This is a genomic window from Ardenticatenales bacterium (assembly GCA_020634515.1).
GTDB lineage: Bacteria > Chloroflexota > Anaerolineae > Promineifilales > Promineifilaceae > JAGVTM01.
This window is the reverse complement of sequence record JACKBL010000006.1, coordinates 229,079-286,749: the sequence shown is the minus strand read 5'-3', so window position 1 is coordinate 286,749 and position 57,671 is coordinate 229,079. Positions and strand designations below refer to the sequence as shown.

Here is a 57,671-nt window from a genome sequence, read left to right as displayed (position 1 = left end):
GCCGTCAACGACACGGCCAACACATCCCAAGACACGGCCGTGACCATTGACGTGTTGGCAAACGACAGTGATGTCGATGGCGACAGCCTCACCGTGGCCTCGGTGACGCAGCCACCCGCCGGCTTCGCCGCGATCAATCCGGACAACACCATCACCTACCTTCCCGATGTCGGCTTCAACGGCGTGGACAGCTTCACCTACACGGTGAGCGATGGGCACGGCGGCAGCGATACGGCAGTCGTGACCGTGAATGTCACACCCGGCTCCAGCCCGTGCGAACTGTATCCCATTGCCCTGCATGAAGACACGCTGGACGATGCGGAGGTGGGCGACCTGTTGGAAGACATCCTGAATGGGGAAAATGCCGGCAACTTCGGTTGGTTGACCTGGACGGGGGACAACGGCGTACCCACCCTGGTTGCCAGCCTGACGCCTCCCGGAAACAGCTACACGTACATCAACCCCTACGATCCAAACGATCATGTGGTATCCGCACATGACTGGGTGGAAGGTAAGCCTGGTGTTTCCAACGCCAGATCGATCCGTGACGCGCTGGACGTGCTCAAGGGCATCGACATCATCGTTCCCGTCTGGGAAGACGTCCAGGGCAACGGCGCCAACGTCTCCTATCGGATTACGGAGTTTGCCCGCGTGCGGTTGGTTGACTACCAATTGCCCAAACAAGACCGTATTTCCGTTATCTTCCTCGGCTATGCTTCCTGTGGACAGGACGACGATGGCGACGGCGAGATGTCCGCAATCGACATGGAACGGATCATTGTCGATCTCGGCCGGCTTCAACCGCTGGCGCGGAATGTAACAGTGACGCGGCAAGATGACTGGCTTGAAGTGTGAAGTTGTTTTCGGACGGTTCCTAAATACCCGTTCAGCGCATCCGTCAATTCCTCAGGGAAGCCGTTAACGGATGCGCCCTAATTGACGCCTGGCCGCACCATTATGGGGGTGGCGCCGGCAGCAATGCTGACGCCACCCCCTGGCATTGGAGCAGAGATGGATCAAATTCCTCGTCGTGATGACCTTTCCCCTCGGCAGAAACGAGAACTGCTGGCGGAATTGCTACGTCGGCGGCTGGGGGAATCTGGCTCCGCTCCCGCAGGCCCACCGCTGGCCGAAGGACCAGGATCGTCCTCAGGACAGCCATTGTCCTTCGGCCAGCAAACGTTGTGGTTTCTGTACCGGCTGGCTCCGGAGAGTTGGGCTTACAATACGCTGCTGGCGTTTCGGGTCCGGGGGGGGCTGGATGTGCCGGCATTTCACCAGGCCTGCCAAACCCTCTACCAACGACACGCCAGCCTGCGCCTGCGCTTCCACGCCGCCAACGGTCAGCCCCAACAACAAACCCAACCACCTGATACGCCCATCCCCTTCTTCCCCATTGACGCCGCCGGCTGGTCAGAAGAAACCTTGCAAACCGAACTGACCGCCGCCGCCCGCCAACCCTTCAATCTGGAAACAGGCCCCCTGTTTCGCGTTCACCTCTTCACACACGCACCCGACGATCACGTCCTGCTCCTTTCCGCCCACCACATCGTCATTGACCTCTCCTCCTACATGCTCCTGGTGGAAGAACTGCGGATACTGTACACGGCGCTACGCCAGGGACAGGCTCCTGTTCTGCCCTCCCCCGGCAGAAGCATAGCCGATTACGTTCACTGGCAGATAGCTTTCGTGCAGAGCGATGCCGGCATTCAACAACAACACTACTGGCAGGCGAAACTCCAGGGCGAAATCCCCCTGCTCAACCTGCCCACCGACCGCCCCCGCCCACCTCGCCAGACCTTTCGCGGCGCATCACTCACACACACCATTCCTTCCGCCCTGACCCAGCAGCTCAAAAACCTGGCCGCCACCCACAAAACAAGCCTCTACACCCTCCTCCTCACCGCCTACAAAACCCTCCTCTACCGCTATACCGGACAAGAAGACCTCATCATCGGCACGCCCACCGCAAGCCGACACCACCCCGACTTCACCCGTACAGTCGGCTACCTCGTCAACATGCTGCCCCTGCGCAGCCGGCCAGACAGCCAAACACCCTTCAGCGACTTTCTAAAACAGGTACATCAGACCGTGTTGGAAGCGCTGGAAAACCAATCCTATCCCCTGGCCCTCATCGCCCAAAACCTGCGCCTGAACCGCGACCCCAGCCGCTCACTCCTCTTCGACGCCGCTTTTGCCCTGGAATCCGCCCGGTTTGACAGCCAGGGGCTGGCCCCGCTGCTTCTGGGGCAAACGGGCATGCAGGTTGCCTGGGACAACCTGCACCTGGAGGCGCTCTCGTTGCCGCAGCAAGAAGGTCAATTTGACCTCACGCTGCACCTGTTCGAAACGGACGACGCCCTCTCCGCCGCCTGGCTCTACAACCCCGACCTCTTCGACGCGCCCACCATCACGCGCATGAGCCGCCACCTGCAAACCCTCCTGGCCGGCATCGTGGCCGACCCCGCCCAAACGCTGGCCGCGCTCCCCCTCCTCACCGACCAGGAAAGGGCGCAACTGCGAAGTTGGAACGAGACGGAAGCCCCTTTTGCCCACGACAAATGCTGGCACGAGTTATTTGAGGCGCAGGCCCGACAGCAACCAGACGCCCCCGCGCTCATCATCGGCAACGCGCAAATAAGTTACGCCGAACTGGATGCTCGCGCCAATCGCCTGGCTCACTATCTACAGGCAGTTGGCATTGGCCGCGACAGCCACGTGGCCATCAGTTGCCACCGCTCCGCGGAAATGGTCACGGCGATCCTGGCCGTCCTCAAAGCGGGTGCGGCCTATGTGCCCCTGGACCCCGACTATCCCCCGGAGCGGCTGGCATTCATACTGGCTGACGCGCAAATAACCTTGCTGCTGACCCAAAAGGCACACGCCCCAACCTACGAGACCATCACCGCGGATTATCAACCGCCCCTCCCCAGCCTTTGTCTGGATGCCGATTGGCCCACCATCGCCGCCTATCCCGACGACAAGCCCGCCACCAACGTCACCCCGGATGCTCTGGCTTACCTCATCTACACCTCCGGCACTACCGGGCAACCCAAGGCGGCGCAACTTGCCCATCGTAGCCTGGTGAATGTCTCCGCGGCCCAGGCGGACCTCTTCGGCGCGGGTCCGGGTCAGCGCGTACTGCAATTCGCTTCCCTTAGCTTTGATGCCTCCGTCTTTGAGATAACGATGGCGCTGACAACGGGCGCGGCCCTTTGCCTGGGCGACCATGAATCGCTGCTGCCTGGCCGTCCCCTGTGGCAGTTCTTGCGACAAACGCGCGTCACCATTGTCACCCTGCCCCCATCGGCGTTAGCCATGCTGCCGGACGAACCGCTGCCCGATCTGCGCGTGATCACGGTGGCCGGGGAAGCGTGCCCGGCGGAACTGGTGGATCGATGGGGACCTGGGCGCCTGTTCTTTAACCTGTATGGCCCCACCGAGGCTACCATCTGGTCTAGCGTCCAGGCGTGTACGCCGGGCGCGGGACCGCCGCCAATTGGTCGCCCCATTCCCAACACGCGCCTCTACGTGCTGGACAAAGATGGGCAGGCTACCCCCGTAGGCGTGCCTGGCGAGTTGTACATCGGCGGCGTCGGGCTGGCGCGTGGCTATCATGGCCGCCCGGACCTGACCGCCGCGCGGTTCTTGTCGCTGCCGCCAGAGCGCGCCGGGACGGTTCCAGGCGAGCGTCTGTATCGCACAGGAGACCTGGTGCGCCGCCTGCCAGACGGCGCGTTGCAGTTTCTGGGGCGGACGGACCATCAAGTGAAGTTGCGCGGTTTTCGCATTGAATTGGGGGAGATTGAAGCGGCGTTATGCCGGCATTCCACCATCCGTGAAGCCCTCGTCATGACACAGCAAAATGATCGCCTGGTCGCCTACCTCCTCCCCGCCCCCGGCCAGACCATCATCCCCACCGAAGTGCGCCACTTTTTGCAAACAACCCTGCCCGCGTACATGGTCCCCGCCCACTTCGTCCCCCTTTCCACATGGCCCCTCACACCCAACGGCAAAATTGACCGCCGCGCCCTCCCCGATCCGGCCGCCACCCTTCTCCCCACCGTCGCCCCGGAGACGGAAACAGAGCAGATGATTGCCGGCATCTGGCAAAAACTCCTCCACCTCCCCGCCATCAGCATCCACGACAACCTCTTCGACATCGGCGCGCACTCACTGCTCGTCGTGCAAGCCCACGAACAAATCCAGGCCCGCCTGCAACGCGCCTTTGGCGTCGTCGAGATGTTCCGTCACCCCACCATCAGCCAACTAGCCGGCTACCTTACCCAGGGCGACGCGCCCCCATCCCCCCGCCCCACGCCATCCCCCCGCCACCAGGCAAACACAGACATCGCCATCATCGGCCTCAGCGGTCGCTTCCCCGGAGCCAGAAACATCACCGAATTCTGGCACAACCTCTGCCAGGGACGGGAATCCATTCATTTCTTCACCGAGGCGGAACTGGACGCCGCCGACATTCCCGCCGCCCTGCGCGCCGATTCCCATTTTGTGCCCGCCGCGGCGCAATTGGACGACATAGACCAGTTTGACGCCGCGTTTTTTGGTTTTACCCCACGCGAAGCGGAGATGATGGACCCGCAGCACCGCCTTTTCCTGGAATGCGCCTGGTCCGCGTTGGAAGATGCCGGCTGTGTACCACAAAACAACCACGCGCGCATCGGGCTTTTTGCCGGCACAGGGCTTAACAGCTACCTCCTGCAACACCACGCCCAACACAACCTGCTGCAAAATTATCAAGCCCTCATCGGTAACGACAAAGATTTCCTGGCAACCCGCGCCGCCTACGAACTCAACCTCACCGGCCCCTGCCTCACCGTGCAAACAGCCTGCTCCACCTCCCTCGTCGCCGTGCACCTGGCCGCGCAAAGCCTGCGCAACGGCGAATGCGACCTGGCCCTGGCGGGAGGCGTCTCCGTCAACCTGCTGCAACAACATGGCTACCTATACCACGAAGGCGCCATTTTCTCCCCCGATGGGCATTGCCGCCCGTTCGATGCCCAGGCGCAAGGAACCGTTTTTGGCAGCGGCGTTGGCATGGTCGTTCTCAAGCCGCTGGCGCAGGCGCAAGCCGACGGCGATACTATCCACGCCATCATCAAAGGCACGGCAGTGAACAACGATGGCGCGGCCAAAGTCGGCTACACAGCCCCTGGCGTCGCCGGTCAGGCGGCAGCCATTGCCACGGCGCTGGCAGCCGCCAACGTGCCCGCGCACACGATTCGCTATATTGAAGCCCATGGAACGGGCACGCCCCTGGGCGACCCGATTGAGATACACGCCCTGAACCAGGTGTTTGCACCGTTGGTGAACGAACCGGCGCACTGTGCCGTGGGGGCGGTCAAGAGCAATGTGGGGCATCTCGATGCGGCTGCCGGCATTACCGGCCTCATCAAAACCGTTCTCGTTCTCAAACATGGCCTGATCCCGCCTTCTCTACATTACCAAACGCCGAATCCACAAATTGATTTTGCCGGCACACCCTTCTACATCAACACACAACTCATACCCTGGCCCGACGCCCCCTTCCCTCGCCGCGCCGGCGTCAGCGCCTTTGGCATTGGCGGAACCAACGCCCACGTCATACTGGAAGCCGCCCCGCCACCTCCCCCGCCCCCGTCCCCCCAAACCGACCAACTGCTCCCCCTTTCCGCCCACACGGAAACCGCCCTGGCCACCCAGGCCCTCAACCTGGCCGAACACCTGCGACAAAACCCCGGCCTTTCTCTGGCCGCTGTGGCCGCCACGCTGCAAACGGGGCGATACCCCTTTGCCCACCGGCGCGCCCTTGCCTGCAAGGATGTTCCCGACGCCATAGCGCGCCTGGCGGACCTGTCATCCGGCGCAACAGGCATGGCCGCCGAAAACGCGCCACCCGTTGTATTCATGTTTCCGGGGCAAGGGAGTCAATTTGCCGGCATGGGGCAAACGTTATACGAAGAATACTCAGTTTTTCGCCAGCAAATTGACACCTGCGCCCACCATCTGGCCCCCCTCCTGGAACTAGACCTGCGCGACCTGCTCTACCCAGCGCCAGACCAGATCGAACCCGCCTCCGCCCGGCTCAATCAGACCCAATTCACCCAACCCGCCCTCTTCGCCACCGCCTACGCCCTGGCCGCCTTGTGGCGCGCCTGGGGCATCCACCCCCACGCCATGCTCGGCCACAGCATCGGCGAATACGTGGCCGCCTGCCTCGCCGGCGTATTTACCCTGGAAGAGGGACTGCGCCTCGTCGCCGCCCGCGGGCGTCTGATGCAATCCCTCCCGCGCGGCGGAATGCTGTCTGTCTCCCTGTCGCCAGAACAGGTCAACCCCTGGCTCCCCCCCGAACTGAATGTAGCCGTGATCAACGAGCGGGAGCGCTGCGTCGTTGCCGGCCCTCTGCCGCCGCTGCACGTGCTGGCAGACCAGTTATCCACGGCAGGCATCACCAGCCGTCTGCTGCAAACCAGCCACGCCTTCCACTCCCCCATGATGGACCCCATCCTGGCTGATTTCGCCGCCGTCGCCCGCGCCATGGCCTTACAGCCGCCCCAACTGCCGTACATCTCCAACGTCAGCGGCACATGGATCAGGAATGACCAGGCCATGGACCCGGACTATTGGGTACAGCAGTTGCGTCAACCGGTGCAGTTTGCCACCGGTCTGGCGCAAGTCAGCCGCGATCCCGCGGTGCTACTTCTGGAGGTAGGCCCCGGCCAGGCGCTAACCCAACTGGCGCGGCGACAAGTTACCCAACCCGTCCTCCCCGCCATGCGTCATCCACGGGCGGCGCAGTCAGACGCCGCCGCACTGCTCTCCGCTGCCGCCCAACTCTGGGTGCGCGGCGCGCCAATCGCCTGGGAGCAGCTTCACCCACAGCCGCGACGACGAGTGCCGCTGCCCCCTTATCCCTTCGAGCGACAGCGGTACTGGCTGGAGACGACACCGCCAGCGGTTGCCGCGCCCAAGCCGGCGGCACAGGGCGTAAGCGACCTCTTCTACTTGCCGTCCTGGAAGCGCACGCTGCCCCCTGCCAGTCGGCCACTGCCCACCGGCCAATGGCTGCTGTTTGCCACGAACGAAAATGATCCCGTTGTTGCTTCCTTGCGCGCCGCGCTGCGCGCCCAGGGGCAGACGCCCATTATGGTTTTTGCGGGCGCGGCGTTTCAGGCTCTGGGTGATGATACATTCTGCATAGACCCATCCGTCCCTCAGCAGTACGCCCAACTTTTGGCGCAGCTTCCGTACCCGCCGGACCGCATCATTCATGCCTGGTCGTTGGCCGCGGAGATGGAGCCGTTAACGGCCAGTTTTTACAGTTTAGTCTACCTGGCACAGGCCCTCGGCGGGCTGGCGCACGTTTCGCCACGGCATATTGACGTGCTTTCGCGGCAGATGCAGTCTATCGCCGGCGAAACGGAGAACCGTCCAGGACAGGCGGTGTTGTTAGGGCCTTGTCGTGTCATTTCCCAAGAGTATCCGTCGGTCACGTGCCGCGCAATTGATCTGGACGCGCGCGAATGGGGGCTGCTGCCGCGAGAGTTGGCTGTGGCGGAACCGGGCGTTGTGGCCTTTCGGGGGCAGGCGCGTTGGGTTCCTACTTATGAATCGGTGACTTTGCCGGCATCGGCTATGCCGGCATCCCTCCTCAAACCCGACGGCATCTACCTGATCACCGGCGGGCTGGGAGGCGTTGGCCTACAAGTAGCGGCCTATCTGGCGCAAACAGGGCGGGCCAGAATCGTACTGCTCACCCGCTCCGAATTCCCCCCGCCGGAAACCTGGCCGGAAATCGCCCCCGACCATCCACACGCAACGGCAGCGCGCCAACTGCACGCGCTGCGGGCGCAAGGGGCCGAGTTGCTGGTCGTGCAGGCGGATGTGACCGATTTGTCCCAGGTGGAGCGGGCCATCTCGCTGACGCGGGCGCATTTTGGCGGACTGGATGGGGTATTCCACGCTGCCGGCATTTCCGGCGGCAACCTGATACAACAAACAACCCCGGAAACAGCCGCCCCCATCCTGGCCCCCAAAGTCATCGGAACGCTTAACCTCGCCCGCGCCCTGGAAACGTTTCCCATTGATTTTCTCTGTCTCTTTTCCTCACTCGTCGCCATCACCGGCGGCCCAGGACGCACCGCCTACACCGCCGCGAACGCCTTCCTCGACGCCTTCGCCGCTTCTTACCGCAATCGCGGCGAGATGTTTGTTTTCTCCGTCAACTGGGACACATGGCGGGGTGTCGGCATGGCCGCGCCTGCGCACACGCGCCCATCACCCCCCATCCATCCCCTGTTGCAGGAAAAAGTAGAAACCAATGACGCGCGCGCCGTGTACCGCGCCTGGCTCCATCCCGACCGTTACTGGGTCCTCGCGGAACACCGCATCATGTCCCACCCCTCCCTGGCGGGCACGGTCTACCTGGAAATGGTGCGCGCCGCTTTTGCCGAGCACACGGCGCACACGCAAATGCAGTTCCACGATGTCTACTTCCTTACGCCGCTGGTCATGGCGGCGACGGAAGAACGGGAGATACGTGTCGTGCTGGAAAAGGAAAATGCCGGCACAAACCAGTATCAATTTACCGTGCAAAGCCAGGAAGGGCAGGCGTGGCAAACCCATGCTCAGGGCAGCGTATCGCCACTCGCGCCCACGGCAACGCCTCGCCACGACATCCCCGCGCTGCTGGCCCACTGCCCGCGAGAAATTCCCGTGCGCGCGGAAGATTTACGGCGAGAACAGATTGAACTTGGCCCCCGTTGGCGCGGCCTGCAATCATTGCGTGTGGGTGAGGGGGAGGCGGTAGCCGCTATCACCCTGGACGCGGCGTTTGCGGAAGATTTACGCGCCTATCTGCTGCACCCGGCGCTGCTGGATGTTGCCGCCAGTTTTGCCGGCCAGTACGTAGCGCAAGGCAGCTATCTGCCGCTGTCTTACCGCCGCCTGGCGCTAAAAGCGCCGCTGCCGGCACACTTGTTCAGTCACGCCCGTTTTTCGTCCCCGCCGGAGACGAGTGCGGAGACGATTACGGTGGATGTGACCCTGCTGGATGCGTCTGGGCAGGAACTGGTAGAGATCGAAGGATTTTCCTTGAAGCGCGCTGATCCGGCGCAATGGCAGGTGTTGGCGCGGCAATTGCCACAGATGGAAAATGTGTATGCCGGCATTTCCCCCGCCACCGCCATCGAAGCCCTCCACCGCATCCTGGCCCACCAACCCGCGTCGCGCCTGCTCGTCTCCGCCTACGCCCCGGACGAACTGATCCGCCGCATCGAGACACAGGCAGCGCCCCCCTTACCCATTCCACCCCGCGCCACCCACGACCGCGGTCGCGTCAAAACCCCGTACGCGCCCCCACGCAGCGAACCGGAACGCATTCTCAGCCAGATATGGCAAGAGCTACTGGGCATTGCCCCCATCGGCATCCAGGACAACTTCTTTGAATTGGGTGGCGACTCCGTGCTGGCGATCCAGATCATCTCCCACGCCCGCCAACACGGACTACGCTTCTCCCCCAATCAGTTGTTCACCCACCAGACCATCGCCGAACTGACGCAGGCGGCGTACACAGACACCGCAACCCCATCCGGGCCGCCGCCGGACACGGAAAACGCCTCTCCAGACCACGACTACCCCCTCACGCCGATTCAATCCTGGTTTTTCTCCCAATCATTCCCCCAACCCCACCACTGGAACCAATCGCTGCAACTGACGCTGCGCCGCTCCCTGGATACGGCCACGCTCTCGGCGGCGCTGCAAGCCGTGCTGGCCCACCATGACGCTTTGCGACTGCGCTTCCAACGCGCGGAAAACGGTTGGCGACAGTCGTTTGCTCCCATTCCCGCCGCGCCGCCGCTGGTGGTAGTGGACTTGTCGCCGTACCCCCCCGCCGACCAGGGGCAGCAGATCGCCGCGCAAACGGCGGCCTGGCAAACGCGCCTGGACCTGGCGCGGGGGCCGCTATTCCAGGCCATCTATTTTCGTCGCGCGCCCGCCGCGCCAGATCAATTACTGCTCATTGCCCATCACCTCGTCGTAGATGCCTTTTCCTGGTCCATCCTCCTGGCGGATTTGCAAACCGCCTATGCACAAATCGCCCAGGGGGACAGCGCGACACTGCCGGCAAAAACGGCCTCGTTTCAGACCTGGGCGGAGCAGTTGCGCGCGCTGGCGGCGCAGCCCGAAATGGGGGCGGAATGGGCTTATTGGCGCGAAGCGACCTCATTGGCGTCCGCCAGATTGCCGCTGGACGGCGGCGCAACGGCGGGCGACCTCTCTGATCCCGCCGCCAATACGGTGGAAATGGCGCAATCGGTGACAGTGGCGCTGGACCAGGCGGAAACGTCGGCGCTGCTGCGTGACGCGCCCCGCGCCTACCACACCGGCGTGGCCGACATTCTGCTCACAGCCCTGGCGCAAACGATGACGATCTGGACGGGTGCTGCCGCCGTGCTGGTGGCGTTGGAGGAAAATGGACGAGATGCCGGCACGCTACCCCCTGACTATTCCCGTACCGTGGGGTGGTTTACAACCCTGTACCCGGTAGCACTGCCTGGCGACATCACGGAACCGGGCGCGGCTATTCGCACCATCAAAGAGCAACTGCGCGCCGTGCCCCGCCAGGGTGTGGGGTACGGGCTGCTGCGCTACGTGCGCCCAACGTATGACGTCGCCTCGCAAGCGGAGAAGCTGCCACAACCACAAATGAGCTTCTTGTATTTGGGGCAGATAGAAGAAATAGCGACGGGTGAGCTGTATGCCGGCATTCAATCCCCCCCCAACGAGCGCGCCCCCCACTCACCACGCCCCTATCTGCTGGACATCATCGCCCACGTCACCGAGCAACGCCTGCGCGTCACCTGGACCTACAACCCCCATTTTCACCAACCCAACACCATCGACAACCTGGCCCAAACGTACCGCCAGCGGCTGCAAACCTTGATCACCCATTGCCAGACGCAAGAAATCGGCCAGTTTACCCCCTCCGATTTCCCGGAAGCCGGACTTGACCAGGAGGCGTTGGACGAACTGGTAGCCCTGTTTACCCAGGAGTCCACATAACTCACGGCGCCATGAAAAACCCGATTGAAGACATCTACCCGCTTTCTCCAACCCAGGAGGGTATGCTTTTTCACACCCTGCGCGAACCAGAAACAGGCGTGTACATGGAGCAGCTTGTACTCACGCTGCACGCGCCATTGCCGCTGGACGAGTCCGCTTTCCGCGAGGCCTGGCAGCAGACGCTGGCGCGACACGCAGTCTTACGCACCGCTTTCGTGTGGGAAAAACGGGATAAACCTTTACAAGTCGTGCTGCGACAGGCGCAATTGCCGTTTACGAACGAAGATTGCCGGCATCTTTCCCCCCCGGAACAAACAGCCCACCTGCAACACTTCCTGCAAACGGACCGTCGGCGCGGCTTCGACTTGAGCAAAGCGCCGTTGGCGCGGCTGGCCCTCTTCCAAACGGCGGATGATGTCTACGAAGTCGTCGCCACCTTCCACCACATCATCAAAGATGGCTGGTCCGGCCCCATCCTCCTGCGCGACGTTCTCACCTTCTACGAAGCAGGACGAAAACAGCAACCGGCGCCACCGCTGCCCCCACCCCGCCCCTATCGCGATTACATTGCCTGGTTGCAGCAACAAGATACGGCCCGCGCGGCGGCATTCTGGCGAGAAACATTGCGCGGCTTCACTGCTGCCACGCCCTTCTCCGTGGACACCATCGACCAGAGCAAGGCCCGCCACGATAGCCGTCATCGGTACGAACAAGGGCGGCTTTCACTGCCGGCGGAGTTGACCACGCGGTTAAATGTGCTGGCCCGCGCACACCAATTGACCCTCAGCACGCTGGTGCAGGGGGCCTGGGCCATCCTCCTCAGCGCCTACAGCGGCGAGGAGGACGTGGTTTTTGGGGTGACGATGGCCGGGCGTCCGGCGGAAATTGCCGGCATAGCCGCCACCGTCGGCCTCTTCATCAACACCCTGCCCCTGCGCGCGCGGCTCTCCGGCGAACACAAGCTGCTTCCCTGGCTGCGCCAGATACAGCAAAGCCTCCTGGCCGTGCGCCACCACGAACACAGCTCCCTGGCCGAAGTACAAAGATGGAGCGACATTCCTCCCGGCCAACCGCTGTTTGAAAGCATCGTCGTCTTTGAAAACTACCCCCTGGACGCCCCCGCCACGCCGGGCAACAACAGCCTCTCCGTGCGCGCCGTGCATTCCGTTGAACAAACCAACTATCCGCTCACCCTGGCGGCGCTGCCGGGGACATCGCTCACGCTGCTGCTGGATTATGACCGCTCGCGCTTCGAGGCGGACGTGATCGACCGTCTGCTGGGCCACTTGCACGCCATTTTGCGGCAATTCGCCGACGATCCAGAGCAACCACTGGCGCAAATCTCCCTACTTACGCCGGCGGAACGTCACCAACTGCTGCACACCTGGAACAAAACGGAACGGGATTTCCCCCTGGGTCAGCCGCTCCATGAACTTTTCCGCCGGCAGGCGCAACAGTCGCCGGAGCAAATTGCCCTTGTCTTTGGCGCGCCATTTGGCGCGGCATCTGACGCGGCATCCTGGACGTATGCCGAACTGGAACGTCAGGCCAACCAACTGGCCCACTTCTTGCGCCAGCGCGGCGCTCGGCCAGAGGACCGCATCGGCATTTACATGACCCGTTCGCCGCATATGATCGTCGCACTCTGGGCCACGCTGAAGGCGGGCGCGTGCTTTGTGCCCCTGGACCCGACTTATCCGACGGAGCGGCTGGGGTTCATGATGGCAGATGCCGGCATTTCCCTCCTCCTCACCCAACACACCCTCCTCACCCAACAGCCCATCCCCGTCCCCCCCCATTGCCTCACCATCCCCATTGAACAAGAAACCGCCGCCATCGCCGCCCAAAGCGACACCCCACCCGCCGTCCCCATCCGCGGCGACAACCTGGCCTACCTCATCTACACCTCCGGCTCCACGGGGCAGCCCAAAGGCGTCCTCATGCCCCATGACGGCCTGGGCAGCATGGCGCGCAGTCAGATCGAAGCGTTCGCCGTTGGCCCCGGCAGCCGCGTCCTGCAATTCGCCTCCTTCAGCTTCGACGTATCCATCACGGAAATCTTGATGGCCCACCTCTCCGGCGGGACCCTCGTGCTGGCCCCGGCGGAGGCGCTGCTCCCCGGCCCCGACCTGCCCAAGCTGCTACAGCAGCAGCGCATCACCACCATCACCCTCACCCCTTCCGTCCTGCAAACGCTGCCGGACGCCTCCCTGCCCGACCTGGAAACCATCATCCTCGTCGGCGAACCATGCGCCGCGGAACTGGCGCGCCGCTGGAACCGGGGCCGCCGCCTGATCAACGCCTATGGCCCCACGGAAACAGTTTGCGCCACCATCGCCCCCACCCTGGACCCCGACCGCCCACGCGCCGTTGGTCGGCCCATGGGCAACACGCGCGTCTACGTCTGCGACGCACACCAGCGCCCGCTCCCCATAGGCGTGCCCGGTGAGCTGCTCATCGAGAGCGCCAGCCTGGCGCGCGGCTATCACAACCGGCCCGACCAGACCGCGCGCCAGTTTATCCCCAACCCATTTGTCGCCGAACGCCCCCCACTGGACCCCGTCCGCCGCCGGCTCTACCGCAGCGGCGACGCCGGGCGCTGGCTGCCGGATGGAACCCTGGAATTTCTAGGGCGATTGGATAACCAGGTGAAAATAAATGGCGTGCGCGTGGAATTGGGGGAAATTGAGAACAGCTTGAACACGCATCCGGGGGTGCGGGAGAGCGCCCTGCTCTGGCGAGATGGCCCCTCCGGGAAAAAACAGTTGGTCGCTTATTTCGTTCCTGCCGCGTCGCCCGGCCCGGCGGCGGGCGAGCTGCGCCACTTCCTGCAACAAACGCTGCCACCGCCCATGATCCCGTCCGCTTTTGTGGTGATGCCGGCATTTCCCCTCACCCCCAACGGCAAAATCGACCGCCACGCCCTCCCCGCGCCCCCGCCCACACCAACCCAGACACCCCACTCCTACACGCCACCACGCACCGCCGACGAAGAAACAATGGCCCGCATCTGGGCGGAATGCCTGCAACAAGAGCGCGTCGGCATCCACGACAACTTCTGGGAACTGGGCGGCCATTCCCTCCTGGCGGCGCGCATCGTCGCCCGGACGCAGAAGGCGTTCCAGATTGATTTGCCGCTGCAAGCCCTGTTTGACGCCCAAAACGTCGCCGCCCTCACCGAACGTGTACGCGACCTGCGGCAAACACCACCGGCAGCGGAACCGGCGGCGCTGCCCCACGCTCGACGAGATGCGCCACTGCCGCTTTCTTTTGCACAGGAACGCCTCTGGTTTTTGCATCGACTGATGCCGGCAAACCCATTCTACAACGTCACCACCGCCGTCACCCTGCACGGTCCGCTGCATGTGTCCGCGCTGGAAAACAGCCTGCACGACCTGATCCGGCGACACGAATCGCTGCGCACCATTTTTCCCGTTCATGATGGGCAGCCGTGGCAGAGGATCATGCCGGCATTCCCCCTCCCCATCACCCACGCCGACCTGCGCCATCTCCCGCCCGATGAGCAAAACACCCAGGAGCAAAACCTGGCCCATCGCCAAAATCAGGAACCATTTGACCTGGCGCAAGGACCATTGCTGCGGGCGCTGCTCGTCCAACGCGCCGCGGAAACCCACCACCTCTACCTCACCATCCACCACATCGTCTCTGATGGCTGGTCGCTGGGCGTGATCGTGCGCGAAATCGGCGCGCACTACCAGGCCAATTTGAACGGCCGGCCCGCCAACCTGCCAGAACTCCCGTGGCACTATGCGGATTATGCCGCCTGGCAGCGGGAATGGTTGACCGGAGGCGTGCTGGCAGAGCAGCTTGCCTACTGGCGCGACAAACTGGCCCACCTGCCCACGCTCTCCCTGCCGGCGGATTATCCACGCCCCGCCGTGCCCACCTTTGCCGGGCGGTCACTTTCCTTCACGCTGCCGCCGGCGCTGGTGCGGGCGCTGCGCGCACTAAGCCGACAGGAAGAACTCTCGCTGTTCACCCTCCTGCTGGCCGCCTTTCAAACGCTGCTCTACCGTTATTCTGGACAGACGGACGTGGTCGTTGGCTCGCCCATCGCCAACCGGCGGCGCGTGGAAGTGGAAGACCTCATCGGCTTTTTTGTGAATACGCTGGTGCTGCGGACGGATCTTTCCGGCGCGCCCACGTTTCGCGCGCTCTTGCAACGGGCGCGGATAGTGACGGAGGAGGCTTTTGCCCACCAGGATGTGCCTTTTGAGAAGTTGGTGGAGGCTTTGCAGCCGGAGCGAGACTTGAGCCGGTCTCCTCTTTTCCAGGTGGCGTTCGTGTATCAAAATGCGCCGATGCCGGCATTAAGCCTGCCCGCGCTACACCTCGAACCCCTGGAACAAGAGGCGGAGACCGTCCGCGGCGACCTGGAATTGCAACTGTGGGAGCCGGCAAACGAAAATGCCGGCATCATGCGCGGCGCCCTCACCTACAGCAGCGAACGCTTCCACCCAGACACCGCCGCCCGCCTCATCACCCACTTCCAAACCCTGCTGCACCACCTCGTCGCCAACCCCGACGCGCCCATTACCCACCTGCCCCTGCTCACGGCTAACGAGCAAGCACAGCGACATCAATGGAACGACACCCGCGCCCCTCTCCCCGATGTCCATGGTTGGCACGAATGCTTTGCCGCGCAAGCGGCACGCACGCCGCACCTGCCGGCGCTCCTCGGCGATGGCCTCTCCCTCACCTATGTGGAACTAGACGCCCGCGCCAACCAGTTGGCCCACCACCTGCAGAAACGGGGTGTCGGGGCGGGCACGTTGGTCGGCCTACATCTGGCACGGTCGCCAGAAATGATCATCGCCCTGCTGGGCGTCCTGAAAGCAGGCGGCGCATATCTTCCGCTGGACCCGGCCTACCCCGCCGCACGGCTGCGCTTCATGCTGGCGGATTCGGGCACGGCTTTGTTGCTCACGCAAATGGACGCGGATCGGGGGGGAAATGCCGGCACAATTCCCACAGACACGATCCCCACCATCGATCTCCGCCGCGACTGGCCCCAGATCGCCGGCGAATCCACGGCAAACCCACCCGCGCCCACCACGCCCAACCAACCCGCCTACGTCATCTACACCTCCGGCACAACCGGACAGCCCAAAGGCGTTCTCGTCCCCCATCGCGGCCTGATCAACGTCAGCCAGGCGCAAGCCGCCATGTTTTCCTTGCAGCCGGAAGAACGAGTACTGCAATTCGCCTCGCTGAACTTCGACGCCTCCATTTTTGAGATCGTGATGGCTCTCAGCGCCGGAGCCGCCCTTTGCCTGGGTACGCCGGAACAGTTGCTGCCCGGACCGCCACTGCTGGCGTTTCTGCGCCGGTGGCGGGTCAACCTGGCGGTGCTGCCTCCATCGGCGCTGGCCGTCATGCCCGCGGACGATCTGCCCCACCTGCACATCATCACCGTGGCCGGCGAAGCGTGCCCCGCCGCTGTAGCCCAGACGTGGGCGCGCGGGCGCGCCTTCTTCAACCTGTATGGCCCCACGGAAGCCACCATCTGGACCACCGTGGAACGGGTAGACGCAGCCACCGCAGACGCGCCTCCCCCTATTGGCCGCCCCATCGCCAACACCCGCGTCTACGTGTTGGATGAGCAGATGCAGCCGGTTCCGGTGGGGGTTCCGGGCGAATTGTACATCGGCGGCGTGGGCGTGGCGCGGGGCTATCTGCACCGCCCCGCTCTCACAGCGGCCTCATTTGTGCCCGACCCATTCGATGTGCAACCGGGCGCGCGTCTTTACCGCAGCGGCGACCGGGTTCGTTTCCTGCCGGATGGTCGCCTGGCATTTCTGGGGCGCGTGGACCAGCAGATCAAGTTGCGGGGTTTTCGTATTGAGCCGGGAGAAATCGAGGCGGCGCTACGGGCGTATGGCAACTTGCGGGAGGCCCTGGTCATGGTGCGGGAAGATGCGCCGGGCGATAAACGGTTGGTTGCTTACCTGGTTTGGGATGAGTCCCCCCCGTCGGCGACGGCGGAACTGCGGGACTTTTTGCGAGAGCGGCTGCCGGCATACATGATACCGGCGGCGTTCGTGAATATGCCGGCATTCCCCCGCAACCCCAACGGCAAGATCGACCGTCGCGCCCTGCCCGCGCCAGACGCGCGCCCCGCCGGAGTTCCCGTTTCGCCACGCACACATATGGAAGAGATAATTGCCGGCATCTGGCGGCAGCTCCTCAACCTCAAACAAATCGGCATCCACGACAACTTCTTCGACCTCGGCGGCCACTCCCTCCTCCTGGCCCAGGTCCACCAACAAATCAGCGACACCCTCAACCGCCCCGATCTCCCCCTCACCGACCTGTTCAAATACCCCACCATAGCCACCCTTGCCCGCCACCTCAGCGGAGATACCGCGCCCGAAAAAACACTACCCGCCGCCCAGACGCGCGCCGTCGCCCGCCGCGACTTCCTGCGCGACCGCGGCCGCCGCTGAACCACCCCGCACCCGATCACCGAGGTTCCCATGAACAACGCCCCTCCCGCAGAAATCCGCCGCTACGACATCGCCATCATTGGCCTGAGCGGGCGCTTCCCCGGCGCGGAAGACCTGGCCACGTTCTGGCGTAATCTGGCGGGCAGCGTGGAGAGCGTCACATTCTTCAGCGACGACGAACTGCTGGCGGCCCACGTCCCCCCATCCCTGCTTAATCACCCAGCCTACGTCAAAGCGCGCCCTATCCTCGCGGACATCGATCTGTTCGACGCCGCCTTTTTTGGCCTCTCCCCGCGTGAAGCCGACATCATGGACCCACAGCAGCGGCTATTTCTGCAAACGGCCTGGCACGCACTGGAAAACGCCGGCTACGCGCCCACACGCTACGCGGAACCTATTGGCGTCTACGCCGGCGCCAGCATCAGCACCTACCTGCTCAATCACCTGATGCAGCATCAAGCCCACGTGCAAGACGTCGGCCAGTTCCAGGTTTTGCTGGGCAGCGACAAAGACTTCCTCCCCACCCAAACCGCCTACCGCCTGGGACTAAATGGCCCCGCCGTTGCCGTACAGACGGCCTGCTCCACCTCCCTGGTCGCCGTACACCTGGCCTGCCAGGCGCTCCTGACGTATGAATGCGACATCGCCCTGGCCGGCGGCGTCTCCGTCACCGTGCCGCAAAAAGTCGGCTACCGCTACGTCCCGGAGGGAATCGCCTCGCCCGACGGTCACTGCCGCCCCTTCGATGCCCAGGCGCAGGGAACAATCGGCGGCGAGGGCGTGGGCGTGGTGGTCTTGAAACGATTGTCGGAGGCGGTCGCCGATGGGGACATGATTGACGCCATTATTCGCGGCTCCGCCATAAACAATGATGGGCAGCGCAAGGTGGGATACACCGCGCCCAGCCAGCAGGGGCAGGCGGAAGTGATCGCCGCGGCGCTGGCTGCCGCCGAGGTGGACCCGCGCACAATCGCCTACGTGGAGGCGCATGGCACGGGAACGGCTCTGGGTGATCCCATTGAGGTGGCGGCTTTGACACAAGTGTTTCGGGAAAGCACCGCTGACCGCGCCTTTTGCGCATTGGGCGCGGTCAAGGGAAATATCGGTCATCTGGATGCCGCTGCCGGCATTGCCGGCCTGATCAAAACCATCCTCGCCCTCCAACAGCGCCAGATTCCCGCCAACGTCAACTTCGCCGCCCCCAATCCGGCCATTCCCTTCGCCGACACGCCCTTCTACGTCAGCACCGAGACCGGGGCATGGCACAGCAGCGGGGGACCTCGCCGCGCCGGCGTCAGCTCCTTCGGCATTGGCGGAACCAACGCCCACGTCATTCTCCAGGAAGCACCCGACGCCCCCCCCTCTCCCCCATCCGTGGGACCTCACCTCCTTCTCTGGTCCGCCAAAACGGAAACCGCCCTGGCGCAAATGACAACCAATCTGGCCGCCCACCTGCGCGCCCACCCCCACGCCAACCTGGCGGACGTTGCCTACACCCTGCAAGTGGGGCGCACCCCCATGCCCTATCGACGGATGCTCCTGAGCCAGGACGCCATCGCCGCGGCCACCGTGTTGGAACAGGACGAAGGCAGACAGGTGCGCGACGGCGTCACTGCCGGCCGCCATCGTCCCATCTACTTTTTATTTCCCGGCCAGGGCGCGCAGTATCACGGCATGGGGCAGGCGCTTTATGCGCAGGAAGCGATTTTTCGCCAGGTGGTGGATCAGTGCGCCACCCTTTTGCGGCCAAACCTGGGGTTTGACATTCGTCAGGCGTTATTTGCGCCCCCAACGGACGCAGGGGAAGATGCCCCCATCAACCAGACAAGCCTGGCCCAACCCGCCATATTTGTCATTTCCTATGCCCTGGCTCGACTGTGGCAGTCCTGGGGCATCACGCCCCAAGCAATGATCGGGCACAGCATTGGCGAATACGTCGCCGCCTGCCTGGCCGGCGTCCTCAACCTGGAGGACGCGCTGCGGTTGGTAGCTGAACGGGGCCGCCTGATGCAAAAAATGCCGCCGGGGGCAATGTTGAGCGTCCACCTTTCCGCTGCCGCGGCCGCCGCCTATCTGACGCCTGATGTCGTCCTGGCCGCCATCAATGCGCCGGCGTTGTGCGTGTTATCCGGTCCCGTCACCGCGATTGCGGCGCTGCAAGCGAAATTCGCGGCGGCGGGCATCCGCTGCCGCCGTCTGCATACCTCGCACGCTTTTCACTCTCCCATGATAGAGCCAATGCTGGCCGAGTTTGCCGCCTGCGCCACCCGCGCGCGCCGGCTAAAACCCCAAATCCCGTTCATTTCCAACGTGAGTGGAACCTGGATACGGGATGAGGAAGCCACGGATCCCGCTTATTGGGTCAGACATGCGCGAGAAACCGTGCAGTTTGCCGCCGGTGTGCAAACGCTGGCGGCGGAGCCGGAGGCGATCTGGTTGGAGGTAGGCCCAGGCCGTTCGTCAGGCATTTTGGCACGGCAGCAGACGAGCGCCCCCGTTTTTGCGTCGCTGCCCGGCCCGGCGGAGAACACGGACGAACGCACGCAAATACAAATGACGTTGGGGCGCATGTGGCTGCTGGGCGTGGAGGTTTCCTGGGAGCAGATGTACGTGGGGCAACGGCGGCGACGGCTGCCCCTTCCCGGCTATCCCTTTGCGCGCGAGCGGCACTGGGTGATGGCAGCGGAGAACACGACGGCGCCGCCAACAACGGAAACGGCGACCGGCCATTTCCAGAATGACCCCGCGCGGTGGGTATATGCACCTACCTGGCGGCAAACCGTGCCGCCGCCGGAAACGGCAGGCGATACGGGACGGTTTTTGCTTTTGATGAAGCCAGGCAGCATCGGGGAGGGATTGGCGCGGGTGCTGCGGCGACATGGGCATGAAGTGGTTATGGCGACACCCGCGCCGCGGTTTGCGCGTCTGAGTCGGGATCATTTTACGCTGCGGCCGGATGACGCCGGGGACTACCGGCGATTGATGACGGCTTTGGCGGAAGATGGCAGTCGGCTTGACCACATTGTGCATTTGTGGCTTGTTTCTCCTCTGGAGACGGGTGAGCCACTGGCGGCGCTGCCCCGGTATCTGAGAGACGGTTTCTACAGTTTGCTGTTTTTGTGCCAGGCACTGGAGGCGCAATGGGCCGGGAAGTTGGTGGTTGTGTCCAGCGGTGCGTATGATGTGGTGGGAACGGAGACGGTGCAGCCGGCGCAGGGGATGTTAGCGGGTGTTTGTCGTGTGGTGGGGCAGGAGTTTCCGCGAGTGGTGTGCCGGCATTTAGACATCCCCCAACCGGACGAAACCAACGCCGGGCAACTGGCGCGCGAGATAATGAGCGAAGGCGGGGAACCGATTGTGGCTTTTCGGGGGCGGCGGCGCTGGATGCCGGCATTCACCCCCATTACCCTACCCGACACCGCCCCGTCTGCCCTACGAGAAAAAGGCGTCTACCTCATCACCGGCGGTCTTGGCGGCCTCGGCCTGGCACTGGCCGGCCACCTGGCGCGCACCCTCCAGGCCCACCTCATCCTCGTCAGCCGCACCCCCCTGCCGCCCCGCGCCGAATGGGACACCTGGCTCACGCATCACGACGACGAAATCGCCGCCACCCTGCGCCAACTGCGACAAATCGAACAGGAAGGGGGAAAAATCCTGCCCTTCGCCGCCGACGTGACCGATCTGGCCGCCATGCGCGCCGTCATCAGTCAGGCAGAAGCGCAATTTGGCCCTATCCGGGGCGTCATTCACGCCGCCGGCGTTCCTGGGGGCGGCCTGATTGCGCTAAAAACCAGGGAGGCGGCGCGGCAAGTGCTGTGGCCGAAAGTACAAGGGGCGCTGGTCCTGGACACGCTGTTCCACGACGCCCCACTTGATTTCTTCGTATTTTTCTCCTCCCTGGCCGCCGTTCTGGGGGGCGTGGGGCAGGTGGACTACGCCGCCGCCAACGCCTATCTGGACGCCCTGGCACATGCCCGCGCGGCCACCCATCCGGCGCGGCGCACCCTTTCCCTCAACTGGGATACGTGGCGCGAGGTGGGCATGGCTGCCAGAGGAAACGTGACGGTGGCGGCCTGGCGCGAGAATCTGGCACAGGGCATTCCGCCCGCGGATGGCGTGGCCCTGTTCGCGCGCTGCTTGCGCCAGGCGTCTGCCCCATTCGCGCAACTGCTGATTTCGACCCGCGATTTGCCGGCACGGATCGCCCATAGCCAACAACCGGTTTCTCAGGAAATGTCCGCGCTCGCCCCCGTTGCGCCACACGCCCGCCCCACCCTGGACACGCCCTACACACCACCACGCAGTGATATAGAGCAAGAACTGGTCGCCATCTGGGAGCAGCTTCTGGGCGTGACGCCGGTCGGCATCCATGATAATTTCCTGGAAATGGGCGGGCATTCCTTGTTGGCAACCCAGTTGATGTCGCGCGTGCAGGAAACCTTTGGGGTGCAAATTCCGTTGCGCCGTTTTTTCGAGGCGGCCACCATTGCCGACATGGCCTGGCTGGTCACCACGACGCAGTTAGAGCAGGTGGACGCGGGTGAATTGGAAGCATTGTTGGCGGAGATGGAGAATATGCCGGCAGAAACACCTCCCGACTCTGACGACAATGGCTAACGGGATGGCGCGGATTCGTCCCGCGATAGAGAAAATTGGTCCAATCTGACTTCGAAGGACTTTATTATGAACGACGCCCTCAAACGTTTTGCTGACCTCAGCCCGGAAAAACAGGCGATACTCCTGAGAAAACTAAAACAGCGCGCGGCTGCGTCCACGGCGGAGACGACCACGATTCCCCGCCTGCGCGACACCGATGGCGATGCCTTTCCGCTTTCATTTGCGCAACAGCGCCTCTGGTTTCTGGCGCAAATGGAACCGGACAGCCCGTTTTACAACATCCCGGCGGCGCTGCGCTTGCGAGGGCCGCTGGATGTGGACGTGCTGGAGCAGACGCTGAGCGAGATTGTGCGCCGCCATCAGGTCTTGCGCACGCTGTTCGTGTCCGTTAACGGCCAGCCGATGCAGCGGATTCAGCCACCGTCCCATCTCTCTATTCCCGTGATGGATTTGATGGGTGTGCCGGCATCTTCACGATCAGCAGCCGCCACGGAAGAAGCAAACCGGGAGGCCCGCCGCCCATTCCGGCTCCACCATGACCTGCCGCTACGCGCGCGCCTGCTGCGACTGGATGCGGAAGAACACATCCTCCTGCTCACCGTTCACCACATCGTGGCCGATGGCTGGTCGGTCGGCGTGCTGATCCGGGAAATGGCGATCCTGTACGCAGCGTTTTCTCAAGGACAACCTTCCCCCTTGCCAGAACTCCCCGTGCAGTATGTTGATTATGCCGCCTGGCAGCAACAGTGGCTGCAAGGGGAAACGCAAACTCGCCAACTCGCCTATTGGCAAAGACAGTTAGGGGGCGAGTTACCCGTGCTGGAAATGGACACGGACCGCCCCCGCCCGCCCATGCAGACGTTTAATGGGGCGATTGTGTCACGAGTAATGCCGGCATCCTTGCTCGAAACCGTCACGCAATTCAGCCAACAAGAAGGCGTCACCCAATTCATGACCCTGTTGGCCGCCTTCCAGATTCTGCTCCATCGCTATACCGGACAAACCGACCTCGTCATCGGCACGGACATCGCCAACCGCTCCCCCGTAGAAGTAGAACCCTTGATCGGCTTCTTCGTGAACACCCTCGTGCTACGCGCCGACCTCGACAACGACCCCACCTTCCGCGACTTCCTCGCCCAGGTCCGCGAAACCGCGCTAGACGCCTACGCCCACCAGGACATCCCCTTTGAAAAAGTCGTCGAGGCCCTGCAACCCCGGCGCGACCTCAGCCGTCCCCCCGTTTTCCAGGTCATGTTCTCCCTGCGCAACCTGCCCCTGACCGGTCTGCAAATGGGCAGTCTGAAAAGCGAACCCCTACTGGTGCATACCGGAACGGCCAAGTTCGACATGGAATTGACACTGGTGGACATGTCCGCCGGGCCATCCTTATCGGTCGAATACAACACCGACCTGTTCCACGAAGACACCATGTCCCGCCTCCTGGGCCACCTGGAACAGCTACTGGCCGCGGCCATCGCCCAGCCCGATCTGCCCATCAGCCACCTAACGCTGCTCACCGCCGCGGAGCGAGAACAACTGCTGCACGCCTGGAACGACACCGCCATCCCATTTCCCCAGGATCAGACTTTCCCGCAACTGTTTGAACACCAGGTAGAAAAGACCCCGACAGCCACGGCAGCCGTTTACCAGGGAGAGACACTTACCTATGGCCATCTCAACGCACAAAGTAACAGCCTGGCCGCCATCCTCATTGAGGAAGGCGTCGGGCCAGACAGTGTTATTGCCCTTTTTAGCGAACGCAGCGCCGCCTTCCTGGCCGCCGTCATTGGCGTCTTCAAAGCGGGCGGCGCTTACTTGCCACTGGACCCACTGCACCCACCGCAACGATTGGCCCAGGTCCTGCGCCAGAGCAGCAGCCCATTGGTGCTGGTCAGCCGCGCCTTGCAGTCCCAACTCACGGCGGCCCTGGCGCATCTGCCCACCCCGATGCAGCCCCGCGTCCTGACATTGGAATCCGCGCTGACGGCGCACACCGCCGCGCCCAATCCCCCCCATCGCGGCCAGCCGCGTGATCTGGCCTACGTCATCTACACGTCTGGCTCGACGGGCACGCCCAAGGGGGCCATGGTGGAGCAGGTGGGGATGATTAACCACCTGTTTGCCAAAATCCGCGACCTGAACCTGACGGCGGCGGACGTGATCGCCCAAACCGCTTCCCAATGCTTCGACATCTCCGTGTGGCAGTTCCTGGCGGCGGCGCTGGTCGGCGGGCAGGTCGTCATCTACCCGGATGAGGTTACGCATGATCCGGTGGCGCTGCCGCGGCAGGTTTCCGCAGATGGCGTAACGATCTGGGAAGCGGTTCCCTCCATGATGCGGCTCGTTCTGGAAGAGGCCGCCGCAACGGAAAACAAACTCTCCGCCCTGCGTTGGATGATTCCCACGGGGGAGGCGCTGGCTCCGTCGCTTTGCCGCGACTGGTTTGCCACGTATCCACAAATCCCGCTTTTGAACGCCTACGGTCCCACGGAATGCTCCGATGATGTGACCCACTATCCCATTTACGCGCCGCCGCCGGAGTCCGTGATTCATATGCCCATTGGTCGCCCGGTCATGAACATGCGTGCCTACGTGGTGGACGGACATCTGGCGCCTGTGCCGCGCGGGGTGCGGGGCGAGTTGTGTATTGCCGGCATTGGCGTTGGCCGCGGCTACCTGCATGATCCCGAACGCACCGACGCCGCCTTTGTGCCCGACCCCTTCACCCCCGCGCCCGGCGCGCGCCTGTACAAAACAGGCGACCTCGTGCGCTACCTCCCCGATGGCCTCCTGGAATTCATTGGCCGCATCGACCACCAGGTCAAAGTACGCGGTTTTCGCATCGAATTAGGTGAAATCGAAACCGCCCTGCGCCAGCACGCACAAGTGCAAGAGGCCGTAGTCGTGGCCCGACCCGACGAGTATGGCGACAAAAAACTCGTCGCCTACGTCCTCCCCGATCTAACGCAGGGAAGCGACCAACTGACACAAGAGCAAGTCGCCAATTGGCGCAATGTGTGGGACGACGTTTATGATCCCGTGCGCCTGCAAACGCTCTCCCCTTTCCAGGCCAGCGGTTGGGATAGCAGCTACACGCACCAACCTATTCCCCATGAAGAGATGGAAGAGTGGCTGGCAGAAACCGTCTCCCGCATTCGCGCCCTGCTGGCGCAACAAGGAGAGCAAACGGCGCGGGTGTTAGAGATAGGGTGCGGCAGCGGGATGCTTCTTTTCCAAATAGCCCCCCATGTTGCTCAATACCACGGCACCGATTTTGTGCGAGAGCCGCTGGATTACATTCGTCACCGCCTGCACGCGCAGCCCATGCCGCACGCCACGGTAGAACAGCGGGAAGCAGGCAACCTCCGTGGCCTGCCTGAACAGCATTTCGACCTGGTTATTCTCAATTCAGTCGTGCAATACTTCCCGTCCATTGATTACTTGCGTCACGTTCTTTCCGAAGCGGCCCGCCTGCTGCGACCTGGTGGAGCCATTTTCGTGGGAGACGTGCGTAACCTGGCCTTGCTGCAGACATTCCACTTGTCCGTGGCCCTATTCCAGGCGCATGAGGAGACCACAAAAGCGCAGATCGAACAGACCGTCAAGGTAAGCCAGGCGCAGGAAAACGAGTTGGTTGTCGATCCAGACTTCTTCGCTGCCCTGCCCGGTAGTGCTGCCCATCTGCCCCCCATTATGCGCGCCGAGGTTCATCTCAAACGGGGCGTGGCGGAAAATGAGCTTACTCGTTTCCGCTACGATGTGGTTTTACGCCTGGATCAGGAGACAACGACGGAGGGAAAACCGCCAAACGAGATCGAGCTGGATTGGCAGGCGCAATCCGTCACGCTGGCGTCCCTGGAGCAACTATTGAGGGGACAGCAACCGGATGCCGTTTGGATCAGCCGCGTGCCCAATGCCCGCCTGCACGCGGAGCGGGTAGCGCAAGCGTGGATGAAGCAGGCGGAGCCGGAAGCGCCGGTGTCCGCCTACCGCGAACGGCTGGCAAGCGTGGCGACTACGGGGATAGACCCGTCTGTGTTTTGGGCGTTGGGGGAGCGGCTGCCTTACGAGGCGGTGGTGATGTGGGATGGGCACGATGAGGGGGCTTGTGAGGTGCTTTTGGTGAGGGCGGGCGTTCGTGGTTATGCGCCGCGAATCCGAACCAGGCAGTCGGCCCGTTCCTGGCGACAGTATGCCAATAATCCGACGCGAACGGCCGCGGTGCAGGCGCTTGTGCCGGCATTGCGCGTTTTTCTAAAAGAGCGGCTGCCGGAGTATATGATGCCGGCATCTTTCGTCATCCTCGACGTGCTGCCCCTGACCCCAAACGGCAAAATCAACCGGCGCGCCCTGCCCGACCCCGAAGCCCACCCGGACGACCTGCACGCCGCCTACCTGCCCCCGCGCAACATGACCGAACTGCAACTGGTGCAAATCTGGGAAAGCGTCCTCAATGGCCGTCGTCTGGGCGTTAAGGACAACTTCTTCGAGATAGGCGGACATTCCCTGCTGGCCGCCCGCCTGGTATCCCAGGTACAGCAGAAAATGAACGTACAACTCCCGCTCTCCGCACTCTTTCAGGGACCCACCATCGCCGAGATGGCCGCGCTCATTCGCCAACAAAGCGCGGATGCCGCCCAGGGACCGGTCATTGCCATTCAGCCGGAAGGCTATAAGCGACCCGTTTTTTGTGTGCATCCGGCAGGCGGCAATGTGCTTTGCTACTACGAAATGGCACAGCACATGGGCAAAGGCGGGCGCGGTATGCACGACCGTCCATTTTATGGAATCGAAGCCGTGGGGTTGGGGGGGCACGAGCGGATGCCCGACCAGATGGAGGCGCTGGCCGCCCGCTACATCGCGGCGATGCGCGAGGTGCAGCCACATGGTCCGTATCTCCTGGGCGGGTGGTGTTCAGGGGGATTGGTGGCGCACGCGATGGCGCAGCAGTTGCGGGCGCGGGGAGAGCAGGTAAATTTGTTGGCATTGTTGGATACGTCGAGCGAGCAAGAGGAAATGCCGGCAGACATAGACACCCAGGCCCTTAATAACGAAGTCAGCTTCTTCGTCGCCACCCTCAAAGGCGCCGGACATGACGTTTCCGTGGCCGACGTAGCCCACCTCGACCCATCGGCACAGTTAGCATACCTCCTGCAACAAGCCAAAGCCCTGGACGCCGTCCCCCCTGACGTCACCCTGGACTACATGCGCACCTACCTGCACGTCTACGAAGCCAATATGCGCGCCGAATGCAGCTACCAGATTCGCCCCTACGATGGCCCCGCCATCCTCTTCCGCGCCGCCGACCATCCCCCCGCCGAACCAGAAGACCTGGGTTGGGGCACACGAATGACCGGCCCGTTCCGCGTCGTCACCGTTCCTGGCAACCACAACAGCATGATCGAAAATCGGGAAAACGCCCGCATTCTGGGCATTTGCTTCCGCGAAGCATTAGAAAACGCGGACTAAGGACAGGAGACATAACACATGAGTTCAGAGACAACGGCGCGGCAAGGCATCCGCGGCTTTTTCATCGTTTGGGGCGGTCAACTCGTTTCCCTGATCGGTTCCGGCCTGACCAGCTTCGCCCTCAGTGTTTGGGTATACCAGGGAACCGGCTCCGCCACGCAGTTGGCGCTGGTAACGCTGTTCTTCTACATGGGCATTGTGGTTATGTCCCCCCTGGCCGGGTCCTTAGTAGACCGTTGGGACAAACGGCTGGCAATGATCATCAGCGACTCCGGCGCGGCTTTGAGCACCCTCTTCATTGCAGTGTTATTTTGGGTTGGACGGCTGGAAATCTGGCATATCTACGTGTCCGTAGCCGCCAATGCCGCCTTCCGCTCCATCCAATGGCCCGCCTACGCTTCCCTCATCGCCCGCGTCGTCCCCAAAGAGCAGCTTGGTCGCGCCAATGGCCTGGTACAACTCGGCCGCGGCGTCGGCGAAATCGCCTCCCCCGTTCTGGCAGGTGCGCTGCTGCCCTTCATCCACCTTCAGGGTGTCATCCTCATCGACTTTGCCACCTTTCTCTTTGCCGTCCTCACCCTATCCCTGATCCGCCTCCCCCATCTGGCCCAATCGGCCCCATCCGCGCAGCCAGAAGGCGACTCCGCCGCCGGGCGAGGCTCATTTGGCAACGAAACCGCCGCCGGCTGGCGCTATATCCGCCAACGCCCTGGCCTGATGGGGCTGCTGTTGTTCATGAGCCTGGTGGGACTGATTTACGGCGTGGCCCAGGTTCTCTTTATTCCGTTGGTGCTAGAGTTTGCGACGGAAACGACATTGGGGCGCGTGATGTCCATTGGCAGCCTGGGCATGCTGGTGGGCGGCGGCCTGATGAGCGCGTCCGGCGGACCAAAGCGGCGCGTGCTTGGCGTGTTGGGGCCGGGCTTCTTGCTCGGCATGGGATTGATCCTGATTGGTCTGCGCCCCCAGGTCATGCTCGTCACCATGGCCATGTTCCTGGCACTGCTCACCGTCCCCATTATCGGCGGTTCCGACGAAGCCATCTGGCAAAGCAAGGTGGACCCAGACATCCAGGGGCGCGTTTTTGCGCTCAAAAATGCGGCAACGACGGCCGTTCTGCCCGTGGCGTCACTGGCCGCCGGTCCGCTCGCGGATTACGTTTTTGAGCCGCTGCTGGTTGAGGGTGGCCCGTTAAGCCAGACGGTGGGGCGCGTGATTGGCGTCGGCGGCGGGCGGGGGATTGGGCTTTTGTTTATAGTCATGGGCGTGACCGTTATTCTTGTCACCCTGATGGCGCTTGCTTCGCCCCGGGTGCGCCATGTTGAGGAGGAACTCCCCGATGCGCAGCCCACCCCGGAAATGGCGACGGCAATGGCCGGAGGGAGTTAGTGGAACGATGCCCGCTGCCAACAATCAACCGTTAACCGTCAACGAAAAACGAGAGGCGTTTTGATGCAGTCAATGCCGCAACAACCACGACAAAAACGGGGCATTCGTTATTGGGCGAAGTTACTCGCGGTGCCGCTTCTTTTGGGAACGGTCGCCTATGTTCAGGGCACGATCTACTTGCTGACGCGACCCATGCCGTCTGATGTTTGCTGCCTGACGCCGGCGGACGAGGGATTTGTGTATGAAGATGTGAGGCTGGCTGCCCCGGATGGCGCGGCGCTGGCGGGCTGGTACATTCCCACGCGGAATGGCGCCGCCGTGATTCTGCTGCATGGGTACGGGGGGAATCGCATGGGAACGTGGTTTCAGGCGCGGGTGTTGGCGCGGGAGGGTTATGGCGTGCTGATGTACGATGCACGCGCCAGCGGGGAAAGTGGAGGCCGGCGACGCTCTTTTGGCTGGCAGGATATTGCGGATGTGCCGGCAGCGATTGCTTTCCTGCAAGCCCGACCCGAAGTAGACGCCAACCGCATTGGCATTCTGGGCGTCTCCACCGGAGGCGAAATCGCCCTCAACGCCGCCGCCCAGAACGAGGCGCTGCGCGCCGTGTTGGTAGACGGCGTGGGTTTTGCCGTGGGGGATGACATCCCGCCACCGGCGACGATACGGGAACGGATCATGCACACCCCGTTTCCGCTGCTTTTCGCCCTTATGTCCTGGGAGTTGGGCATGCCACAGCCGACGCCAAACAGCGAGATGATCGGGCGTATCGCGCCGCGTCCGCTGCTGCTGGTGTCGACGGGTAGTGGCCTGGAAAAGCGGCAGAACGAGATGTTTTTTGCGCTGGCGGGCGAGCCGAAGGCGCACTGGAATGTGCCGGATTCCTGGCACAGCGGCCTGCCGCAAACACATCCAGAGGCGTATGCGCGGCGGATCGTGGCGTTTTTTGATGAATGGTTGGCGGCGCCATAGCCTGGGAATGCTGGCGAGCCGATAATACGTGGGCAGTCAAATCATGCGCCTTGGAGGTTGTCATGCGGATTTTGGTTGTGGAAGACGAACCCGGCATTGCCGGTTTTGTGCGGCAAGGTCTCATGGAAGCGGGCTACGCCGTGGACCTTGTCGGCGACGGGCGCGCTGCCGTGGATTATGCCCTGGCGGCGGACTATGACGCCTACGTGCTGGACATCATGCTCCCCGTCATGAGTGGGCTGGACGCGCTGCGTGATCTGCGTCGGCGCGGCGACCAGACCCCGGCCCTCATGCTCACGGCCCGGGATACGGTGGACGACCGCGTGACCGGCCTGGACGCGGGAGCCGACGATTACCTGGTGAAGCCTTTTGCTTTTGCCGAACTGCTGGCGCGCGTGCGCGCGTTGCTGCGCCGCCCCCCTCTGCAAAGCCAGACCGTGCTGCAAGTAAGCGACCTGGCCCTGGACACTGCCAGACGGGAAGTACGGCGCGGCAGCCGGTTGATTGACCTCAGTCCGCGGGAATTCGCTGTACTGGAGTATCTGATGCGCCACCCAAACCAGGTACTCAGCCGCACGCAAATCGGCGAACACGTCTGGAATTTCGATTTTTACAACGAGTCCAACGTCGTGGATGTTTACATTGGCTATTTGCGGCGCAAGATTGATCGGGACAGCGACTACCCACTGATCCACACCATCCGCGGCTTTGGCTACAGGCTGAGCGAGGCAGTTTGACATGCCGAAGCGCCGCTTCTCCCGTCAACTCCCCTTGCGCTGGCGACTCACACTCTGGTATCTGCTCACCCTGGGCCTCATCCTGCTGCTTTTCGCCGCTTTCCTCTATCTCGAATTGCGTTCCAGCTTGCTCAGCCAGCTAGATGCCTCTCTGGAAGCGGTCGCCGCGCAAGCCGCCCAAAATGTCGCGCGCGATGGTCAAGAACTGCGGTTTCAGGCGACGGGAAGCCGCGAAATGGAACCGGTTGGCGATGAATACACCCTTTATCTGACCGACGCCGCCGGCGCAATCTGGGATGTGGCCGGACAGGTCAGCGCCGTGCCGCCGCTGGTTGGCCCGGAAACGGGCGCGGCGATGCAGACGGTGCAAGATGATGCCTGGCGCGTCTACGTGCTACCGCTCAATGTAGAAGGGGTTGCCGGATGGGTGCAAGCCATCGCCGACCTGGACCCGATCAGCGACACGCTGGGGCGGTTGGCAACGCTGATGCTGTTGGGCGGGCCGTTGGCGCTGCTGCTGGCTAGTTTGGGCGGCGCTTTTCTGGCACGGCGGGCGCTGGCCCCCATTGATCGCATGACGCGCACGGCGCAGGCCATCGGCGGCGGCGACCTGAAGCAGCGCATCCAGTACGACGGACCCGCCGACGAGGTGGGACGACTGGCGCAGACGTTTGACGCCATGCTGGATCGGCTGCAAACGGCTTTTGCGCGGGAGCGACGCTTTACGGGGGACGCGGCGCACGAGCTACGCACGCCATTGACTGCACTAAAAGGACGTATCGGCGTCACTCTGAGTCAGCCCCGGTCTACGGATGATTACGTAACGACGCTGCGGGAGATGGAGGAGCAGGTGGACCGGCTGGCCCGCCTCAGCAATGACCTGCTGCTGATGGCGCGATTGGACCAGGGGCGGGTACTGCGCGACGCGGACCGCATGGATGTGGCTGACCTTCTATCCGCGATTGTGGACCAATTGCGCCCGCTTGCCGAAGAAAAAAGCATTACGGTGACGCAGGCTCTACCTGATGGCCTTGTCCTGGAGGGGGACATGGATCTGCTCATTCGGCTGTTCCTTAATCTGCTGGATAATGCGGTGAAGTACACGCCCACGCATGGCCAGGTGACCATTACCGCCGCCGCCGTGGACGGTGAGCTGCGCATCGCAGTGACGGACAGTGGGCCGGGCATTGCCCCGGAGCACGTACCCCACTTGTTTGAACGGTTCTACCGGGTGGAGACGGCGCGCTCGCGGGAGGTGGGTGGCGCGGGGTTGGGGCTGGCTATTGCTTACGAAATCACCCGCGTCCATGGGGGGCAACTATCGGTGGAGAGCCGGCTGAATCAGGGGGCGTCCTTTATTGTCTCGCTGCCGTGTGCCGGCATATCCGAAAAATAGCCGCCTGATTCACCCGGTTGGCTCAATCTCCAGGTATGAACCAATCTGGGGAAGCATTAAATCTGGACGCTCCCTAAGAACCGTTCACACATTGTCTTCATCACTTTCTTAATCCCCCCCGTTAAACTAACTCCAAGTTCACACCCTGTCCTGAAAATAGACCGCGGAAGTCTTCATTCAACGTGGACGTCGACATGTCCGGTCAAGACTCTTGCCGTCTTTCATCTGCCGTGGCGGCGGGCAGCGCCATGATCAACTTCCGCATCCACCCTGATCCAGCGTTACAAGGAGGTTTTTGCTAATGACGGATTCTCACCTGACAGGCGGCCCCGTCTCCCCCCATCCTATTTTGTCGGCGCAAAATTTGCGCAAGGCCTATGGGAATGTGCCGGCATTACGCGCGCTTTCCTTCACCCTCCAACATGGGCGCATCCTCGGCTTCCTCGGCCCAAACGGCGCCGGCAAAACCACCGCCATCCGCATCCTCACCACCATACTCGAACCCACTTCTGGTGAATTCACGATTGCCGGCATCAGTTCCCAACACCCGGACCTGATCCGGCGCAAAATCGGCGTGCTGCCCGAAAGCCTGGGGCTGCCCAGGCAGATGACGGCCACCGAGTTCCTGGTCTACTTCGGCCAGCACTACGGCTACAGCGTCGCCGCCGCCAAAGCCAACGCCGCCGCACTGCTGACGGAAGTCGGGCTGGCCCAACGCGCCAACGCCCTCATTGGCTCCTACAGCCGCGGTATGCGTCAGCGATTAGGCATCGCCCGCGCCCTGGTGAACGATCCCGTCGTCGTCTTCCTGGACGAGCCAACGCTGGGATTAGACCCACGCGGCAAACAAGAACTCCTGGAACTGGTGCGCCGCATCGCCCGCCAGCGGCAGGCCGCCGTCGTCTTATGCAGCCACCTGCTCACCGAAGTGGAAGAGGTGTGCGACGACGTAGTGATCTTGCGGCAGGGGCAGGTCGTCGCTCACGGTAGCGTGACCGAAGTGATGCAAAACGCCCATCAAGGCCTGGCGCGCCTCCACGTCCCCGCCGAGGCGCGGGCACGGGCGCGCCAGCAGCTAACGGCACTGCCACAAGTCAGCCACGTAAGCGAGGCCAACGGCAGAAGCGAGTGGCTCAACGTCCATCTGCGCGATGACGGGGAGTCGCACGATCTTAACCCGCTCCTGGCGGCGCTCATTCAGGCGCAAATCCCCGTTCTCAGCTTTGAAGGGGAAAACGGACGCCTGCAAGACGTATTCTTTCAACTTACAGAGGAAGCAATCCCATGACGACTATCATGACGACGACAGAACGAACGCCATCAGGCAAATCGATTTCCGGCTGGCGACTGGTCGCCCAAAAAGAGTTATCCGACCTCTGGCGCGGTGGTCGGGCCATGACCTTTCTCTTGCTGTTCAGCATCCTGCTGGGCCTGACCTCGTTTCTCCTGGCTACGAACAACGAGTTGAAGCTGCTGCCCCCACGGGAAATGGTGTTTATGATTCTACAGATCAGCATCAGCGTCAGCCTGTTTATCAGCCTGCTCATGGCCGCGGACAGCATCAGCGGCGAACGGGAGCGGGCCACGCTGGAAGGGCTACTACTCGTGCCCACCAGCCGCCGCCAGATTGTCGTCGGCAAATTTCTGGCGTCTATGTCTGTCTGGCCACCGGCGATGCTCATTGCCGGCATTCACCTCTCCATCCTCGCCCCCAACCGCACTATCCTCGCGCAAGGGCTGTTGTGGGGATTCCTGTTGGGGACGCTGCTGGTCTTTGGCTTCACCGCGTTTGGCTTGCTGGTGAGCCTGGCCGCCACCTCCAATCGCACCAGTCTTTTCCTCAGCCTGTTCGTGGCCGTCCTGTTCCTGCTGCCCACGCAGTTTCCAGGTACGGCGCAAACAGGGTTCATGGGGCGGCTGGTGAAGCGTATCAATCCGCTGGAGTCGGTAAACCAGTTCTTGGAAAAGATTCTGGTGAACAATCGCTCGGTAGACGAGATGGCTTCCTGGCTGACGGCTCCGGTTGTGTTGGCGGTGGTTGCCGGCATTTTCCTCTTCCTCATCGCCGCCCCCCGCCTGGATTTAACCGGGGACAAAGTAAGATCGTGGCGTCCCAGACGTCACCGCGCCCTCCCGGCGCTGGTCGTGTTCGCGCTATCGATGTGTGCCGGAATGCCGGCACACGCCCAAACCCCCGCCGCCCCCCTGCAAATCACCATCGACACCACCCACGTCCAAACCCGCACCGGCGACAGCTTCGCCTTCACCACCACCGTCACCAACCACAACCCCAATACGTCAGCCCCCATCGTCGTCGCCATGAACATTGTCAACCTGGGGGATGGCGACCCCGTGGACCCGGAAGACTGGTCCCCGGAGCGCACGCAAACCATCCCCGCGCTGGCGCCGGGCGCATCCGCCGACCTCACCTGGACGATCAACACGATCCTCGAAGGGGATTACCTCGCCTACATGGTCGCCATCCCCGCCCCGGATGGTCCGGATACGACAAGTTTGCCTGGGGTGAGTGCCGGCATTCACATGACCGTACAGCCATACTCCCCCCTCAATCCCGGCGGTGTCGCCCCCGTCGCCCTGGGCATGCCCCTCCTCCTCGGATTGGTTCTTGGCGCGCAAGTCTGGCGGCGGCGGCGCGTCGTCGGCTAATGACCACTCTCCGTGCCGGGCGCACAAATGCTGTATAGTTGCTTCGTGCTGTCCATATATTTATGTACAAAAACTTGACAAAATAGCGATGGGCTGCTATGATCATGGTTGAACGGCCCAGATTTCACCGTAAGGAGCGGGAGTTAAACAAGATTTCGGTGAGGTGCGTCGCACCTCTGGATGGGCAAAGTTACGTTTCTTGTACGCACGAGAAGACCCAAGGACGAAATGAACGCAAGTATGGAGTTCCCCACGTATAACCTGAAGGCCGTTATCCATGAAACGGGTGTCAAACCGGACACGTTGCGTGCCTGGGAGCGTCGGTATGGCTTGCCTAATCCGGAACGCACCACGGGTGGACACAGGCTTTACTCACAGCGAGACATCGACACCGTACACTGGCTGGTAGCCCGGCAAGAAGAAGGCCTGAGCATCAGCCACGCTGTCAACCTCTGGCATGCCCTGGAAGCGGAAGGCAAAGACCCTCTCGCGGAAATGCGCATGGCGGAGCAGGACACCGCGACCTCGACGGTCACGGAACTGTCCAAGGGGGATCCCATCACCACGCTGCGCCAAAAATGGATTGCCGCGTGCATGGCTTTTGACGAGCCAGCCGCGCAACATGCGCTGAACCAGGCGTTTGCCCTGTTTGCCCCGGAGCATGCCTGCTTCGAGATTTTGCAAAAAGGGCTGGGAGAAATCGGCCGCGGTTGGTACGAAGGACGGGTGAGCGTGCAGCAGGAGCACTTTGCCTCCGCGCTGGCTGTGCGCCGCCTGGACGCCTTGCTCATGGCGACCCCGCCCCCTACGCGCGCGGGCCGCATCCTCGTGGGCTGCCCCCCGGACGAACAGCACACATTCAGCCCCTTGCTGCTGCTGTTGCTGTTGCGCCGCCAGGGCTGGGACGCCATTTATCTGGGCGTGAATGTGCCTCTGGAACAGATGCAAGCCACTATCGAACGCACCCACGCCGATCTGATCATCCTTTCCGCGCAGCAGTTGCACACGGCTGCCTCCTTGATGGAAATGACGCGGATGTTGGCCGGCCATGGCAATATGGTGGCGTACGGCGGATTAATTTTCAATGCACGCCCCCGCATTCAGGCACGCATTCCCGGTCACTTCCTCGGCGAACGCCTGGAGGATGCCGCACGGAATGCCGCCCGCCTGCTGCACACGCGCCCCGCCCCGCCCGCCGCCCACGCGCTGCCCCTCGCCTACGAGCAGGCGCTTGCCGAGTTCACGGATCGCAGCCCGCTGGTAGAAGCGCAAACATGGCAGGAACTGGCGCAAGAGAAAATCCCCCCGGCACTGCTCACCCGCGCCAACCATGCCATGGCGGACAACATCAGCGCGGCGTTAAAATTAGGCGACATCACCCTCGTCGCCGAGGATATTTCGTGGCTAGAAGGGCTGTTGTTCAATTACCGCGTGGCTCCCGGCCTTTTGCGGCACTACCTGCAAGCGTATCGCCGCGCGCTGCAAAATAATCTGAATGAGCGAGGCGAAATTGTTGTGGCCTGGATGTCGCGGCTGTTGGCGGAAGAGCAGTCGGTTGAGGACGAGACCACGTCGCGCCGTGTGCGCGCAGCAAGACGGGAAGAGGTGCCGGCATGAAGCTACGTACTTATCGGCATTCGTTTGATGTGCCGGCATCTTTGCGCACCGTCGCCGCATTCCACCAAAATGCCGGCAGCATGGCCGCCATCACGCCGCCCCCCATCATCGTGCAAATCCACCGCGCCCCCCGCCAGATTCGTGAAGGGGACGAGATGGAATTCACCCTCTGGCTGGGGCCGCTCCCCCTGCGCTGGCTGGCGCGCATGGAAAACGTCAGCGAACACGGCTTCATTGACCGCCAGGTGCGCGGCCCCTTCGCTCAATGGACCCACAAGCACACCTTCATCTCCCTGGGCGACCACCACACGCAGGTCGTGGACGAAGTACAAGCCGTCTGCAAAAACCATCCGTTATGGGGACTGGTTGGACTGTCCATGTGGTGGGGTCTGCCGCTACTTTTTGCTTATCGTGCCTGGCGGACGCGCCGCCTGCTGCGGCCCACCTCATCGCCAGCGGACAAGGCCGGCAATCGTGCCTGAGCGCGTCGTCATCATCGGTGCCGGCATCGGCGGCCTCACGGCAGGCGCGGTCCTGGCGGCAGCCGGGCGCGATGTCACCGTCTTGGAAGCGCACGTGTATCCGGGAGGATGTGCCGGCACTTTCTACCACCAGGGCTACCGTTTTGATGCTGGCGCGACATTGGCCGGCGGCTTTTACCCCGGTGGTCCCATGGACCGTGTTGCCCAGGCTACCGGGATTGACCGCTGGCCGACCCACCCCACCAACCACGCCATGAGCGTACACCTGCCCGATGGCCGCCGCATCGAACGAGTCAGCGGCAACGAACGCTGGCGGATGCGCCGCGAAGCCTTTGGCAACCAGGCCGATACCTTCTGGCAGTGGCAAGAAAACGCTGCCGACGCACTCTGGGACCTGGCCCTGCGTGGGCCGGCCTGGCCGCCGCAAACACCCGCCGACGCCGCCAATGTGCTGCGGCACGGCGCATCCTGGCTGGCCCGCGATCCCCGCCGTCTCTCCCCCGCGCTGCTGGCGGACGCTTTTCGCCCCGTTGCCGCGCATCTGCGCCGCGCCCCTGCCGGGCTGCGTCAGTTCGTTGATGGGCAACTCCTCATCGCCGCCCAGACAACCAGCGCGCACGCTAACGCCCTCTACGGCGCGGCGGCACTGGATCTGCCGCGACGGGGCATCGTCCACCTGACCGGCGGCATGGGTGGCCTTGCCACCGCGCTAGCGCAGGCTATCCAGCGACACGGCGGGCGCGTCCTCTACCGCCAGGAGGCGAGTCGCATTCTGCGCCAGCCGCGCCAACCCATCATCGTGGCGACAAAAAGCGGCGGTCGGTTCACCGCCGACGTGGTCATCGCCAACCTGACTCCCTGGAATATCGCCGCCCTGCTGGGGGATGATTTGCCCCGCCCACTCCGTCGCCTGCCATCGCAGCCGCGAACCGGCTGGGGCGCGTTCATGCTCTACGTGGGGCTGGACGAGCAGGCCGTTCCCAACGGCGGCCCGCTGCATCACCAGGTCATCACGGGCGAACCGCTGGGCGAAGGCAACAGCCTCTTTCTTTCCCTCAGTCCGGGCTGGGACGCGAACCGCGCCCCCGACGGCCAGCGCGCCCTGACCATCAGCACGCATACGGAACTATCCCCCTGGTGGCAGCTATTCCACGGTGATCGCGCCGCCTACGAGTCACGCAAGCGCCAATACACGGAACATATCCTGGCGGCGGCGGAAGTTGCCCTGCCCGGTCTGCGCGACGCCGCCCGCCTGATCCTGCCAGGGACGCCCATCACGTTCCAGCGATTCACGCGCCGCGTCTGGGGCTGGGTAGGGGGGTTCCCCCAGACCAGTCTGTTTCAAGCGTGGGGGCCTCGTCTGACCCCAAACATGTGGCTGGTCGGGGACACCATCTTCCCCGGCCAATCGACTGCCGCCACGGCCCTGGGTGGCCTGCGCGTGGCCCAGGCCATCTTGCGGTCCACCGGCCAGCCATCCCCCAGGCCCCAGGCTGCTCCGCCAGTACACCAACTTCATCCGTCAGGAGATTAATTATGAGCGACATATTGGCCCGCAGGCCCGCGCGCCGCTGGCAGCAACTCGACGACAAAGCAACCGCCCAATGGGCCTTGTGGGGCGGCATTCTGTTTAGCCTGCTTTTCACTTTCGGCATTTGGGCAGCGGGGCCGTGGCTGGATAATGTACGTGCGACGCTGCTGCCCGATCAGGGCGTGGCCTGGTATTATTGGAAGCTGCCTGAACCAACCTTCTGGAGCCGTGCTACCGTCTGGGGCTTCTACGCGCTGCACCAAATCACCCTGTGGGGACTGATTTATTACGCTCAGACGCGGGTGAAGAAGTACACGGCGGGTCTGCACCCGGTCAACGTGCTGGCTCTGGGCCTGAACGCGTTCTTTATCCTCCTGCACTTTGTGCAGACCCACCTCTGGTATGATGGCCTGGCGCAAGATGTGTCTATCTTCAGTTCGCAAGGGTCCGTGATCCTGCTGCTGGTGTTGGTGCTGCTGATGGAAAATCCCCGGCGCGGTCTCTTTTTTGGCAAGAAAGCACCGCTTTCCCGCGAGGTGGTCCGACTGGTGCGACGTTATCATGGCTACATTTTCGCCTGGGCGGTGGTGTACACTTTCTGGTACCATCCCATGGAAACCACCGGCGGCCATCTGATTGGCTTTTTCTACACATTCCTGCTGCTGCTGCAAGGCAGTCTGTTCCTGACACGTCTCCACGTCAACAAGTGGTGGATGTTGGTGCAGGAAGTGACGGTGCTATTTCATGGCACGCTGGTGGCAATCTACCAGGGGAATGGTATCTGGCCGATGTTTTTGTTTGGTTTTGCCGGCATTTTCGTTATCACCCAGATGCACGGACTCGGCTGGTCTCGGCTGACCCGCGCCGCCGTCCTCGCCGTCTACGTCGGCGGCGTTCTCCTCGTCTACAGTCAGCGGGGGTGGGCGCAGTTGAATGAAATTGTTCGCATTCCCGTGATTGACTACCTGTTGGTGTTCCTCATTGCCGGCATCCTCTCCGGCGGCATCAAACTGTACCGCTATGTGCGGGGGCGGCAAGAAATAGCCCAGGCCGGCGCATGACAACCATCTGGTGGATACGGCGGGACCTGCGCCTGCATGACAACGAAGCCCTCACCGCCGCCATGACGGCGGGCGCGCCCGTCGTTCCCCTCTTCATCCTCGATCCCGCTCTGCTCCAATCCGCCTACGTCGGCGAAAAACGACTCACTTACCTCTTCGCCAGTTTGCGCCAGCTTGACGCCGACCTGCGCCGGCGCGGCAGTCGTCTTATTCTGCGTCAAGGGCCACCTATGGCCGTGCTGCGCCAGATATTGGCGGAAACAGGAGCCACCGCGATTCGCGCCCAGGCGGACGTCTCCCCTTACGCCCGCCGGCGAGACACCGCCGTGAGCGCGGCGTTGCCTCTGCACCTGCACGGGGGGTTCGTCGTGCGGCCTCCGGGCAGCGTGATGACGCAAGCCGACGCTCCGTACACCGTTTTCACCCCCTTCAGCAAGACCTGGCGTAGCCTGCCCGGACCAGACGCGGACCGGTTGCTGCCCACGCCCATGCGCATCCCCACGCCACCGTATTTGTCCGGTTTGCCTGTTCCCGCCGACCCGGCGCCGCCTACCAATCCCCTCTTCCCCCCTGGAGAAGCGGAAGCGCGGCGCCGCCTGGCGAGCTTTGTCGCCGGCGACCTGCGCGCCTATGACCGTCGGCGTCATGACCTGGACACGACGGGCACATCGCGGTTGTCTCCCTATTTGCGCTTCGGCCAGTTATCGCCGCGGCTGGCCGTAGTGACGGCTGTGGCAGCCATGGAGCAGGCTCCTGACGTCGCCGCGCGCAAAGGGGCGGAAACCTGGCTTTCCGAGTTGATCTGGCGCGAGTTCTACGCCCACGTCCTTTACCACTTCCCCCACGCGCGTCGGCGCAGCTTCCGCCCACAGTATGACAACATCGCCTGGAACGAGGACGCGGCCACCTTTGCTGCCTGGTGTGCGGGAGAAACGGGCTATCCGGTGGTGGACGCGGCCATGCGCCAACTGGCGGAAACGGGGTGGATGCACAACCGCGCCCGCATGATCACGGCGTCGTTTTTGGTCAAGGATTTACTAATTGATTGGCGCAAGGGGGAGCAGTGGTTTATGCGGCATTTGCTGGACGGTGATCCGGCGGCAAACAATGGGGGGTGGCAGTGGAGTGCCGGCACGGGAACGGACGCCGCCCCCTATTTCCGTATTTTCAACCCCACCACACAAGGCCAGAAATTCGACCCACGCGGCGACTTCGTGCGTCGCTGGCTGCCGGAACTGGCCCTGGTTCCCGACCGGTACATCCACACCCCCTGGGAAATGCCCCCCGCCTTGCAGCAAGCCACGCACTGCCGCATTGGGCGCGAATATCCGGCGCCTATCGTGGACCATCAACTGGCGCGCCAGCGCACCCTGGCCGCCTTCGACGCCGCCAAAGCGGTTGACTGAATTGGGGGTTTAGGGAGCGACCACGGAAAGATCAAACAGGTCGGTCACGGAAGCGCCATCCTCCGTCAACGCCGTCAAGGAGAAACGGATACCGTCACGCTGGGATTCAGGTATGGGAATGGCGAAGGTGCCGCTTGCCGGCACATTCCAGGGTGTGTCCCCCTCGTCCGCGGGCGTTATCCGCCGCAGCGTGACGGTGATGGCGTTGGTCGTAATCCAGGTGAGCGTGATTGTTTGCCCAGGGACGGCCATCTCCGTGGTGGCGTGGAAGAACACGATGGTGGGCGCGGCGGCATCCGTCTCCGTGGCCGCTGCCGCGCCAGGAAAGGCCGGGCCAGCAGCTACCAATGGTGTCGGCGACGGCGAAACCAGCGGCGTCGCCTCCGGGTCCAGGCAGGATTCGGATGTATCGGAGCAGAAACCAACAGGTGGGGGGGCGTCAGTTGCGTCGCCACGGGCTAGAATGGTGTCCACCAGGCGACAGCCGCTGAGGAATATCAGGAAGAGCAACAACCCCACAAGTCGGCTGATGCGTGCAAACGAGAGAGGATTGGGCGTGCCGGCAAATTCATTCATACATATTCGATCCGTTTGACGAGGATGATGGAAATTCAGCTATGATGGTACGCTTTCTGGGAAATGCCGGCAACCATCCGTCGCAACAGCATCATTAGAAACACGTATAGGAACCAGATGGAAACCAAAACTCGATGATACATCGACACTTCAAGGAAGGTACATATGAATAAAGAAAAAGCCCCAACACGCGGAACAAACAGCAATCTTCTGCTCGGTGGCATTCTCATCGCGTTAGGTATACTCTTTCTATTGGGAGAACTGTTTGATATTCGTCTCGGCGCGTACGCCTGGCCATTTTTTATCCTGATTCCAGGTAGCGTGATCCTTATGCTGGGCCTGGGCATATCGGATGATTCGGGGGGCGGGCTGACAATTGCCGGCACAATCATCACCACCGTTGGTCTCCTTCTCCTCTTGCAAAACATAACGGGCTTGTGGGCCAGCTGGTCATATGCCTGGGCGCTCGTCGCGCCCACGTCCGTTGGCCTGGCGCAACTGCTTTATGGCCGCCGTCACCACCGCGACAAAATGGTTGCCGACGGCCAGAACTTGATACGCATTGGCCTGATCATGTTTGTCGTGGGCTTCGTCTTTTTCGAGTTGGTCATCGGCATCAGCGGATTTGGCCTGGGCAGCTTCGGCTGGCCCATTCTGCTCATCATGGTCGGTTCTTACCTGCTGCTGCGCAACGTTTGGCACGGACGGCGCACCCTGTAAACTATTCAATTGACGGTTGCTTGCTGTAGGACAATTCGCCGAATTGTCCTACGGCGCGGGCAGCCTGAGCAATCCATTTCAGTTGACTATCGCTTGCTGTAGGACAATTCGCTGAATTGTCCTCCGCCGTGAAGGGACAATTTCGGCAAATTGTCCTACGGCGCGGGCAGCCTGAGCAACCTATTTGAAACACACCCTTTGGAAAATCGGACGACAAAGGTTTGTCCCATTTTCTAAATGGGACCGGGGGGGTGTCCGATTTGGAAAATCGGACTACGAAAGGGGGGTGTCCGATTTGGAAAATCGGACTACATTGAGAATGGCTGATTCCCGCGCCACTGTTTTCCGATCCGTCGCCCAAAGTGGTACAATTTGAAACGAGAACATCCGCAACGACGGCAAATTGGCTTGGAAGACAATGGCGGCATCATGACACCTGTAATAGAAACTGAACCTATCCTTCCTGTACACCTGATGGAATCTATCGTCAACGGGAATCATGGCCGCCCGTATGATGTACTTGGCCCGCACCCGGTTGACGATGGAGAAGAGGCGGGCGCGGTCGTGCGCGTTTTCCTCCCGTATGCCACGCAGGTAACGTTAGTGGCGGCGGAACAAGAGTATCCATGTAACCAGATACACTCTGGGGGCCTGTTCGAGGTATTTGTTCCTTTGCGGCCTCCGTTCTCTTACCAATTGCGCGTGCTCACCGACCGGGGTGACGTGATCACGGTGGAAGACCCGTACCGCTTCCCACTCACCCTTAGCGATTATGATACCTATCTGATGGGTGAGGGCACGCATATGAAAATTTATGAGCAACAAGGCGCGCATTTGCGCACGGTAGATGGCGTGTCCGGCGTTCGCTTTATCGTTTGGGCGCCCAATGCCATGCGCGTGAGCGTGGTTGGTGATTTTAACCAGTGGGACGGTCGCCGCCATCCGATGATGTTGCATGCCGGCACGGGCATGTGGGAGTTGTTCATTCCAGACCTGGGTGAAGGCATCGTCTACAAGTACGAAGTAAAGAGCCATAATCAAGGGTTGACCATCCTCAAGACCGACCCCGTCGGCTTCTACAGCGAAATCCGCCCGAATAACGCCTCCATTGTCTGGGACATCGACAAATACGCCTGGCAAGACGCCGCATGGATGGAACAGCGCGCCCAAACCAACGACCCGCGCGCCCCTATCAGCGTTTACGAGGTACACCTGGGAAGCTGGCGGCGCAAGTTGGTGGACGATAAATGGGAGTGGCTTTCTTACGCGGAACTGGCGGATGCCCTCATCCCCTACCTGCAAGAAATGGGATACACCCACATCGAACTGCTGCCCGTCTCTGAACACCCCTTCGACGGTTCCTGGGGGTACCAGGTAATCGGCTACTTCGCGCCTACCAGCCGCTTTGGCACACCGGACGACTTCATGGCTTTTGTGGACGCCTGTCATCAAGCGGGCATCGGCGTTATTCTGGATTGGGTTCCCGCCCATTTCCCTAGAGATATGCACGGTTTGGCCTTTTTTGATGGCACGCATCTCTATGAACATGCCGATCCACGACAAGGCGCACACCCCGACTGGGGAACCCTGATTTTCAACTATGACCGCAACGAAGTGCGCCAGTTTTTGGTGAGCAATGCCCTTTTTTGGCTGGATAAGTATCATATCGATGGCCTGCGCGTGGATGCCGTGGCCTCGATGCTTTATCTGGACTTCTCGCGGGAGCCAGGGCAGTGGATACCTAACCGCTATGGCGGGCGGGAAAACCTGGGGGCCATCACTTTCCTGCGCCTGTTCAATGAGCGCGTTCATGAGCAGTTCCCCCACGTGTTGACCATTGCCGAAGAGTCAACCGCCTGGCCCGGCGTGACCGCGCCCGTGGAGGAGGGTGGCCTCGGCTTTGATTTCAAGTGGAATATGGGGTGGATGCACGATACACTACGCTACATGGGGAATGATCCCGTTTACCGCTCCTACCACCAGGGTACGTTGACGTTTTCACTGCTTTATGCGTTTAGCGAGCGGTTTGTGCTGCCGTTTTCGCATGACGAAGTGGTGCATTTGAAGAAGAGTATGCTGGACAAGATGCCGGGCGATTTGTGGCAGAAGTTCGCTAATTTGCGCGCGCTGTATGCGTACCAGTATGCGCATCCGGGCAAGAAGATGCTGTTTATGGGGAGCGAGTTTGGGCAGTGGCAGGAGTGGTCAGAGGAGCGCAGTCTCGACTGGCATTTGTTGGATGGGTATGAGAAGCATGGGGGCGTGCAGCGACTGGTGCGGCGGTTGAATGGGTTGTATCGGGAAATGCCGGCACTTTACGCCGACGACTACTCCTGGAATGGCTTCACCTGGCTGGACATCCACGACGCCCGCAACAGCGTCATCTCCTTCCTCCGCCACGACCCGGACAGCGGCCAAACCATCATCGTGATCTGCAACTACACGCCCGTGCCCCGTCAGAACTACCCGATTGGCGCGCCAGATGCCGGCACATACCGTGCCATCCTGAACACCGACGCCATCGAATACGGCGGCAGCGGCGTATCCACCGGCCCCCTCCTGGCCGAACCCGGTCCCTGGGCCGGCCAACCCCACGTCATCCGCATGACCCTGCCCCCCCTGGCTGTCCTCTACCTTATCCTGGACGAACCCGAAATGCCGGCAACCCCATCAGCCACCTAACCATTCACCCATTCACCCACCGGTCATTCTCATGCCCCGCTTCTACCCCCTCACCTTCATCCCCGTCCTCAAATCCTATATCTGGGGCGGGCGCGGTCTGGCGGACAAACTGGGCCGTTCCTTGCCCCCCGGCATCATCGCCGAAAGTTGGGACATATCCGGGCATCCCAACGGCATCACCGCCGTAGCCAACGGTCCCCGAAGCGGCCTGCCATTAACCACGCTGCAAGAGATGTGGGGGCTGGACCTCGTGGGACGACGTGCAGCCTGGGCGCACGAACGTGGCAAGTTTCCCTTGCTGATCAAATTGCTGGACGCCGCCACGCCCCTCTCCGTGCAAGTCCACCCCACCGACGCCTACGCCCTGACCCACGAGGGCAATGAGTTGGGCAAAACGGAAATGTGGGTGGTGCTGCGCGCGGATGCGGATGCCGGCATTATCCTCGGCGTCAGCGCGGGAACCACACGGGAACAGTTTCGCCAGGCATTAGCGGCGGGCCAGCTAGAGCCGCACCTGCATCGCCTGCCCGTGCGCGCGGGAGACGTGGTTTGTGTACCCGCCGGCACGTTGCACGCCATCCTCGGCGGCGTGATCATCGCCGAAATTCAGCAAAACTCAGACACCACCTACCGCGTGTTTGATTGGAATCGTCTGGGCGCGGACGGGCAGCCCCGCCCGCTGCACGTGGACAAGGCGCTGGAGGTGATCGACTTTCGGCGCATAGAACCGGGGCTGGCGCAGCCGTGCCCCGCCTGGCAGACGGATGGCGCGCGCGCCATGACCCTGTGCCAGAACCCATACTTTATCACGGAACGGGTGGAGATGGATCCGGGAGCGCGTTACGAAGGCGCAGCCAATGGTGAGACCCTGGAAATCTGGGGTTGTATCGGCGGCGCGGCGGCGCTGACGGGCGGCGGCGTGCGTGTGCCGCTGCCGGCGGTGCAGTTCGTGCTTCTTCCGGCGGCTATGGGACCCTTTGTCGTGGAAGCAGACGGAAATGCCGGCACAATCCTACTCCGCACCTACCTTCCCGCACCGGAGCCAATGTCATGAACCATCAGGAACGCTCCACCGGCATCACCAAGCGGCAGCTAGGCATTGGATTCGCGCTGGCGGGCGCGGGCGGGGCGCTGCTGCCATTCGCGCGCGACTGGTTGGGAGCCGCCAGCTATAGCGGCGTTGGTCCTACGCAGCGCCTTATTCTTATCGCCTGCGGCTTCCTGTTCCTCGTCGGCCTCACGCTGATTCCCCTGGGAGATCGTCCCGCATGAGTGATGATGGCTATTTGATGCCGGCAAAAACCACACGCCCCCCCCGCCTGCTCCAATACGCCCCCTGGCTCCTCATTGGCCTGGCGCTCCTCGTCTACCTCGGCTACTTTTTCATCTACAACCAGTACGCCTTTGCCCTCTTTCGCTTCCCTTTCGATTATGATCAGGGGGAAGGGTATGAACTGGTGGATACGCTGCTGTTCAGCCAGGGGGAATGGCCGTACCGGGACATTGACCACTACCCCTTCTACTCGTCCAACTACCCGCCCGTTTACCATCTGGTGATTGTCCCCCTCGTCTGGCTGTTTGGTCCCCAGTATTGGACCGGGCGGCTCGTTTCCTATTTGGGCACACTTATCACTGCCGGGTTGATTGCCTATGCCGTGCAGCGTGCCGGCAAACGCCGGTGGCTCTCCATCCTCAGCGGCCTCGCTTTCCTGGCCTCCAACTACATCTACCAGGTGGGGCCGCTGTTCCGGCAGCACCTCTTCATGGTCATGTTCGAGACCGCCGCCATCGTCACCCTGGCCGTCGTTATTGAGCGCGAAGAAGGCGACGGGACGCGGCACAATCGTGGGTTGCTACTGGTGATGATTTTGCTTCTTCTTGCCGGCTACACGAAACAGTTGGCGTATGTGACCGTCGCCGCCGCCTTCATTTTCCTCTTTTTGCGCCAGCCGCGACGCGCCATCGTCTGGGCCGTGCCTTTTGGGCTGGTCACGGGCTTGATCTTCCTGGGCATCAACGCCGCCACGGATGGCAACTGGCTGTTGAACACCATCACGGCCAACATCAACCCCTTCGTCCCCGGCCAGGCGCAAGGGCTGTATCGCCAATGGTTTTCGCTGCACCCGATCATCACGGTGGCGGCGGCGCTGCTGGCCATGTACCAGCTTTACTTCGCGCGGCTTTCCGTTTTTAGCATCTGGTTTGTGCTGGCCGTCGTCAACAGCGTCACGGCGGGGAAATGGGGCGCGGGGCCGTCTTATTTTGCCACGGCAATAGCGGCCAGTTGTATTTGTGCCGGCATTTTCTTCTCCCACATCCTCGACTGGAGCCAACGCCGCCCCGGTTGGGCCTGGCAAACCGCCGCCCTCACCCTCGTGCCCCTGCTCTTTCTCGCGCAAGCGGCGCGCATGTTCCACACGCCCACCGGCACGCCCTGGCAGCGCAGTTTGGTGGCGGCGCTGGGCAAGCCGACGGACACCATCGCCCCGCCGCAAACGTCCTGCTCCGCCCCCCGCCCCGCGGAAGCGATTCCTTATGTGGATGCCATGGGCTACACGCTAATTGGACGCCCACCGACGCGCGCGGATAAGGATGCCGGCATTCAAATCGCCAACCTCATCGCCCAGGGAAACACCCCCGCCTTCTCCGAAGAAGCCGGCTTCAACCTCTACCTGGGCCGCGACGTGATCACCAACCCCACCCAACTCCTCAACCTCTACAACAACGGCTACACGAATTTGACCGAAATGCTGGACATGTTGGATCAGCAGCAGTTCGATACCGTCGTCCTCCGCGCTCAGTTCTATCCCCCGCCCGTGCTGGACGTTATCGGGCAGCGGTACAAAACGCAACATCTGGTGCAAATGAACGGCTTTGTTTATTGTATAATGAAGCCGAACGGATAACCCCTCTCCTTTCCGCCTGACTTGACGAATGCCGGCATCGACACAGCCCCACACTCACCACTCGCCACTTGCCACTCACCACTTCATTCTTCCGAGGAATACGTGATGGAACGGGAAAATCACTTTCAAAAAGACGATGAGATTATCAGCCGCTACCACCCTGATTACACCTCGGACCGGCTGCGGCGGCAGATGGACCAGGCGCGGCAGTTGAGCGAGATGGAGGTCCAGGCCAGCGAGGAACGAATGGCGGGCATGATGGCCGCGGAGCGGGAGCGGCTGGCGGAGATGCGGCGGCAACATGCGGCCCGCCGCGCCGAGGAACGCCGCCTGATTTTGATCACGCTGGCGCTCATCGGCCTGTTCCTGGTGTCATTGGCCGCCTACGCGCTGATCAGCCAGGCGATTTCGTGATTTCCCACCACCTTCCCGGAAGCTCCGAGCTTCCGGGAAGGTTTTATGTTGCTATGCCGAATTATGTGATTGAATTGCCGGCATTCGCCGGCCCCTTCGACCTGCTGCTACACCTGATTGAGCGTAACGAACTGGACATCACGGCCATTTCCCTGGCCCAGGTCACCCGGCAGTACCTGGAACAGGTCGAGCAACTCAAGCAAAACAAGCGCGTCGAATACCTGATAGATTTCATCGTCATTGGCGCGCGCCTGGTCCTGATCAAGAGCCGCGCCCTGCTGCCACAAAATCCCGCTTTGGGCCTGGAAGATGAAGAAGAAGAAGACCCCGCGGAAACCCTGGCGCGACAGTTACGCGCCTATCGGCAGTTCAAGCAACTGGCCGAATGGCTGCACCGGCGCGAGGAACAAGGCTTGCGCACCTACCTGCGCGTGGCGCCACCGCCAAAAATCGAGAGCAAACTGGATTTGAGCGGCATCACCCCGGAAAGCTTGCGGCGGGCGCTGCAAGACGTATTGGCGCGGGTGGAAAAATCGGAGGAGAGCGTGGGGCTGGTTGCCCGGCGGCGCATCACCATTGAGGGGCAAATTGACTTGCTGCGCCGCACCGTGCAGGTCGGGCGCATGGGCTTCCACGAACTGCTCTCCCCGGAAGTCACCAAAGTGGAAGTGTGCATCACGCTCCTGGCCGTGCTGGAGCTAATCAAACGGCGAGAGCTGGTCGCCGAACAGCAAGAGATGTTCGGCCCCATCTGGCTCACAAAAATGGCATAACCGTCATTCGCGGCGCGCTAGGGCTGGAGCCACAGCACCGTTTGCGCCTGCTCCTCCACCTCCTGGCGATAAAACAGCATCGGGTGATACCCCCGGTTGAAAAAGGCCTCCACCTGGTCATCGTAATGCTTGCTTCCCGGCTGCCCTGACTGGCCGGGTGCGAGCATACTGACGCAGTTGCGCCAGTCGCTGAGGTCGGCAATCATGCGGTATGGCGGGCCGATGAGGCTGGCAGTCGCCAGGTCGTAGAAGTGCGCGCCCGTGGCGCAAACGGTGGTGCTGTCGCCACCGATGGGGAACGGACCGCGGTTGAAGAGCTTGTCCAGGGGGCGCACGTTGCCCAGGGGATGGGGAAAGGTAAGTTGGTGCAGCCGCCCCCAGGCCCATTCCGACTTGTCCGCACCCAACTCTTTCGTGAGGAAATCTACCGCCTGCCGCAGCGCCTGCCGCATGAGGTCATCCCGCGCGCGCCCCTGCTCCGGGGCAAACCAGTGCGAGTCGGGTTGATGCAGAATGCGTAGCAGCCACTCCCAACTACGCGCGCCAAACTGGTTGGTTTCGGCGAGGAGGGGGGTGGGGCCTTGGCCGGCATAATACGCCATCAACTCCCCCAAACGCTCCGCCAATACCAGCCGTAGCAGCCGCCGCATGAACACCTGGTACACCGCCGCCGCCGCGCTGTCCGCCTTCAGCCGCCCATCCCACCCCCGCATCAGCCCGATCACCTGCGTCAGTTCCGCGTCATCCGTCGTCAGTTCCGCCCAAAATGGGCGCAACGCCCGCGCCGTCAGGGAAAGCACGTCGTATTGCATCTCCTGCATGGCGGCCACGTCCACCCGCTCCCGCGCCCGAATCATCTCGTGAATGCGTTCCGCGCGGTCCTTGACGGAAAAATCGTATCCCAATGGATAAGGATAGGCGTCATCCACCACGCGATTGTTCGCCGTGACGATATAACCCTGGGACGGATTGACGTAGTGGGGCACTTCCGCAAACGGCACGTAGCCCGTCCACTCGTATTCGCCGGTCCAACCGGGCACGGGCACGCGCCCGTCCCCTTTGGCGCGGATGGGGAGGCGACCGGGGAAGCTGTAGGCGATGTTGCCGGCACGGTCCGCGGACACCATATTCTGCACGGGCACAGACCAGTCGCGGGTGGCCTCGTGGAATTCGCGGCAGTTGCGCGCCCGATTCATGAGATAGACGGCGCGGAACTGTTCGTCCGTTTCGTGCGCCGTCCAGCGCAAAGCCAACGGCGCTTCCCCCAGCGGTTCCCCCGCCGGATAACTCACGAGGCTGTTGATGATGGGGCCGTGGTGGGTGACGATGACTTCTTCGATAACGGGTTCCGCCCCTTTGACTTCGATGACCTCGCGGCGCACCTCGGCGGGCAGCCACTCGCCCTGGTATTCGTAGAGGACGCGCCCTTCTTCGTGGCGCAGTCGTTCGATGTACAGGTCCTGCACGTCGGGGAAGCCGTTGGTGAAGGCCCAGGCGATGTGGTTGTTGTGCCCGACCATGACGTAGGGAATGCCGGCAAACGACACCCCCATCACGTTAAATCCTTCCGGCTGGCAAACCAGGTGATTCTCGTACCAGATGCAGGGCATGGACATGCTCAGGTGCATGTCGCTGGCGAGTAGAGGCGCGCCGGTGGTGGTGCGGCGACCGCCGACGACCCAGTTGTTGCTGCCCAGGCCGGCTTCCGGCGGCGGGCCCACCCATTCGGCGGCGTCGGCGGCTTTTGATAGGGCGGTGGCGCCAATGCCGGCATAATCCACACCCGGTGGAACCACCAACGGCCCATCGTATGCCACCTCCAACTCCGCCGCGAGTTCCGGTCCCAGCAGGTCAATCAACTGCGCCCGGATGATCTCCGTCTGCCAGTTCACGGATAGGTGCCAGGCCATCATCTTGCCCCAGGCGAACAGGTCCGCCAACTGCCACGGCTCCGGGTCGTAACGTAGCAGCGAGAATTCGACGGGGAGTTTTCCCTGAGCAATGGCGGCGTTAATGCCGGCAACATACGCCTCCAACTGCTCGCGCAACGCCCCATCCGCCTGCGCCGCCTCCTGCTCCGCCACCTGCCGCATCCCCAGTGTGCGCACCCAACGGTCCACCGGAACCGTACGCTCCCCGACCACCTCCGACAGTCGCCCGGCTACCAGCCGCCGCCAGAACTCCATCTGCCACAGCCGGTCCTGCGCATGCACAAACCCCTGCGCAAATAGCAAATCCGGCATCGTTTGCGCGTAAATGTGCGGCACGCCCCACGGATCGCGGTAAATCGCCACCTGCTCCGACACCCCCGGCACGCGCAGAATGCCATCCGTCTGCGGCAGGGGACGTTGCAGCAGCCAGTAGTAGACGCTGCCCGCCCCCACCGCCGCCGCCCCCACCAACGCGCTCACGGTCGTCCATTTGTTACGTTCCATCACAATTGGTCCTACAAATTCTGCAAACGGAATCCGATATACTCAACAATCATCCGAAAACACATTTGCCCAAGTATATGGCTTTTGCTTGTGAGGTCAACGCGCAAGAAACGAAGGTCCCCTGCCGGGCCTCGGGACCCTAGTCTCTATTGGTAGCGGGGTAGCCAGTCTTCGTGCGCGGCGATGAGGTCGTCTACGAGCGCCCAGATTTGGTCCAGGTCGAGTTCGGCGGCGGTGTGGGGGTCGAGCATGGCGGCGTGGTAGATGTGCGCGCGCCGGCGCGTGAGGGCGGCTTCCACGGTGAGGGCCTGTACGTTGATGTTCGTCTGCATCAGGGCGGCGAGTTGGGGCGGGAGGGCGCCAATGCGCGTTGGTTGCAGGCCGTTTTTGTCCACCAGGCAGGGCACTTCCACGCAGCAGCCGGCGGGTAAGTTGTCAATCAGCCCCTCGTTTGCCACATTGCCATAGACCACGCGCGGCTGGCCCGTTTCCAGGCTGTGGATGATCAGTGCGCCGTATTCGCCACTCTGCTGCACGGGCAGCGTCTCCGCCGTCTCCAGATAGGCGCGTAGCCCCTCCCACCCCGCTATTTGTAGCTCGCAACGGGTGATGTACTCGTTCAGGGGGATGTTGTACCGCTCGACCAGGTCGGGGCGGTCCCGCTTGATGAACCAGGGCACGTATTCGCTGAAATGTTCGCTGGATTCGGTGACGAAGTAGCCCAGCCGGTTGAGGACGTCGTAGCGGACTTTGTTGGATGGAGGTGTCCTGTCGTCTTTCGCTATGCGAAACAAGTCGGGATACAAATCCTGGCCGTTGCGCTCGAATTTGAGGTAGAAGGCCATGTGGTTAATGCCGGCACACAAATAATTCACCTCCGCCGCCGGAATCCCCAAGTCATACGCCAACTGCCCCGCCGTCCCCTGCACGCTGTGGCACAACCCCACCGTCTTGACGCGGCTGGCGCGGCTGATCGCCCAGCAGTTCATGGCCATGGGATTGACGTAATTCAGGAACCAGGCATCCGGGCAGAGCGCCTCCATGTCAGCGCAAATGTCCAGCAACACGGGCATCGTGCGCAGGCCGCGCATGATGCCGCCAATGCCCAACGTATCCGCAATGGTCTGCCGCAGGCCATACTTTTGCGGAATCTCGAAATCAATCACCGTCCCCGGCTTGTAGCCCGCCACCTGGATCATGCACAGCACGTAGTCCGCGCCCGCCAGCGCCTGCCGCCGATCCGTCGTCACCTCCACCGTGGGAGACACCCCCAGCGTATGCGCCAGCTTCCGCGCCACCAACGCCGTCGTCTCTAATCGTTCCGCGTCAATGTCGTGCAAGGCAATGGTGGCCCCCGCCAGTTCGGGGAAGCTGAGAATATCGCCCAGCAGGTTCTTGGCAAACACCGTGCTGCCGGCACCAATAAACGTGATTTTCGGCATTGCTCGTCCTTTTTGTAGGGAGGCGGGATTTCCAATGTTGTCCGCGCCCTCTGTTTCCCGTAGTCTAGCGGAGAAAAGCGGAGTTGACGATTTCGCGGCGCGCCTGTACCATCCTCGCCTTATGAAGCTGGCGATTATCTCCGACATTCACGGCAATTTGCCGGCACTCTACACCGCGCTCGAACACATTGACCAATGGCGACCCGATGGCGTCTTCGTCAACGGCGACATCGTCAACCGCGGCCCCTGGCCCGCGGAATGCCTGGCCCTGATGGAAGAACGACGGCAAACCGAGGGATGGCAACTCATTCGCGGCAACCACGAAGATTACGTCATCAGCAATACGAATCCCCGGCTGCCCAGCAGCGGCCCTGAATTCGAAATACGGCGCAACTCCTACTGGACCTACCAGAAGCTCCACGGCGACATGCGCGTTCTGCGCCAGATGCCTAACTTGATCAGCTTCGCCGACCCTGGCGGCGCGGAAGTACGCTTGACACACGCCTCCACCCGCAGCAACCGCGAATCGCTCTTTTCCGACATGGCGGATGCGGTACTGCGCGATAAAATTGGGCCAATGCCGGCATTATTCGCCACCGCCCACACCCATCGCGCCTTCATACGTCAGGTAGACCAGACCATCATCCTCAACACCGGGTCGGTGGGCATGCCCTTCGACAACGACCCGCGCCTGGGATACGGTCAGTTGTGCTGGCAAGGCAATCACTGGCACGTCGAGATCGTGCGGCTGCCATATGACGTACAGGCGGCCATTGACGGCTTCAGCAGCACCGGCTTTCTGGACGAGGCCGGCCCCGTCGCCCGACTGATGCTGCGCGAGTTGGAGCTGGCCATGCCGCTGACCTATGCCTGGGAGAGAGAGTATCGCCGCGCGATTCTTGCCGGCAAAATCAGCGTGGCCGCTTCCATTGAAGCCGTGCTGGCGCTAACGCGATAAGGGCGCATCCATGTTTCAGACGGGAAATAACGGATGCGCGGGAAGGGTTCGTGCTTGTCGGATAGGCCAACGTTCATCTTGCACGAACCCCAAGAAGTGGCAAAGTGTGAAGCTATTTTCACACGATTACTGAGCAATGGGGAATAGCGAAACTATGCACGATATTGAACGACCCAATCTGAGTCACCTACCCGCTGCCGTCGTGGCCTACATTGAAGCGTTAGAGCAAGAACTGCTGGCTTTGCAGGCGCGCACGCTCCCCGTGGCACAGCCCCCCCAGCCGCGCCGCGCCGAGGCAGCGGAAGAGGGAGACGAACCGGCCGAACCGCCAACGACGCTGAACGTGATCACGCTCTCCGCGGCGGGGACGGGCAAGCGAACGCCGCGCCACTTGTACCGGCGGCAGCGGCGCGGCGGCATGGGCATATTCGACCTGCAGGCGAGCGAGGATGACCCACCGGCTATTCTGGCCGTGGCGGATGAGGCGGACACGCTGCTGCTGTTCACCAATCAGGGGCGGGTTTTTCGGGTGGCCGTTGCCGGCATTTCTCTCACCGAAGTGCGCGCGCGTGGGCAGTCCATTGTCAAAACCCTGGGGCTGCGCGCCGGCGAGACCCTTGTCGCCGCCCTGCCCGAAGCCGGCGATGGCTACTACTGCCTGGCCAGCGAACGCGGCTGGGTGCGCCGCATTCATTATCACTACCTGGGGCGCACACTCATTCCGGGCACGACTTTTCACAACATCAAGGAAGGGGGGTATCTCACGCACGCCTGCTGGACGCCCGGTGGCGGGGAGGTGCTAATCGCCACGCGCCAGGGGCTGGGAATTCGCTTCAACGAGCAACAGATCCCCGCGCGCGGCTGCCTGGGCATGCGTATCGCCCCGGATGATCGCGTCATCGGGATGGTGGCGACGACGGAGGATGATGGCGTTTTTTTGCTGTCAGCGGACGGGAAGGGGACAATCCGCCTGATGGCCGGCTTCCGCGCGCACAAGGCGCCCGGCGCGGCGGGCAAAGTGCTGATCAAAACAGACGATCTGCGCGGGATTTGCGCGGCGGGAGTCGCCGCGCGGGGCGAGTCCGCGGATGTGTTTGTCATTTCTCGCCTGGGGAAAATGGTGCGGTTTGATGGGGGAGAAGTGCCGGCAAAAACCGGGGTCGTACAAGGCGTCAATTGCCTGGCCCTCCGCGGCGACGAAGCCGTCGCCGTCGTCCCCGCCAATCATTGACAGGCAGCCTTACTTCGTACCGCCCGTTTCGCTTTCCAGCGCCATGGATCGCTCAAACTGCCGCTGCCCAATGCGCGCCAGCCCCAGGCTGAGTACATATAGCACCAGCAGCGGAGCCATCGTCAGCAGCATCGTCACCGGGTCCACCGTGGGCGTCACCGCCGCCGCCACCACGGCAATCACCACAATCGCCGTGCGCCACTGCTCGCGCAACGTCGCCGCGCTGACCACGCCCACACGGGCAATGAAATAGACAATCACCGGCATTTCAAAGCTCACCCCTATCCAAAACAAGAATGTGGTGATAAAGCCGATGTATTCCTGACTCGTCCACTCCGTCGTAAACACGGTATTCAAGAAGCCGCCGAGGAAGGTGATCGCGGCGGGCAGCAGCACGAACCAGGCAAAGGACACCCCCAGGAGAAAGAGCAGCATGGCGCTGGGGAGGAAGACATAAACATATCGCTTTTCGCGCGGGAGCAGGCCCGGCTCAATGAACTTCCACACTTGCAGCAGGATGATGGGCATGGACAGAATCGCCCCGGAGAGCAAGGCAATTTTGAAATAAGTCTCGATTCCTTCCGTGGGGCGGATCGTCTGGAGTTGGTCCCCATATGGCCGCGTGAGGAATTGCAGCATTTTCTCGGCGAAAATGATGCTGAGAATCGTGCCCACCAGCAACGCCGCGCCCACCCACACCAGTCGTTTGCGCAGCTCATTTAGATGCCCAAGCAGGGTCATTTGCAGTTGGCGGGAGTCTTCGGCGGCATTGTCCATAGAGGCGTTCTCGGTTGGGCGTAATGTTATACAGCGGGGTCGTCGTCTATCTCCACCACCCGGGGCGGCTGAATCACGTTCTCGCCGTTGCCGGCATCGGCGGCAGTGCCTGCTGACGAGGGAGCGGGGCGCGGTGCGGCGGTGGGGGACCGGTCGGGCGTCAAGGGTTGACGCAGCACCTTATCCCCTTCCCGCATCAAGGTGGAAGGCGCATTGCGGAAATCCTGGCGCAGCGAGTTCATCTGCTGCCCAAATTTCTGCACCTCCTTAAACGCCTCTTTCACTTCCTGCGCTTCCATTGTATCAATCTCATCATTTAGTTGCTGCACAAAATCCCGATAGTAACGCTGCAATTGGGCTGTCCAATAGCCCAACATACGCGCCACGCGCCGAATTTGCTGCGGTCCCATCACCACACCCGCCAGGAGCAAAATTACGAGCAGTTCCGGCAGGCCAACGCCAAAGAAGCTGTCCATGAGTAACTATTCACCACCATCTTCCCGGAAGCTGTTTTAATGCTAAATGACTTGAACAATGAGACGCTTTGGGTCTGAAATTGAGCTTCCGGGAAGGTCTCTTGGACTGTCGACTGACTAGTCACGTCCATGATACATTTCAGATTACCTTTTCCGGCGAATACCGCCAGATAGTTCTATTTGGCCTGGTCGTCGCTGTCGTCCTCTTCGTCCTGGCCTTCGCGCAGCCCCTGACGGAACGCCTTGATACCTTTGCCCAATTCCTCGCCGAGTTTACTCACGCGGCCTACGCCAAAAACAAGTAAAACCACGGCCAAAATGATAATCCATTCCCAACCGTTGATCATGATGATTCTCCTTCAAAAACACCTCGGTAAGACGAGCTTTTAACTCGCCCACACTTTCAAAAAACGCACACAAATCCGTGCATGCCATCCGCGACGACAGCTTGTACGCCAAGTTTCCAACTCGTCTCCGCTGTTGCCGGAATGCCCAGACAATCAAACATTATACCATAGAAAATGAACCACGGATGACCGCAGGCAGCCGGGGCATTAAGAGATGCTTACAATCCTGGGAAAGGGGGTCAGGGAGGGGAGGGGGTAGCAGTTTCCGGGCAGGCTACCAGCACGTCCCGGTAGACCAGGAACCAGTCAGGGAGTGTGCGATACCGGTCGCGGGGTTGGTGAATGAGGCCGATGTCGGCGAGGCCGCTGCCGCCTTGCTGGTTGACGGCCTGGCTCAGTCCATAGGTGAAGACGTGTTGGTAGAGGGTGAATGCCGGCAAATCATTATCAAAAAAGAACAAGAAGCGATTGTAACGGGTGCGTCGCTCCGCCTGCGGCCACAACTGCCGCGCTTCCTCCAACGCCTCACTGGCGCGCCGATTATTCCAGCCGCCATAATTCCGCCCGCGGATCACCGCCTCCTGACTCCAAAAATCGTACAGATCGGGGTCGCCCAGCGGCGTAATCTCCACCAGGGCCACATCATAGGCCCGCTCCAGGAGCGCGGCGGGCAGGTCCACCAGCGCCACAGGTCGCGGCACCGTTTCCACGCCAATAGCCGCCCATTGCGCGGCAATGCCCGCCGCCAGGGCCGCGTCGCTGTCCGTATCGGGGAACAACAGGCGCAATGAAAGCGAAACGTCTTCCTTTTGGCGCACGGAATCATTGACGAGGGTCCAGCCCGCCCCGGCCAACAACGTGGTCGCCGACAGGGGATTGGTCGCGTAAACGGTCAGCGCATCCGCATTGTAAGTCCAGGAATTGGGCAAATAGGGACCTTCAAAGACAACACCCTGCCCATTAACGGCGGCATCTACCAGTTGCGGACGATCCAGGCCATATGCCAGCGCCTGCCGCACCGCTTTGTCACGCACGGCAGCCAGGCCACTGGCGGTCAAG

At 62.2% G+C, this 57,671-nt stretch carries 32 protein-coding genes (2 of these 32 running past the window's edge); 25 read left to right on the top strand and 7 right to left on the bottom strand.

The features are described from left to right. The 16 genes from H6650_17095 to H6650_17020 all read left to right on the top strand — a co-directional run. On the top strand, window positions 1-855 hold the 3' portion of the coding sequence (locus H6650_17095; protein MCB8953725.1) for a tandem-95 repeat protein. It extends 14,784 nt beyond the left edge of the window; only the last 855 of its 15,639 coding nucleotides appear in the window; its start codon lies beyond the left edge, outside the window; the stop codon is at window positions 853-855. A gap of 156 nt (window positions 856-1,011) precedes the next feature. Further along, window positions 1,012-11,064 (top strand): amino acid adenylation domain-containing protein, encoded by a 10,053-nt coding sequence (locus tag H6650_17090; GenBank protein MCB8953724.1) that lies wholly within the window; start codon window positions 1,012-1,014, stop codon window positions 11,062-11,064. Window positions 11,065-11,126: 62 nt separating this feature from the next. Continuing rightward, window positions 11,127-17,531 (top strand): amino acid adenylation domain-containing protein, encoded by a 6,405-nt coding sequence (locus H6650_17085; GenBank protein ID MCB8953723.1) that lies wholly within the window; start codon window positions 11,127-11,129, stop codon window positions 17,529-17,531. Window positions 17,532-17,561: 30 nt separating this feature from the next. Further along, complete coding sequence (locus H6650_17080) at window positions 17,562-22,148, top strand: SDR family NAD(P)-dependent oxidoreductase (protein ID MCB8953722.1); 4,587 nt, start codon at window positions 17,562-17,564, stop codon at window positions 22,146-22,148. A 66-nt stretch (window positions 22,149-22,214) separates the two neighbouring features. After that, window positions 22,215-27,617 carry an amino acid adenylation domain-containing protein gene (locus tag H6650_17075; protein MCB8953721.1) on the top strand — a complete coding sequence of 1,801 codons (5,403 nt, stop codon included), beginning with the start codon at window positions 22,215-22,217 and terminating at the stop codon, window positions 27,615-27,617. Between the two features lie 18 nt (window positions 27,618-27,635). After that, entirely contained in the window at window positions 27,636-29,006 is a 1,371-nt protein-coding gene (locus H6650_17070) for an MFS transporter (protein MCB8953720.1), read from the top strand. A 72-nt stretch (window positions 29,007-29,078) separates the two neighbouring features. Beyond that, entirely contained in the window at window positions 29,079-29,978 is a 900-nt protein-coding gene (locus H6650_17065; GenBank protein ID MCB8953719.1) for an alpha/beta fold hydrolase, read from the top strand. A gap of 62 nt (window positions 29,979-30,040) precedes the next feature. After that, the gene (locus H6650_17060; GenBank protein MCB8953718.1) at window positions 30,041-30,715 is read left to right on the top strand and encodes a response regulator transcription factor; all 675 of its coding nucleotides are present in this window, start codon (window positions 30,041-30,043) and stop codon (window positions 30,713-30,715) included. Window position 30,716: 1 nt separating this feature from the next. Next, window positions 30,717-32,111: a HAMP domain-containing protein gene (locus H6650_17055; protein ID MCB8953717.1), complete on the top strand. Its 1,395-nt coding sequence runs from the start codon at window positions 30,717-30,719 to the stop codon at window positions 32,109-32,111. Between the two features lie 301 nt (window positions 32,112-32,412). Further along, on the top strand, window positions 32,413-33,399 hold the full coding sequence (locus H6650_17050; protein MCB8953716.1) for an ABC transporter ATP-binding protein: 987 nt from the start codon (window positions 32,413-32,415) through the stop codon (window positions 33,397-33,399). Next, window positions 33,396-34,778, top strand: a complete 1,383-nt coding sequence (locus tag H6650_17045) for an ABC transporter permease subunit (protein ID MCB8953715.1) — start codon at window positions 33,396-33,398, stop codon at window positions 34,776-34,778. The genes H6650_17050 and H6650_17045 overlap by 4 nt, the downstream gene beginning before the upstream one ends. Before the next feature lie 228 nt (window positions 34,779-35,006). After that, window positions 35,007-36,395: a MerR family transcriptional regulator gene (locus H6650_17040; GenBank protein MCB8953714.1), complete on the top strand. Its 1,389-nt coding sequence runs from the start codon at window positions 35,007-35,009 to the stop codon at window positions 36,393-36,395. Then, window positions 36,392-36,877, top strand: a complete 486-nt coding sequence (locus tag H6650_17035) for a hypothetical protein (GenBank protein MCB8953713.1) — start codon at window positions 36,392-36,394, stop codon at window positions 36,875-36,877. The genes H6650_17040 and H6650_17035 overlap by 4 nt, the downstream gene beginning before the upstream one ends. Beyond that, entirely contained in the window at window positions 36,870-38,411 is a 1,542-nt protein-coding gene (locus H6650_17030; protein ID MCB8953712.1) for an FAD-dependent oxidoreductase, read from the top strand. The genes H6650_17035 and H6650_17030 overlap by 8 nt, the downstream gene beginning before the upstream one ends. 92 nt (window positions 38,412-38,503) lie before the next feature. Then, entirely contained in the window at window positions 38,504-39,469 is a 966-nt protein-coding gene (locus H6650_17025) for a hypothetical protein (protein ID MCB8953711.1), read from the top strand. Then, window positions 39,466-40,875, top strand: a complete 1,410-nt coding sequence (locus tag H6650_17020) for a deoxyribodipyrimidine photo-lyase (GenBank protein MCB8953710.1) — start codon at window positions 39,466-39,468, stop codon at window positions 40,873-40,875. Before H6650_17025 ends, H6650_17020 begins: the two co-directional genes overlap by 4 nt. A 9-nt stretch (window positions 40,876-40,884) precedes the next feature. Here the strand turns inward: H6650_17020 and H6650_17015 are convergent, their stop codons facing one another. Next, window positions 40,885-41,451, bottom strand: coding sequence for a hypothetical protein (locus H6650_17015; protein ID MCB8953709.1), 567 nt, complete (start codon window positions 41,449-41,451; stop codon window positions 40,885-40,887). A gap of 165 nt (window positions 41,452-41,616) precedes the next feature. On the opposite strand from H6650_17015, the gene H6650_17010 reads away from it, so the two are divergent. From H6650_17010 to H6650_16980, 7 genes are all read left to right on the top strand, one after another. Continuing rightward, window positions 41,617-42,171 (top strand): hypothetical protein, encoded by a 555-nt coding sequence (locus H6650_17010; GenBank protein MCB8953708.1) that lies wholly within the window; start codon window positions 41,617-41,619, stop codon window positions 42,169-42,171. Window positions 42,172-42,645: 474 nt separating this feature from the next. Next, a complete protein-coding gene (gene glgB, locus H6650_17005; protein ID MCB8953707.1) occupies window positions 42,646-44,853 on the top strand; it encodes a 1,4-alpha-glucan branching protein GlgB in 2,208 nt (735 codons plus the stop codon). A 31-nt stretch (window positions 44,854-44,884) separates the two neighbouring features. Next, window positions 44,885-45,907, top strand: coding sequence for a class I mannose-6-phosphate isomerase (locus H6650_17000; protein MCB8953706.1), 1,023 nt, complete (start codon window positions 44,885-44,887; stop codon window positions 45,905-45,907). Next, window positions 45,904-46,125, top strand: coding sequence for a hypothetical protein (locus H6650_16995; protein ID MCB8953705.1), 222 nt, complete (start codon window positions 45,904-45,906; stop codon window positions 46,123-46,125). The genes H6650_17000 and H6650_16995 overlap by 4 nt, the downstream gene beginning before the upstream one ends. Further along, window positions 46,122-47,759 carry a hypothetical protein gene (locus H6650_16990; protein MCB8953704.1) on the top strand — a complete coding sequence of 546 codons (1,638 nt, stop codon included), beginning with the start codon at window positions 46,122-46,124 and terminating at the stop codon, window positions 47,757-47,759. Before H6650_16995 ends, H6650_16990 begins: the two co-directional genes overlap by 4 nt. A gap of 105 nt (window positions 47,760-47,864) precedes the next feature. Next, window positions 47,865-48,173, top strand: a complete 309-nt coding sequence (locus H6650_16985) for a hypothetical protein (protein MCB8953703.1) — start codon at window positions 47,865-47,867, stop codon at window positions 48,171-48,173. A 53-nt stretch (window positions 48,174-48,226) separates the two neighbouring features. Then, window positions 48,227-48,946, top strand: a complete 720-nt coding sequence (locus H6650_16980; protein ID MCB8953702.1) for a segregation/condensation protein A — start codon at window positions 48,227-48,229, stop codon at window positions 48,944-48,946. Window positions 48,947-48,963: 17 nt separating this feature from the next. Here H6650_16980 and H6650_16975 read toward each other — a convergent pair whose 3' ends face one another. Both H6650_16975 and H6650_16970 read right to left on the bottom strand, forming a co-directional pair. Further along, entirely contained in the window at window positions 48,964-51,381 is a 2,418-nt protein-coding gene (locus tag H6650_16975; GenBank protein ID MCB8953701.1) for a penicillin acylase family protein, read from the bottom strand. Between the two features lie 146 nt (window positions 51,382-51,527). Continuing rightward, window positions 51,528-52,823 carry an alpha-glucosidase/alpha-galactosidase gene (locus tag H6650_16970; protein MCB8953700.1) on the bottom strand — a complete coding sequence of 432 codons (1,296 nt, stop codon included), beginning with the start codon at window positions 52,821-52,823 and terminating at the stop codon, window positions 51,528-51,530. 121 nt (window positions 52,824-52,944) lie between these two features. On the opposite strand from H6650_16970, the gene H6650_16965 reads away from it, so the two are divergent. Both H6650_16965 and H6650_16960 read left to right on the top strand, forming a co-directional pair. After that, window positions 52,945-53,781, top strand: a complete 837-nt coding sequence (locus H6650_16965; GenBank protein ID MCB8953699.1) for a metallophosphoesterase family protein — start codon at window positions 52,945-52,947, stop codon at window positions 53,779-53,781. Between the two features lie 154 nt (window positions 53,782-53,935). Then, a complete protein-coding gene (locus H6650_16960; protein ID MCB8953698.1) occupies window positions 53,936-55,012 on the top strand; it encodes a hypothetical protein in 1,077 nt (358 codons plus the stop codon). 9 nt (window positions 55,013-55,021) lie between these two features. On the opposite strand, the gene tatC is transcribed toward H6650_16960, so the two are convergent. The 4 genes from tatC to H6650_16940 all read right to left on the bottom strand — a co-directional run. Then, on the bottom strand, window positions 55,022-55,789 hold the full coding sequence (gene tatC / locus H6650_16955) for a twin-arginine translocase subunit TatC (protein ID MCB8953697.1): 768 nt from the start codon (window positions 55,787-55,789) through the stop codon (window positions 55,022-55,024). Between the two features lie 26 nt (window positions 55,790-55,815). Then, window positions 55,816-56,265, bottom strand: coding sequence for a hypothetical protein (locus H6650_16950; GenBank protein ID MCB8953696.1), 450 nt, complete (start codon window positions 56,263-56,265; stop codon window positions 55,816-55,818). 176 nt (window positions 56,266-56,441) lie between these two features. Next, window positions 56,442-56,612: a twin-arginine translocase TatA/TatE family subunit gene (gene tatA, locus H6650_16945; GenBank protein ID MCB8953695.1), complete on the bottom strand. Its 171-nt coding sequence runs from the start codon at window positions 56,610-56,612 to the stop codon at window positions 56,442-56,444. 239 nt (window positions 56,613-56,851) lie between these two features. Continuing rightward, a protein-coding gene (locus tag H6650_16940) for a peptide ABC transporter substrate-binding protein (GenBank protein MCB8953694.1) crosses the window boundary here: on the bottom strand, window positions 56,852-57,671 show its 3' end. Its footprint extends 884 nt past the window's final position; 820 of the gene's 1,704 nt are visible here — the last part of the coding sequence; its start codon lies off the right edge, out of view — the gene reads right to left on this strand; it ends in the stop codon at window positions 56,852-56,854.

Excerpts from the sequence above, each read along its gene's own strand:
- H6650_17090 (MCB8953724.1), top strand. The coding sequence starts at position 1,012 with ATGGATCAAATTCCTCGTCGTGATGACCTTTCCCCTCGGCAGAAACGA.
- H6650_17085 (MCB8953723.1), top strand. The coding sequence starts at position 11,127 with ATGCTTTTTCACACCCTGCGCGAACCAGAAACAGGCGTGTACATGGAG.
- H6650_17080 (MCB8953722.1), top strand. The coding sequence starts at position 17,562 with ATGAACAACGCCCCTCCCGCAGAAATCCGCCGCTACGACATCGCCATC.
- H6650_17075 (MCB8953721.1), top strand. The coding sequence starts at position 22,215 with ATGAACGACGCCCTCAAACGTTTTGCTGACCTCAGCCCGGAAAAACAG.
- H6650_17070 (MCB8953720.1), top strand. The coding sequence starts at position 27,636 with ATGAGTTCAGAGACAACGGCGCGGCAAGGCATCCGCGGCTTTTTCATC.
- H6650_17065 (MCB8953719.1), top strand. The coding sequence starts at position 29,079 with ATGCCGCAACAACCACGACAAAAACGGGGCATTCGTTATTGGGCGAAG.
- H6650_17060 (MCB8953718.1), top strand. The coding sequence starts at position 30,041 with ATGCGGATTTTGGTTGTGGAAGACGAACCCGGCATTGCCGGTTTTGTG.
- H6650_17055 (MCB8953717.1), top strand. The coding sequence starts at position 30,717 with ATGCCGAAGCGCCGCTTCTCCCGTCAACTCCCCTTGCGCTGGCGACTC.
- H6650_17050 (MCB8953716.1), top strand. The coding sequence starts at position 32,413 with ATGACGGATTCTCACCTGACAGGCGGCCCCGTCTCCCCCCATCCTATT.
- H6650_17045 (MCB8953715.1), top strand. The coding sequence starts at position 33,396 with ATGACGACTATCATGACGACGACAGAACGAACGCCATCAGGCAAATCG.
- H6650_17040 (MCB8953714.1), top strand. The coding sequence starts at position 35,007 with ATGAACGCAAGTATGGAGTTCCCCACGTATAACCTGAAGGCCGTTATC.
- H6650_17035 (MCB8953713.1), top strand. The coding sequence starts at position 36,392 with ATGAAGCTACGTACTTATCGGCATTCGTTTGATGTGCCGGCATCTTTG.
- H6650_17020 (MCB8953710.1), top strand. The coding sequence starts at position 39,466 with ATGACAACCATCTGGTGGATACGGCGGGACCTGCGCCTGCATGACAAC.
- H6650_17015 (MCB8953709.1), bottom strand. The coding sequence starts at position 41,451 with ATGAATGAATTTGCCGGCACGCCCAATCCTCTCTCGTTTGCACGCATC.
- H6650_17010 (MCB8953708.1), top strand. The coding sequence starts at position 41,617 with ATGAATAAAGAAAAAGCCCCAACACGCGGAACAAACAGCAATCTTCTG.
- glgB (MCB8953707.1), top strand. The coding sequence starts at position 42,646 with ATGGAATCTATCGTCAACGGGAATCATGGCCGCCCGTATGATGTACTT.
- H6650_17000 (MCB8953706.1), top strand. The coding sequence starts at position 44,885 with ATGCCCCGCTTCTACCCCCTCACCTTCATCCCCGTCCTCAAATCCTAT.
- H6650_16995 (MCB8953705.1), top strand. The coding sequence starts at position 45,904 with ATGAACCATCAGGAACGCTCCACCGGCATCACCAAGCGGCAGCTAGGC.
- H6650_16990 (MCB8953704.1), top strand. The coding sequence starts at position 46,122 with ATGAGTGATGATGGCTATTTGATGCCGGCAAAAACCACACGCCCCCCC.
- H6650_16985 (MCB8953703.1), top strand. The coding sequence starts at position 47,865 with ATGGAACGGGAAAATCACTTTCAAAAAGACGATGAGATTATCAGCCGC.
- H6650_16980 (MCB8953702.1), top strand. The coding sequence starts at position 48,227 with ATGCCGAATTATGTGATTGAATTGCCGGCATTCGCCGGCCCCTTCGAC.
- H6650_16975 (MCB8953701.1), bottom strand. The coding sequence starts at position 51,381 with ATGGAACGTAACAAATGGACGACCGTGAGCGCGTTGGTGGGGGCGGCG.
- H6650_16970 (MCB8953700.1), bottom strand. The coding sequence starts at position 52,823 with ATGCCGAAAATCACGTTTATTGGTGCCGGCAGCACGGTGTTTGCCAAG.
- H6650_16965 (MCB8953699.1), top strand. The coding sequence starts at position 52,945 with ATGAAGCTGGCGATTATCTCCGACATTCACGGCAATTTGCCGGCACTC.
- H6650_16960 (MCB8953698.1), top strand. The coding sequence starts at position 53,936 with ATGCACGATATTGAACGACCCAATCTGAGTCACCTACCCGCTGCCGTC.
- tatC (MCB8953697.1), bottom strand. The coding sequence starts at position 55,789 with ATGGACAATGCCGCCGAAGACTCCCGCCAACTGCAAATGACCCTGCTT.
- H6650_16950 (MCB8953696.1), bottom strand. The coding sequence starts at position 56,265 with ATGGACAGCTTCTTTGGCGTTGGCCTGCCGGAACTGCTCGTAATTTTG.
- tatA (MCB8953695.1), bottom strand. The coding sequence starts at position 56,612 with ATGATCAACGGTTGGGAATGGATTATCATTTTGGCCGTGGTTTTACTT.